Raw genomic sequence first — 57,671 nt, forward strand, 5'->3', positions numbered from 1 at the left:
CCGGCTCCCCGGGGACCCAACCCCTCCCCCGCCCCCCCCCCCCCGCCCCCCCCGCGTCACTCCCGTGGGCCCGGGGGCACCCCTAAGGGCCCCCCCCACGGCCCATCGCTCTCCGAGTCCGAAGAACCGCCGGGAGGGGAAGGCAGATCTCGGTCTGGAGGGGGAACAGGGCCGTCGCTGAGGGAGGGGGAGACAGCGAAACCGACCCTGTCGGGTGGTATGGAGTTGTCGCGGCGCACTCGACCGTATCGTCCGGGAGCGCACCCCGCACAAGGTCTAGATAAGCAGCGACCGGTCGATTTGGCAAGAGGTTGGATCAAGGCATGCATGGTGGTGCAACGGTGCCCTAAGTCCCATCCCGTTCAATCGTGTGCGAATTCCGTACGCTTTCGTCTGCCTTGGATGTCGGGGGTGATCTCCGGGTCGGGGCGGAGCCGCCCCGACCACCTCCGACCAGGCGATCAACGCCCGGCGGCGTACCCCTGGCCCCCTCGGGCGTCGGCGGCGGCGCGCAGTTCACCGGTCTCCGGGTCGCGGGCCACGGCCGCGAGCCGACCCAGCGACCACGGCTCCACGACCCGCACCGTGTGGCCGCGTCGACGCAGCTCCGCGATGGTCTCCTCGCCCACACCCGGCTCGACCACCAGGTCGCCGGACAGCGTCTCCCTCGGGTGGAAGGAGCTGGGGAAGGCGTTGGTGTGGAACATCGGGGTGTCCAGGGCCTCCTGCAGGTCGGTGGCCCCGTTGAGGATCCGCATCAGTGCGGTGGTCGTCCACTGGTCCTGCTGGTCGCCGCCGGGCGTGCCGATGGCCAGCACCGCCTGCCCGTCGTCCCTGGTGACCAGGGTGGGCGACAGGGTGGTGCGGGGGCGCCTGCGCGGGGCCGCCGCGTTGGGCGAGGCCGGGTCGAGCCAGAACATCTGCGCGCGGGTGCCCAAGGGGAAGCCGAGGTCGGGGATGACGGGGGAGCTGCTCAGCCAGCCACCGCTCGGCGTCGCCGAGACCATGTTCCCGTCGGCGTCCACCACGTCGAGGTGGCAGGTGTCCCCGCGCTGGTCGGAGGGGGCGATGCCGGGGGTGTCGCGTACGGTCGGCTCCCCGGTGGTGCGGTCGCCGGGGGTGTCGTCGGCCAGGAACAGCGGTGGGACGAAGGGGGAACGACCACCGGGTGAGCCGGGGCGCAGGTCCATGGCGACACGTGCGTCGTCGACGATTCGGGCGCGTTCGGCGGCGTAGGCCGGGCTCAGGAGCTCCTTGAGGGGCACGTCGGTGTGGTCGGGATCGCCGTACCAGGCCTCGCGGTCGGCGAAGGCGAGCTTGGCGATCTCGGTGACCCGGTGCACGAAGTCGGCGTCGACACCGGCGTCCGCGCCGAAGACCCCGTCCCGGCGCAGGTCGGCGTCCACACCGAGCGCCTCGGCCAGCCGGAGCTGCTGCAACATGGCGGGTCCCTGGCCCCAGGGTCCGGTCTTGTGCACCGTGTGGGCGCCGTGGGTGACGGTGGAGGTGTCCTCGTAGTGGGCGCTCCAGTCGGCCATGTCGGCGGCGGTCAGCAGTCCCTGCTCGGGCTCTCCGTGGCCGTTGGGGACGGGAGCGGCCAAGAAGGCGCCCACGGCCTCGGCGACGAACCCCTGGGCCCAGGAACGGCGGGCCGTCTCGATCTGCGCCTCGCGGTCACCGCCTCCCCGCTCGGCGTCCTCGACGATCCGCCGATAGGTGGCGGCCAGAGCCGGGTTGCGCAGCCGGGAACCGGCGGCGGGGGCGACGCCGTGCGGCAGGTACACGCCGGCCGAACCCGCCCAGTGCTCGGCGAAGACCGGCCTCAGGTTCTCGATCACGGACGCGATGCGCGGCAGGACGGGGTAGCCGCGTTCGGCCAGGCCGACGGCGTGTTCGAGGACCTGGCGGACCGACATCGTGCCGTGGTCGCGCAGCAGCAGCATCCAGGCGTCGAAGGCCCCGGGGACGGTGGCGGCCAGGACACCGCTGCCGGGGATGCGATCCATTCCGGCGAACGCCTCGATGCTCGTGGCGGCGGGGGAGACGCCTTGGCCGCACAGCACCCGCGGCGCGCTGCCCACGGCCTGGAAGATCACCGGGACCTCGCCGCCCGGGCCGTTCAGGTGGGGCTCGACGACCTGCAGGGTGAAGCCGGTGGCCACCGCCGCGTCGAAGGCGTTGCCCCCGCGTTCGAGGACGGACATGCCGGCGGCGCTGGCCAGCCAGTGCGTGGAGGCGACCATGCCGAAGTCGCCGCGCAGCTGAGGTCGTGTGGTGAATCCGGGCATGCGTTCGTCCTCCTGCGGATGGGAAGGCGGGGTGGGGCCGGGCCGGGATGGGGCACGGCGGGGGTCACACCGCGACGGGGGTCGTGCCATCGGGTGGAGACGTCGTCGAACGTGGGTGACGGTACAGCATGGCAGGCCGCGAATGTCGGGGGTTCAGGTGATTCGGGCCCAATGGCCTCAGTTTCGGGTTTCCTTCCCCTCTCTCCCGAAAGGCGACGAGGAAGGTGGTCCCAGGGTGTCCGGTGCGATACGCACGGTGTCGGGGGATGGATTCCGGGTGGGGTTGCGGGGGTGCACGCACGGGGCCGAGGGGGTGTGAGCCGGCGCGGTGGGGTCGCGAGGGGCGGAAAGGGGTCGCCCGGATTTCGCTCCGAGGCCGTTCGTGATATGTGCGGGCCGAAAAAGAACCCGGGGCCGGTGGATGCGGGCACCGGCCCCGGGTCGTATCCGTGGCGGGGAGCCTGGGCTCCGCTCGCCGCGCGCCGCCCCGCTTAAGGGGCGCGCTCCGTCAGGAGTTCTCGGCGGGGATGCTCCAGGGCAGGGAGTTCCACAGCTCTTCCCACTCCTCGGCGTCGACCGGGTCCTCGACGTCGACGGAGGCGGCGTCGGCCTCGGCCGCCTCGGGTGCGTCGGAGGAGGCCTTCTCGGCCTCGTCGATCGCGCCGGCCATGGCCTTGTTGGCCTCCTCGACCAGCTCGCCGATCAGGTCCGAGACCTCGGAGAGGCCGTCCTCGACCTCGTCGCGTTCCAGGCCGAGGCTCTCGGCGCAGGCGTCGGTCGAGGCGACCTTGTCGTCCTCGTCGCCGTAGTACCAGACGGTGGCCAGGAGACGGTCGAGTTCGGCGTCGTCGAGGTCGCCCCCGCTCACGGCCTGCTCGACGAACTCCTGACTGCCCGGGGCCATCTGCTCTTGGTCCAGCCCGGTGGAGGCGGACTCGAAGTCCACGAAGTGCTCGACCAGGCAGGTCTTGACCTCACGGGAGGTGGGGGCCGCGGGCTGGTCGGCCTCCTGGGCCTCTTCCGCGTCCTCGACCGGGGTCTCGTCGGAGACCTGGTCGACCGGGGCCGCTTCGGTGGCCCCTTCCTCCTCGGCGCCCTCTTCCTGGGCGGGCTCCTCGTCGGTGGCGCCTTCCTCGGGCGCCTCGTTCTCGGGCGTCTGCGGGGTCACGTCGTCCGCGGGGGCCTCTTCCTCCGGAGTGTCCTCTTCCGGCGCCTCGTCCTCGGGGGCGTCCTCTTCCGGCGCCTCGTCCTCGGGAGCTTCCTCTTCCGGGGTCTCGTCCGCGGGGGCCTCGTCTGTGGGGGCCTCATCCTCAGGGGCCTCGTCCTGGGGAACCTCCTCGGCCTCTTCCTCCACCGCCTCCGGGTCCGACACCGCGGAGACCGACTCGGCCATCCGGATCAGCTCGTCGCTCTCCCAACGGTCGGGCTGGAGGTGCGTGGTGACCGCGACACCAGGACTCGCCAGCCAGAACAGGTCGCCGGTCTCCTCGGACAGGTAGGCGCCGTGCTCGAACCCCTCGCTCTCGGGGAGTTCCTCCAGGCTCGAATCCGCGAGGTGGCTGTACCGACTGCCCCTGAGATCGTCCAGTTCCTGGAGATCCTCTGAGCGCAGCACCGAGACCCGGCCGTAGAGCTGGTCGGGTCCCCGGACCCATGAGAGCTGCGAGCGGCTGTTGCCCTGGCGGTCGGTCGTGGAGGCGGCGTTGATCCCGTACCGGTCCAGGCCCGGCGGCAGGTAGGCGATCCGGTGTCCGTCGAGGCTGTAGGAGGAGACCCCTTGACTGACCACGGGCCAGCTGAGCGCCTCGGTTTCCTTGTCGTCCGCCGCGGCCGGGCCGGCGAGGCCCACCAGACCCGACGTGGAGATGGCGGCGGCACTGAACAGCGCGACCCACCTCGTGTGGTGCTTGCGCATGGGAGTTCCTTCCCGTCGACTACTACGTGTGATGATTTCAGGACTCTCGGTAGTTATCGAGAGTATTCGTGGTCAAAAATCAGACATGAAGTAGCCAAATGCATACATAGAGCGAGATTCGTCGGTCCGCTGGTGCAGTCCACCAGAAAATGGGCCGCGGATCACCGACTGCTCCGCGTACGGTCACCGACCGGTCACCAAGCGCGCTCACTCTGAGTGGGCAGTCGGCCAATCCACGCGTACATGGGAGGCCCGGTGCATCAGCGCATCGGTTTCGTTGTCGGAGCAGTCACGTTCTCGATGTCCGTCCTCGCGAGCCCGGCGCTCGCGGCCCCGTCCGCGCTCGTGGGAAGCGATCACGAGCCGATCGAAGTACAGCGCGTCCAGCAGGGCACGGCCACCCCACCACAGCAGACGGCGCCGACGCGCCCGCTCATCGCCGTCTCCCACCGAGGAGCCGCCGGCACCGCGCCGGAGAACACCCTCGCCGCCATCGACGAGGGGCACCGGCTCGGCGCGGAGACCGTGGAGATCGACGTCCAGCTCACCTCGGACGAGGAGATCGTGCTCATGCACGACACCACGTTGGAGCGCACCACCGACGTCACCGAGGTGTTCCCCGACCGGGCGCCCTACGACGTCGGCGACTTCACCCTGGAGGAGATCGAGCGCCTCGACGCCGGTTCCTCCTTCGACGAGGAGTTCGCCGGTGAACCCGTCCCGACCCTGCGCGAGGCCCTCGACCGACTCCAAGAGCACGGGATGAACCTGCTCCTGGAGGTCAAGGAACCCTCCCTGTACCCGGGAATCGAGCACCAGATCTCCGTCGAACTGGCGCGCGGCCCGCACTGGCTGGTGCCCAACGCGCCCGGCGAACCCCACCGACTCGTCGTCCAGAGCTTCGACTGGGAGTCCACCGAACACTCCAAGAGCCTGCTGCCGTCCGTGCCGCACGGCCTGCTCGGACAGGTCCCCAAGGATCGAATCGCCGACTACGACTGGGCGCAGATGATCAACCCCAACCACAACTCCATCGACGCCGACTACGTCGCGGCCGTCCAGGACGCCGGGTTGGAGATCATGCCGTACACGATCAACGAGGCCGACGGGATGCGGCGCGTCCTGGAGATGGGTGTGGACGGTTTCATCACCGACTTCCCCGAGACCGGGCAGCGGGCCATCGCGGAGTTCCTGCAGGGCCGCGCCGACCTGGCCGTCGACGAGGGGCCCCAAGACTCCGAAGAGTCCGTGGAGCTCGCGTCCTGAACCTTCCTGGGAAGGTTCGCCGATGGGATGATCGGTGACGAACCCGCCGGTGTCGGACGGTGCTCGCCGTCCGACACCGGGCCCGGCCACGGAGCGGAGACCACGTGAGTGAACGGCCGACCATCCCCACCGAGTACGTCGACTGGCGCACCAAGGGCCTGTGGTGGCCGGGGGAACCCGTCACCCTCGACGAGTTCGTCGCCCGCAAGGACCATCTCTTCGACGGCCCGTTCACCTGGCCGCTGATGGTGTTGCGCGCCTCGGCCCTGGACCGCAACGTCGCCGCGCTCGCCGACTTCACCCGCGATCGCGGGTTGCTGTTCGCCCCGCACGGCAAGACCGCCATGTCACCCCTGATCACCCGGCGCCAGCTCGACGCGGGCGCTTGGGGGATCACCGCGGCCACCGCGAACCAGGTACTGGACTTCCGCCGGTTCGGGGTCCGCCGGATCCTGCTCGCCAACGAACTGCTCGACCCGAAGGCGTTGCGCTGGGTGGCCGCCGAACTCGACTCCGACCCCGACTTCGAGTTCCTCCTCTACGTCGATTCACCGGAGGGCGTCGCCGTCGCCTCCCAGGCCGTCGCTCCCCACGCCACGCCGCGCGAGGGGGCACGACCGCTCCAGGTGTTGATCGAGCGTGGTGTCCCGGGCGGTCGTACCGGTTGCCGGACCCGAGAGGAGGTACTGGCCGTCGCCCGTGAGGTGGCGAGCGCCCCGGGTCTGGACGTGGCCGGAATCGCCGGTTACGAGGGGCCACTGGGCGACGCCGCGGGCGTACGAGGTTTCCTCGACGACCTCCTCGGTGACGCCGCCGCGCTGGCCGACGCACACGGCCCGACGCGCCCGGTGCTCTCGGTGGGCGGCAGCGCCTGGTTCGACCTGGTCGCGGAAACGCTGGGCGGGCGCGAGGACGTCCTACCGATCCTGCGTAGCGGCGCCTACGTCGCCCACGACGACGGCCTGTACCTGCGCACCACGCCCTACAACCGACTTCCCGAGGGGCCCGAGAGCCTCTCGGGCGCCCTCGAACTGTGGGCGCAGGTCACCTCGACCCCGGAAGAAGGGCTGGCGATCGCCGGCATGGGCCGCCGGGAGGCCAATCACGACCAGGGGTTCCCGATCCCTCGGGTGCTGCGCCGCGCCGATGGCACCGAGGTCCCGGCCGAGGGGGTGGAGGTGTTCGACCTCAACGATCACCACGCCTACCTGAGGGTTCCGAGCGGGTTGGGGGTGCGCCCGGGCGACCTGTTCTCCTTCGGTATCTCCCACCCCTGCACGGCCTTCGACCGGTGGCAGGTGATCCCGGTGGTCGATGACGACGACCGGGTGGTCGACGCGACCGCCACCTACTTCTAGGGCGTGTTCCGTGGATGCTTTCGGTTGGTTCGGCGCTTGCGCCGATCGACGCGAGCGGCCTCCAGGCAATCTCTCGCAAGACGAGGAGCGAAGGTCAGCCCGGGTTTGGCTGTCCGAGCGAAGTCGGCGCAGCGAGAGGCAGCCTGGTGGTCGCGAGCCCGGAATGATCCGCGGAACACGCCCTAGGGGCCTCCGCTCCTCCCCGTGGCGCGGCGGCGCCGGACGGAGGATCGGTGGCTTGGGAAGCAGCGTCCGGTGAGCCGGGATGAGGCTCTCGCGCCGACGATGGCGCGAGAGCCCAAGGATCCTTCAGCCCCAGCCCTGGACGCCGGGGCGGCCGTGCCAGGGGCGGGGGCCGTCCATCGGGCGGTACTCCACGCCCGCAGCGTCCAAGCGGCCGAGGTGATGCAGCAGCCGCGGCTCGAACTCGGCGTAGTCGCGCTCGTTGGTCGACCACACCTTCTCGGCGAACGCCGACAGGCGGGGGAAGACCATGTAGTCCAGACGCCGGGGCGTGTCGATGTGCTCGGTCCACAGGTTCACCTGGGCGCCCAGGACGTGCTCGGCCTCCTTCTCGGTGAGGTCGGCCGGCACGGGGTCGCCGGCGTACACGTCCTCCACCCGCAGCAGGGTGCCCACCGGCACCGGCTCGTCCGGGCTCTCGGACTGCTTGTAGTCCAGGTAGGAGGTGGCGGTGGGGGCCATGATGACGTCGTGTCCGGAGCGGGCGGCGTCGATCCCGCCCTCCTCGCCCCGCCAGGAGAGCACGGTCGCGCCCGGCGCCAGTCCTCCTTCGAGGATCTCGTCCCAGCCCAGCAGACGACGGCCGCGCTTGGTGAGGTGGGCGTCGAGTCGCCGGATGAACCAGCTCTGCAACTCGTCCTCGTCGGCCAGCCCCTCCTCGCGGATGCGCTGTTGGGCGGACTCGCTGTTCTTCCACTGGGTCTTGGGGCACTCGTCCCCGCCCACGTGGATGTAGGGGCTCGGGAACAGTTCGATGAGCTCGTCGAAGACGTTCTCGTAGAACTCGATCACGTGGTCGGTGACGGCCAGCACCTCGTCGAAGATGCCCCATCGGGTCCCCACCGGGATCTCGCCGACCTCGCCCAGCTCGGGGTAGGCGTGGATGGCGGCCTGGGAGTGGCCGGGCACGTCGATCTCCGGGACCACCGTGATGTGTCGCGCGGCGGCGTAGGCGACGATCTCGCGGATGTCGTCCTGGGTGAGGAAACCACCGTGCGGGCGCCCGTCGAACACCGGCGGCTTGGTCATGCCGACCTGGCTCTCGGTGCGCCAGGAACCCTTCTCGGTCAGCTTCGGGTAGCGGCGGATCTCGACCCGCCAGCCCTGGTCGTCGGTCAGGTGCAGGTGCAGCACGTTGAGTTTGTGCATCGCGAGGAGGTCGACGAACCGGAGGATCTCGCGTTTGGGCACGAAGTGTCGGGCGATGTCGAGCATGGCCCCGCGCCAGCGGAAGCGGGGGGAGTCGGTGACGCGCACGCAGGGCAGCCTCCACCTGCCGGTGGCCTCGCCCACGGGCGCGTCGCGGTAGGCGTCGACGGGCAGGAGTTGGCGCAGGGTCTGCGCCCCGTAGAAGACACCGGCGGGGTCGTGGCCGACGACGATGGCGCCCGCGGCGTCCACGATCAAGCGGTAGCCCTCCTCGCCCAGCCCGGCGGTGGGGTCCACGCTCAGTCGGATCCGCGCGTCCTGCTCGTGACCGACGGACAGGAAAAGCCCGGTCGCGGTGCCGAGTTCACGCCGCAGCCAGGTCAAGGTCGGGCCGGCGGCCTGGTCCGCGGAGATGTGGGTGTCGGTGTCGAGTACCAGGCCCTCCGGTCCGTCGGTGGTGACCTCGACGGGGCGGGGGAGGAGGGAGACGGGGGAGTTGCGGGGGTTGTCAGGCACGAGGCACTGCTCCTATCCGGTCTAGACCACTATCGGACATCCTGTCACGAATCCTCGCCGTGCCCCAAGGGTTCGGCGCCGAAAGGTCCCATAAATGATGCGGTGACGGATCCCCATACCGACTTTTGACCCGTGCGGACTCTTAGGGCACGGGCGATTGCGGCAGACGTAGGGACGAGGGGGCCGATGAACGCATCGCCGGAACGACAAGGCCCGCGGTCTACGGAAGGTGGGGGGCGCACCTATGGGGAGGGAGGGCCTGTACCACCTCCAAGACGGGGGTCGTCCTTATCGCCTGGCCACGACCCGGTCCGTACCCTCGTGAACGTATCCGGTTCCCGGAGTGGGAACGGATGGAGGACACAGTGCCGGAGGAGACGGGGATGCCGCCGATGACACCAGGGGCGCACGATGACGTCGCGCACCGACCGGGCCGGAGCCGCTGATGCTCTGGTCCGTGTTGATCGCGGTGGCGGGGGCCTTCAGCCTGGCGTTCGGTTCGGCGATGCAGGAGCGCGACGCCGTTCGGGCCCCTGGAGGGAGGGTCGCCCGAGCGGGTTTCCTCCTGCATCTGCTGCGCCAGCCCCGTTGGCTACTGGGCAGCGGTGCGGCCGTGTTGGGCGCGACGCTGCACCTGGTCGCCCTCAGTGGGGCGCCCCTGACCATCATCCAGCCCATCGGTGTGACGGGCCTGTTGTTCGCCATCGTGCTGTCGGCGTTGTTCAACCGACAACGGGTGCCCCTCTCGCAGATCCTGGCCGGGGCCGCCGTCATGGTGGGTCTGGTCGGTGTCCTGTGGTTGTTCCCGCACGGTGCTCAGAGCCCCGTGATGTCGACCGGGACCGCGCTGTGGCTGTCCGGGATCGTCATCGGCTCGGGCACCATCGTGTACGTCACCGCCCAGTGGATGCCCAGCAACGCACGCGCGCTCGCGCTCGCCCTGGCCGGCGGGGCGGCGCTGGGCACCACCTCCGGGTTGGCCCGGGTGGTGTCCGCCAACACCATGGCCGACCCGATCCACCTGTTCGGTTGGCTGACGGTGTTGGCCATCGTCACCGCGGTGTTCGGAGCCCTGCTGTTGCAGAACGCCTACCGCACCGGTCACTTCGCCGCCGCCTACGCCACCCTGCTCATCGCCGACCCGGTGGTCGGGGTGGGCATCGGCGTCCTCCTCCTGGGAGAAGGTGTGCCCGACACCCCGCTGACGGCCACCGCGGCCGCGCTCTTCGCCGTCCTGGCGGTCCTGGGCACGGTGATCCTGGCCCGTTCCCGCCACCGAAACCCGGAGGCCGTCCCCAACGCTCCCACGACCACCACCGCCCACGGCCGCTCCCACTGAGGCATCGGCGACCGCCGCGAGCACCGCCACGTCGAACGAAGGAGTTCCCACCATGTTCCACCCCGAGAGTCCACTGAACGTGCTCATCGCGTCGGACACCTACCCGCCGGACGTCAACGGCGCCGGGTACTTCACCCATCGCCTGGCGGAGGGGCTGGCCGAGCGGGGGCATCGCGTGCACGTGGTGTGCCCCTCGGCGGAGGGCGAGCCGTACGTGACGGTGAACGGAAGGGTCACCGAACACAGACTCAGGTCGGTCCCGATCCCCTTCCAATCGGACATGCGGGCGGCCCTGCCACTGGGGATGGGAGGACACATATCCCGGATCCTGCGGCGCCTGGACCCCGACGTCGTCCACATCCAGAGTCATTTCACGCTGAGCCGTTCGACGCTGCGGCGGGCACGTTCGGTGGCCGTGCCGGTGGTGCTCACCAACCACTTCATGCCGGACAACCTGTACGCGCACGCCCGGGTGCCGCGGTCGATGCGGCGGGCCGCCGGCGCCGCCGCCTGGCGGGACATGGTGCGGGTGGCGATGGAGGCCGACCACGTGACCACGCCGACCCCGCGCGCCGCGGCGCTGCTGCGGGAGAAGGGGTTCGCCCGCGACATCGAGGCGATCTCCTGCGGGATCGACCTGGAACGTTTCCACCCGTGCTCGGATCGGTCCGGGCCGCGTGCCCGGTTCGGGTTGCCCGACCGCGACACGGTGGTGTTCGTGGGGCGTCTGGACGAGGAGAAGCGGATCGACGAGACGATCCGGGCCCTGGCCAGGATCGTGCCGGAGCGGGACGTGCAGTTGGCGCTGGCCGGGACCGGGCAGCGTGAGGGCGAGCTGAGGGAACTGGCGGCCCGCCTCGGCGTGGCCGACCGCGTGTTCTTCCTGGGGTTCGTACCGGACGAGGACCTGCCGTCGGTGTACGCGGCGGGTGACGCCTTCGCGATCGCGGGCGTGGCCGAGCTGCAGAGCATCGCGACGTTGGAGGCGATGGCGACGGGGCTGCCGGTGGTGGCGGCCGACGCGATGGCCCTGCCACACCTGGTGTCGGAAGGGCACAACGGGTACCTGTTCCCGCCGGGGGACGACGCGGTGCTGGCCGAACGTCTGCTCGCGGTGCTCGGTCCGGACCGGGAGAAGCTGGGGGAGGCGAGCCGTGAGGTCGCCCTGGAACACGACCACCACCGGTCGCTGGAGCGGTTCGAGCAGGTGTACCGGAGACTCCGAGAATGGGGGGCGGCCGTCCTACCGGGGGAGCGTTCCCTGGTCGCCTGAACGACCGGTGCCCGGAGAACATCGGCCAGCAAAAGCGACATAAGCGGCTAATGCCACTTTCCGCATTCTTTGCGTAGCCAACAGTGATGTTCGGGCGATACGGGAAACACAAGTGGTTGTGTGGTTCGAAGGCATCAGTGGACAGACAGGCCTCGGCCGGACCGCCAAGGGCGGTAACACGACCGAGGGCCTCAGCGATCGACTGCTCAGCGCCGAGCGGGAGGCGGGGTTCCATGAGCGAGACATGTCGGCGTTCGAACGTGAACGGATCGACCTGGAGCACCGGGTGAACCGGATGGAGGCGGAGCTGGATTCCCTGCGCAAGAGAAGGCTGGAAGCCTACGCGCGCTGGTGGAACGCTCGCGACGACCGTGACCGGGCCCGACACGTCTGTCGTCGGATCCGACGCAAGATCGACAAGACGCGCCGAAGAGGGGACGGCGAGTGAGACCACGGAACCGATACCCGACCGATGAACGCGACACGTTCGCCACGTGTCGCGTTCGACGTGTGAGGCCCCCTGGGATCCGCCCTCCCGCCACGGCCCCACGTCACATGGTGGGCTCGTCGTCGGTGGTGAGCGGGTCGATGTCGTCCTCCACACCGCGCGCCGCCTGCCGCAGGGCGTCCAGGGTCACCCGCACCGCCGGCCTGCGCAGCGACGCCGGCCGCAGCACCGCGTACACGTGCCGGACCGGGGGCGAGGGCAGTTTCCGGTAGACCAGCCCCGCCGGAGCGCCCACCATCGCCAGCGCCGGGACCGCGGCGATTCCGATCCCCCTCGACACCAGGCTCAAGATCGTGCCCAGACCCTCGAACTCCCAGGTGGCGGCGGGCAGGCCGCCGGCTTCCTCGAAGAGCTTGTCCGTGCCGTAACGCGAACGCTCGCCCTCGGGCGCCACGATCCACGACTCGTTGAGCAACCGGTCCAACACCAGCGGGAACGACGGCTCCGCCAACCGGTGGTCCTCCGGGACGGCCAACACCATCGGGTCCCGCAGCAGGTGGACGTGGCGCAGTGCGCTGTCCGCCCCCCGCCCCGGGTGCTTGCCGGTCCAGTCGTCGACGATCGCGACGTCGACCTCGCGGGAACGCACCTTCTGCGTTCCGGTGGCCAGCAACGTCTGCCGCAACACCAGCTGCATGCCCTGGTGCCGGCGCAACGGCGGCGCCAACTCGGGCGCGAACGCCACCGCGGCGGTCGGGAAGGCCGTGACGGTGACCACGCCCAAGGCCACGTCCGCCTGTTCGGCCAGGACCGACTCGGCCGCCTCGACCATCGCCAGGATCTCCTCGGCCTGGACCACGAGCAGCCGACCGGCATCGGTCAGCTCCGCCCCGCGAGGAGAGCGATCCAGCAAGGCCACGCCCGTCTCCCGTTCGAGCGTGGTCAGTTGCTGTGACACCGCCGAAGGGGTGTAACCGAGGGCGTTCGCGGTGGCGACGATGGTGCCCCGAACGCTGAACTCACGGAGCAACTGCAGACGATGGAGATCAAGCATAAGGACATCTTACGCTCAGCATCAAAAAGACGCGCTTGTGCTGATGGCGATCGATGGGCAGGCTGGAACACAGAAGAGGTCAGACGAAGAGCGGAACACCGGCTCGGGGTCTGGCCCCGCGCCTAACGCCATCTCGGAGATGAGTCGTCCATGACCGTCACTGTGTCCGCCACTCTCGCCGTCAACGAAGCACTCAACGAGAAGCGTCGCCAAGGGGTACGCGTGCTTCCACTCGGCTTCGGTGAGGCCGGCCTTCCGGTACACCCCGTCATGCGCGACCACCTCTCCGCGGGAAACGGCGCCAACGCCTACGGGCCGGTCGCCGGATCGGCGGCGCTCCGCGAGGCGGCCGCCGGCTACTGGAACCGCCGAGGACTGGACACCGACCCGGACCTGGTCATCGCGGGCCCCGGCAGCAAGCCCCTGCTCTACAGCCTTCTCCTGGAGATCGGCGGTGACACCGCCATCGCCGCGCCCAGCTGGGTCAGCTACGCGGCACAGAGCCGCCTGGTCGGCCAGAGCCCCATCATGGTGCCGACCGCCACCGGACAGGGCGGCGTACCCCAGCCCGACCTACTGCACGCCGCCGTCACCGACGCCCGCGAGCAGGGTCGCACCGTCAACGCCGTCGTCGTCACCCTCCCGGACAACCCGACCGGGACCGTCGCCGACGTCGAGACCGTCCGACGGCTCGCCGACGTCGCCCGCGAACTCGACCTCATCATCATCTCCGACGAGATCTACCGGGACCTCGTCCACCTCGACTCCGACGGCGAGGACCGCGTCGTCGTGCACAGCCCCGCCGAGTTCGCGCCCGAACGCACCGTCATCTCCACCGGCCTGAGCAAGAACCTGGCCCTGGGCGGCTGGCGGATCGGCGTCCTGCGCCTGCCCGACTCCGAGATCGGTCACCGGCTGCGCGGCGGACTCCTGGGCGTGGCCAGCGAGATCTGGTCCAGCCCGGCCGCACCGGTCCAGCAGGCCGCCTCGCACGCCTTCGCCGAACCCGCCGAGCTCGTCGACCACATCGACCGCAGCCGCCGTCTGCACGGCATCGTCGCCCGAGCCGTCACCGACGTCTTCGTCGCGGCCGGGGCGAACGTCGCCGCGCCCAGCGCCGCCTTCTACCTGTACCCGGACTTCGAGCCCGTCCGGGAGCGCCTGCGGGCCCTGCACGGGGTCACGACCGGGCCCGAGCTGACCGGACTGCTGCTGGACGGGTACGGCATGGGCGTCCTGCCGGCCGTGGAGTTCGGGGAGAGCCCCCACACCCTGCGCATGCGGGTGGCCACCAGCCTGCTCTACGGCGACTCCGAGGAGCGTCGTTACGCGGCCCTTTCCGCACATGACCCCCTGGTGCTGCCGTGGATCCGCGCCCACCTGGACCGACTCACCGAGGTGCTCGGCGGCCTGCTGGACAAGGGCCCGACCCACGCCGCCACGGTCGTCCCGGTGCGACGCGAGGTCGCGCGGTCGGTGAACTGACCCGGCCCCCACAGCTTGTGGCCGCCTCGTTTTAAGGGGGCGCGGCGGACACAACCGACGGGTCCCTCCCCACATCTCTCTCGGGGAGGGGCCCGTTCGTCTTGTCGGGGGTCGGTGGCACGGCGGGGTCACGGCCGCTGTGGGTCAGGCGCCCTGCGTCTGCGCCGACCGCTCGGCCAGCTCCCGACTGGGGGCGATCACCGACCGGTAGTGCGAGACGAGGTCGGAGTTGACCGCGGCCCAGGTGCGGTGCTCCACCGAGGGCCGGGCCGCGGCCCGCATCGGCTCGCGCACCCGGTGGTTGTGCGCCAGCCGGCCCACCGCCACCTTCAGCTCACGCGACGAGTCGGGCGCGAACAGCAACCCGTTGTGCTCGTCGGTGATCAGGTCCAGCGGGCCACCCGCGGCGGGGGCCACCACCGGCACCCCGGAGGCCAGCGACTCCTGGACGGTCTGGCAGAAGGTCTCGTCGGCCCCGGTGTGCACGAACACGTCCAACGCCGCGTACAGCCGGGACAGGTCCTGGCCGGTGCGCTGACCGGTGAAGACCGCGTCGGGCAGCATCCGGCGCAGCCGGGCCCGGTCGGGGCCGTCACCGACCACCACGATCCGGATGTTGCGCAGGCGCGCCAGGTGACCCAGCAGCTCCACGCGCTTGTCCTTGGACAGCCGGCCCACGTATCCGACGAGCGTCTCGCCGTTCGGGGCCAGACGGCGCCGCAACCCCTCGGAACGGTGGTCGGGGTGGAACCGGTCGGTGTCCACCCCGCGACGCCACAGGGCCAACCGGGGGAATCCGCGGTCCGACAACGCCTCCATCGTGGCGGAGGAGGGCACCAGGGTGCGGTCCACGGCGGAGTGGATCCGGTGCAGCAACGACCAGAGCGCCTCGCTTCCGGGCAGACCGTACCGACCGGCGAAACCGGCCAGGTCGGTCTGGAACACGCCCACGGTCGGCAGCGCCCAACGTCGCGCCACGTCCACGGCGGCGGCACCGAAGAGGGTGGGGGAGGCCAGGTGGACCACGTCGGGGGCGAAGGCGCGCAGGGCGGCGGTCATCGCCCGCCGCAGGGGCAGGCCGACCGCGAAGTCCCGGTACACGGGCAGGGGGACGGCGGGCAGTCGTACCACCGGGAACCCGGCGTACGAAGTGGGTCCGCGACCGGGCGCCAGCACCACGGCCTGGTGGCCCTCGGCGGCCAGGTGCTCCAGCACCCGACACACGGAATTGGTGACTCCGTTGACCTGGGGCAGGAACGACTCGGTCACGACGGCCACCCGAAGAGGGCGGCCCGGTGGGGTGTTCGGGAAGGTGTCGACGAGCGGGGTCATGGGGGACATGCGAACGGGCTCCCAACGCCGGAATATCGCTGCTCCCGACGCTAGGCTCGGAGTGTGAACCGGGGTCGCAGCCCGAGCGAACCCGCCCCGTCGGAAGGGGGAGGGTTGGAGGATCGGGCGGTGACCAGGCGTGTACGGTCGTCTGGCCGTCGCGTGACCCCAGGATGGCATGATCACCGAAAACGTTGCAGGACACACCTTTGAGGAGTCGAGCGGTGACCCTGGTGGAATGGTCGAAGCTGGTGTTCGAGGAGCTCGAACTGTCCGGGAGCGAGCCGCTCCAGAAGGCCGACGTCGACAGGATCCTCGATCTGGCCCGAGACGCCGCGCACTCCGTCGCCCGCCCCGCGGCGCCGCTCACCACCTATCTGTTGGGTGTGGCGGTCGGTAGGGGAGCGGACCCGGAGGAGGCCGCGGCCGCGCTCAGCAGGCTCGCGCTGGCCCACGCCGAGGACGACGACAAGGCGGACTGAGGGTGCGCCCCGTCGCGCACCCGAGGTGACACCGGCGCGGCGCAACGTTCATGTCGAACACATGTGATTCGTTCGTTACGCGTCAGTGTCATTCTTTGCCGATATCGAAATGCACCCACCTGTGCCGATGTGACTCCGCGAACAACGGTCCCTCTGTTCCACCCTCGGATCTCTCGGCCCCACGCACTCACCGAAAGGGAGATCCCCTGTGGACCAACTCCTTGAGATGGCCGGCATCATCAGCGACGTCATCTGGGGACCCTTCGTCCTCATTCCGTTGTTGTTGGGTGTCGGTGTCTTCCTCACCATCCGGCTGCGCCTCCTTCAGCTGCTCAGGCTCCCGCACGCCCTTTGGCTCGCCCTCGTCCGTCGCAAGGAGGACTCCTCCGTCGAGGGCGACATCTCCCACTACCAGGCACTGAGCACCGCGCTCGCCGCCACCGTCGGCGTCGGTAACATCGCGGGCGCCGCGCTGGCCATCGGTGTCGGTGGCCCGGGCGCGCTGTTCTGGATGTGGTTCATCGGCATCTTCGGTATGGCCACCAAGTACAGCGAGGCCCTCCTGGGGGTGAAGTACCGCCGCACCGACGCCAAGGGTGAGCAGAGCGGCGGCCCGATGTACTACCTCAAGTACGGGATCAAGGGTGGGCTCGGCACCTTCCTCGGTGTCGCCTTCGCGGTCTTCGGCGCCATCGCGGCCTTCGGTATCGGTAACGGCACCCAGGCCAACACCGTGGCCCAACAGGTCAGCAGCGTCACCCCGCTGGAGCCGTGGGTCATCGGCCTCGCTCTGATGATCCTGTCCGGCGGAGTGATCCTCGGTGGCATCAAGAGCATCGGTCGTGTCGCCTCCGGCCTCGTGCCGATCATGATCATCGGTTACGTCGGCATCTGCCTCGTCGTGCTCATCGCCAACTGGCAGTCGCTCCTGCCCGCCTTCCAGCTGGTGTTCACCGACGCCTTCACCGGGACCTCCGCCGTCGGCGGTTTCGCGGGCGCCGGTGTCATGCTCGCCATCCAGATGGGCTTCGCCCGCGGCATCTTCTCCAACGAGTCCGGGCTGGGCACCGGTGGTATCGCCGCCGCCGCGGCCAAGACCAAGGAGCCGGTCCGTCAGGCCATGGTCTCCATGACCCAGACCTTCATCGACACCATCATCGTGGTGAGCATGACCTGCCTGGTCATCATCGTGACCGGTGTGTGGCAGGGAGACGAGGCCGAGGACGGTTCGCTGCTGACGTCGCAGGCCATGACCGAGGGGCTGGGTGCCATCAGCCCCACCTTCGGTACCGCGGGCGCCTACGTCGTCGCGGCCTCCGTGGCCGTCTTCGCCTTCAGCACCCTGCTCGGCTGGGCCTACTACGGTGAGCGGTGCGTGGAGTTCCTGGGCGGACGCAAGCTGGTCCTGCCCTACCGACTCATCTTCATCGTCATCATCTTCATCGGTTCGGTCGCCAGCCTCGACTCCGTCTGGCTGTTCAGCGACATCGCCAACGGCCTGATGGCGCTGCCGAACCTGGTGGGGTTGCTCCTGCTGTCCCCGGTCATCGTGGCGGAGAGCAAGAGGTTCTTCGGTCACCCCGATTGGCGTAACCCGGACGCGGTGATGGACGACGTCCAGCGCTAGCCGACTCGCACGCCCCACGGGGAGAATATGAAGGGGGGACCGGTCCGCACGGGCCGGTCCCCCCTTCGTGTGATCACCACCAGGCGTGGAAATGGTGCACGGGGCCCTGGCCGCCGCCGGCGTCGATCTCGTCGGCGTGGCGCAGCGCCTCGGTCAGCCAGGTCTTGGCGTCGGCCACGGCGGTGGCCACGTCCGGGCGTTGGGGGATCAGCGCGGCGATCGCGGAGGACAGGGTGCAGCCGGTGCCGTGGGTGTTGCGGGTCGCCACGCGCGTGGCGCTCAGCTCGACCGGGGCGGACTCCCCGTCGACCAGCAGGTCGACGCTGTCGGTCCCCGCCAGGTGCCCGCCCTTGAGCAGGATCCGACGCGGCCCCAGCTTCAAAAGCCTCTCGGCCTGGGAGCGCATCGTGGCCAGGTCCGTGGCCTCCTCCTCGTCGAGCAGGTCGGCGGCCTCCGGCAGGTTCGGTGTGAGGAGGTCGGCGCGCGGCAGCAGTTCACCGCGCAGCGCCTCCATGGCCGAACGCTCCAACAACCGGTCGCCGCTCTTGGCGACCATCACCGGGTCCACCACCACGTTCGACAGCCCGTGCCGGTCGATCGCGGCGGCCACGGCCTCGGTGACCTCGGCGGTGCCCAGCATGCCCACCTTGACCGCGTGGACCGTCGCGTCCTCGAACAGCGTCTCCATCTGGTCGACGACGAATGAAGCGGGGACACCGTGAACCCCGGTGACCCCGCGCGTGGACTGGGCGGTCAACGCCGTCACCACGCTCATCCCGAAGACCCCGTGGGCGGAGAACGATTTCAGGTCCGCCTGGATGCCGGCGCCCCCACTGGGGTCGCTTCCGGCGATGGACACGACGTTGTACACGCTCATCGGCGTTCCTTCGCTAGTACGAACTAGGGCAGGTTCGACGGGTGTGCTCTCAGCCGGGTCGTTTCCCCGGCACCCCGCGCCGTCGGGGTCGAAGCGCGGTGAAGCGCTCGCTCGACCCCGACTCGGTATGTGGTTGTGGGTACGACTCTAAGGGTCAGACGGAGACGCTCTCGTGGCCGGCCTCGACCTCACGCTGGAGCCGCTTGCGGCGCTCCCACAGGATGGACACCACGATGATGGCGAAACCGGCCACCATCAGGGCGACCGTCAACGGGACCTCGGTGGGAGCGAGGATCTCTCGGTCCTCGCTCTGCCAGGGCCACAGGGCACGCAGCGAACCCGCCATCAGGCCGGTCAGGACCACCAGGGTCAAGTGGTGGAAGTTCTCCAGGAAGTACTGGAGGACCTTGACGAAGAGCGCCAGGCCGGTGAGCGCGCCGAGGGCGAAGGCACCGATGTAGACGAAGTCGAGGTTCTCCAACGCGTCCTTGCTCGGAGTGTACAGACCGACGGCCAACAGGATGAAGGAACCGGAGACGCCCGGCAGGACCAGCGCGCAGATCGCTACCGAGGCGACGAGGAAGACCACCACCGGGTGCGGGGGCAGGTTGGCGCCGGGGAGACTGGTCAGGAAGAACGACAGTACGGCGAAGACCAGGGCCAGGAGGTAGTGTCCGGCCTTCCATGACTTGCCCGCGCCGGTGTAGGGGATCCACAGACAGGCGAGCACCAGACCGAAGAAGATCGCGTATGCGTACTGGGTGTACTCCTCCACCAGCGGGGCGATGAGCAGCAACGCTCCCACCAGGGCCACCGCCATGCCGATCAGGGCGGGGACGAGGACGGACCAGTCCACCTGACGGAACTGTTCCATGGCGCGGTCCTTGCCGCGGCCACGGGGCACGTCGGTGACGTAGCGCTTGATCCCGCTGACCATGTGGCCCGCGCCACCGATCAACTGGTCGTAGAGGCCGACGATGAGCGCGACGGTGCCGCCGCTGATACCGGGAAGTGCTTCGGAGGTGCCCACGGCCCCGCCGCGCACCGCGTTGAAGATGTAGGAGCCTACTGAGTTGGCCATGAATGCTCGGGCGCGTCTTCCGGGGAGCCGGGAAGGGGGCGCCGTCCTCCGTCCTGATGGTGCCGCCGGTCCCGTATCCACGGTGGACCGGACGGTCAAAGGGGTGCTTGGGTCGGCACGGACCTCGATGAACCCGCCGATGGTACGGTCCCGGGCCCAACATCGAGGTTCGTCACTCCGGCCACACGATGGGGGAGGGGGACCGCGAGCCCCGGGCCGGCTGTGGCCATTCTAGTGCCGTCGGCGAGGGCGGAAGGCGTCCCGGAGCTGTCCTGGAGGCATCGAAAGGACGCCGAAACCACGTTTCGGCTGCTTGGTGGCGTACCGACTCGGAGACCGAAATGAGAGGTACCACAGAGGGAGGATGAGGAGACCTCCCGGAGCCCCCGTGGGTCACCGCGATTGAGGGCTGGGGGTACCTTCCCCGGCCACCGAAGCGGCCCAACGGTAGTCCTGTTTGCCCACGGCGGTGCGCCGGACCCGGTCCACGAAGTGCACCGTCCGGGGCACCTTGAACCCGGCCAACCGAACCCGGCAGTGGGCGCGCAGCGCCTTCTCGTCCGGGCTGCCGCCGGGGGCCAACGAGACCAGGGCCGTGACCCGCTGACCGAGGTTCTCGTCCGGAGCGGGCACCACGATCACGTCGTCCACCGACGGGTGGGCCTTGAGCACGGCCTCCACCTCCTCGGGATACACCTTCTCCCCGGCGGTGTTGATGACCACGCTGCCCCGACCCAACAGGACGATCGAACCGTCCGTGGCCCGGGTCCCGTAGTCGCCCGACAACGCCCAACGTCGCCCCTCGGCGTCGGTGGGAAAGGTGCGAGCGGTGGCGATGGGATCGTTGTAGTAGCCCAAGGGGATCCGTCCGGTCCGCGCGATCCGTCCGACCCGCGGCGACCCCGGCCGCAACGGACGCAACGCCTCGTCGAGCACCGAGATGCTGCCACCCATGGTGAAGCTGCGACGGTCGGTGGTGTCGGCGACGGTGGCCGCCTCGTCGGGTGCGGTCGCCGAACCGCACACACCCGTCTCCGAACCCCCGTAGGAGTCGGCCAGGGCCACGTCCTCGCGCCAGGCCTTCCACAGGTTGCGCACCGCCGGGGTCAACGGGGTACCACCGGAACGCACCGAGGTCAGGTCCGGGCACAGCTCGGGTTCGGTGAGCAGGTGCCGCGCCAGTGGCCGCGCCATCGCGTCACCCACCAGTTGGAGCGCGTGTACGCCCTCGCGGTGCGCCAGTTCCAGCACACGGTCCGGCCTGAAGCTGCGGTCGGTGGACAGCACCACGCGCTTGCCGCACAACAACATGCTCAACGCGTGCCACTGCCCGGCCGCGTGCATGACCGGACCCAGGACCAGCATGCGCTGCGGGAAACAGCGCAGGGCGCGTTCGGCCACTTCCTCGGGGGTGCGTGCGCGCGGGGTGCCGGGGGAGCGACGCTCCACGGCGGCGCGAAAGACGTCGGCCTGGCGCCACAGCACACCCTTGGGGTAACCCGTGGTGCCGCCGGTGTAGAGCAGGTAGTGGTCGTCGCCGCTCGTGCCGGGGAGCGCGCTCCGGGGGGTTCCGACGTCCTCGCCCTGCGCGGTCAGGGCGGACTCGTAGTCCGTCCCCTCGGCGGTTCGCTCGGTGCCGTCGGCCAACAGCAGCACGTGGCGCAGTCGTGGCAGATCCGGTCGGATGGCCGTGACCGTGGCGGCCAGGGAGTCCTCGGCGATCAGCGCCGCCGCGTGCGAGTCGGACAGTACGTGTCGCAGTTCACCGGCCACGTACCGGTAGTTGACGTTGACCGGCACCGCTCCGGCGCGCAGCACACCGAGGAACGACTCCATCCACTCGGCCCGGTTGAACGACAGGATCGCCACGTTCTCACCAGGGCGCACACCCGCGCCGACCAGGTGTCGGGCCAATCGGGTGGCCCGTTCGTCCAAGGCGCGGTAGGTGAGCCGACGTGGGCCCGCGACGAGGGCGATCCGCTCCGGTACGGCCTCGGCCACCGCCGCCATCAGCGCAGGGAGGGAGAAAGGGGTATCCGAAGACGTGTGTGGCACGGCAGATCCTCCCTGGCGTTCGTGTGACGGCCGTCCCCGGCGAAGACGCTCGCGGCGGCTGTGACTGTACGGCGACCGTACCCGTCAGAAACCGGGCTGATCGTGGTGAGGGCTGTGTACCGCGTCACCTGCGCGACCATGCCCGTGACCCCCTTGTGACCGGGGTTCGGAAGAGCCCCGCTCAGGCGGTGTACCGGCATGGAGCGCACATGGGTTTCGGGCGTCGGTCGCGCGCGGTGATGTCGGCCACCTCTTGTGTGCTCACCGGATGATCTGCTCAACTCTTGGGGATCCCGCCGCGGAGGCTCTACCCGGCCCCACGGTGGGTATCTACTGTCTGACATCGGTCAATGGTGATCGGAGCGGCTAGATGACCACCCAGAACCTGGGACAGCAGGACTCCGCCGGAAACCCCGCCGGACACGCACTTTCCAGCTCGGACCACATCGAACTCGCGCAGGCCAGATCGGCGCACAACTACTCACCCCTTCCCGTCGTGATCTCCGAGGGCCGTGGCGCTTGGGTGACGGACGTCGAGGGAAAGCGGTACCTCGATTGCCTGGCCGGGTACTCGGCCATGAACTTCGGCCACCACAACCCCGACCTCCTGGCGGCGGCGCACGCCCAGCTCGACCGGGTGACGTTGACCAGCCGGGCCTTCTACAACGACCGGTTCGGACCATGGGTGAGAGACCTGGCCGACATGGTCGGCAAGCAGAAGGTCCTGCCGATGAACACCGGTGCCGAGGCGGTGGAGACCGGCATCAAGGTGGCCCGTAAATGGGGCTACGAGGTCAAGGGCGTTCCCGAGAACCAGGCGACCATCGTCGTGGCGGGCGCCAACTTCCACGGACGCACCACCACCATCATCTCCTTCTCCTCGGATCCGGAGGCGAAGACGGGTTTCGGCCCCTATACGCCGGGCTTCCGCTCCGTGGCCTACGGGGACGCCAAGGCCATCGAGGACGCCGTCGACGACACCACGGTCGCGGTGCTCATCGAGCCGGTACAGGGCGAGGCGGGCGTGATCGTGCCGCCCGCGGACTACCTGCCCCGGGTCCGGGAGATCTGCGACGACAACCGCGTGCTGTTCATCGCCGACGAGGTACAGGCCGGACTGGGTCGCACCGGCACCATCCGGGCCTGTGAGCACAGCGGGGTGGTCCCGGACGCCTACCTGTTCGGCAAGGCGCTGGGCGGCGGCATCCTGCCGGTTTCGGCCATGGTCGCCGACGAGGACGTGTTGGGTGTCATCCAGCCCGGCCAGCACGGGAGCACCTTTGGCGGCAACCCGCTCGCCGGGGCCGTCGGAGAGACGGTCGTGCGCATGCTGAGTGAGGGCCCCTACCTGGAGAACGCCCGCAAACTGGGCGAGGTCCTCAAACGCCGGCTGGACGAGTTCGTTGGCGACGGGGTGGTCTCGGCGCGCAGCATCGGCCTGTGGGCCGGCGTGGACGTCGACCCCGAACTGGCCTCCGGCAAGGAGCTGTGCAAGCGGCTCGCCGAGCACGGGGTCCTGGTCAAGGACACGCACGGTTCCACCGTGCGGATGTCGCCGCCCCTGGTGATCACCGAAGAGGACCTCAACTGGGGTCTGGACCGCTTCGCCGAGGTCATCGCCGAACTCAAGGCGGAGAAGAAGTAGCGACGGGGGAGCGGGGGCCGTTCGCGGCCCCCGCCTCCACCGGCCGTCCGAGCGTCGATCGAGAACCGGGTCAGGAGTCGGTGTCGGAGTCCGCCTCGGCGGCCTCCTCCGCACCCTCGTCGGCGGCGGGTTCGTCCTCGGGCTCGCCGTTCACCGGGTCCAGCGGACCACCGAGTTCACGGGACAGTTTCTCCGGGGACACGCTCTCCAACCGGTCGCGGGACTGGTACAGCACCCGTTCGGGACCCTCCAGGATCTGTAGGCGCACCCGCTCGGCGACCGAGCGCTGCCCCTCGGCGGTCGGATGGAAGCTCGCGCGGTCCACCTTCAGCCCCTCGCCCAGTTCGCCCAGAACGATGCCGTTGAGCCAGGCGTCGTCCGCGCTGACCTCGTGGCCGGTCAACGAACTGAACACGTTCACGTACTCCACGCTGCCGACCTGGCGCGAACCGTAGACCTCGCCGTCCACCCGGTAGGCGGTGTCGCGGATGCGGTCGTTGAACCGCTGGGCGACGGTGTTCAGCCAGAGTTGGTCACCGTTGGAGAGCGTGTAGTACATGCCGGGCGGCTCCTCCGGGAAGAGCCTCGGGTAGCCCAGGACCAGGACACGGGCGTCGGGGGCGCGGTCGCGGATCTCACCGAGCACCTCGGTGAGGGTCTCCTCGAACGTGTCCATCTTCTCCTCGACCTCGGCCTCCTGGTCGGTGCAACCGGTCCGCTCCAAGAGGGGCATGCGCACGATGCAGGTGCGCAGCACCGAGATGAACCCGAGGTCGTTGCCGCCGATGCCCACGGTCACCAGCGAGGTGTTCTCGGTGACGCGTTCGAGCTGGGACTCGGAGGTGCCGACCTGTTCGAGCATCTCCGAGCCGCGGTGTCCACTGCACGCGTAGAACCCCAGGGAGCCCACGAAGTCGAACTCCTGCTCGATGAGCTTGGGGTAGGCGTTCTCCGAGCGCCAGCACTCGCCGGGTTCGGCGGTCTCGGGGTCGTATTCGCCGGCGCCGTCACCGGAGGAGTAGGAGTCGCCCAGGGACACGTAGTTGCCCCACAGCGCGGCCTCCTCGGGTTCCACGCGCACCCGCCAGTCGATCTCCTCGTCCTCGGTGATCGGTGGCAGCGCCTCGCCGGGGCAGACCCCGCCGGTGACGTCGCACCACAGGGCCAGGATCCCGTCGCGGCTGACGGGGACGGCCATCACGACGACCATGACCAGGACCAGGGCGGTCGCGACGATCACGGTGACCTTGGATCGGCGGCGTCGCCTGGGCGGCTCGGCGTCCTCGATGTCGAAGGCGTTCGCGCCGGCGCCCGGCACCTCGGGCGGGTGGTGAACCTCTGAGGGGGTGTTCTCCTCGGCGGCACCGTCGTCATCGGGACCGGGGGTCCCCTCGGGCACGTCCGGCCCACCCTCGCGTGATGACACGGCCGCTAGCCTCCCGCGTTACTCGGGCCTGTGGTCCAGCAGCCAGACTACCCGTGGTGATTCGTGCGGATTACGTCCGGAACCGGCCGTGTGAGGGGTTCTCCGGGGTGTGGGGGCCGACCCGTGGGCATGGAGATGACGAGGCGCCCCAGCGGCGGCCAAGCCCGCTGGGACGCCCCGAACCCGTGCCAGGGAGGCGCGCTTACGACTCTGCCCGCATCACACCCCCGCGGTCACCCGTGGAAGACCACAAAGAATCGGTGTGGATTCCTGGCTCACTCGTACGGACCGGGGCTCCGCCGGTGTGCCCGCGCCCCGGTTCCACCGGTGTGGGCCGCGTGACCAAAGAGGGGGCTGGAATCTTTGTCGGCTTCCACGACTGATGAATCGTGGATCCGCCGATACGTTTCCACTGCAAGTCGCCGAATCGTCAAGGGGACCTCTTGAACCTGCTCATCACCGGTATCACCACCCAGTCCTCCATCGCCTACGCGATCGCGGAGGAGGCCATGAACCAGGGCCACGACGTCATCCTGACGAACCCGCCCGGACGCGCCTTCTCCATCTGCGAGCGCATCGCCAAGCGGCTGCCCAAGGAACCGGTCGCGGTGCTGCCGATGGACGTCACCGACCCTGAGCAGATCAAGGCCACCGTCGAGGCGATCGGTGAGCACTGGGACCACTTGGACGGGGTGCTGCACGCCATCGCCTACGCCCCCGAGTCCGCGCTGGGCGGCAACTTCCTCAACACCGACTGGGAGGACGTCTCCAAGGCGATCCACATCTCCGGTTACTCCCTGGCCGCCCTGACCGTGGGCATGCGCGACCTGCTCGCCAAGGCCCCCGAGGGCGCCGGCGTGGTGTCGCTGACCTTCGACGCCAGCGTCGCCTGGCCGGTCTACGACTGGATGGGGTCGGCCAAGGCCGTCCTGGAGAACTCGGCCCGCTACCTGGCCCGTGACCTGGGCCCGGACCGCATCCGCGTGAACACGATCTCCGCCGGCCCGATCAAGTCCCTCGCGGGTGGGTCCATCCCCGGTTTCTCCCAGATCGCCGACTCCTGGGGCGACCACTCCCCGCTGGGCTGGGACACCAAGGACACGTCGGTGGTCGCCGGTCCGGCCCTGTTCCTGATGTCGCCCGCCGCCCGCGCCATCACGGGCACGGTCATGCACGTCGACGGCGGCTACCACGCCATGGGTGCCCCCCTGGCCCCCGCAGAGCCCGAGAACGACTAGGGACCGGGCGGTGGAGGCGGCGGGGTTCGAGGAGGGCGAGACCTCCGAACGCTAAGCTGTGGGATCCCCCCATCCCCCAGATGGCAAGGCGGACGCTCTTGCTCGAATCCCCCGAACCACTGCGGGTCAGTATCGATCCCGGGTTGCCGGAACACCATGCTCGCGGTGTCCGGCGTGCGTTGAACCAGGCACCTGAGGCGGTGGGCCGGCTCAGGGCCGAGGACCGGCCGGAGAGCCGGCGGGTCGGTCATGCCATGGGGCTGCTCGGGCTGTGCGGGCTGGGAGTCCTGGAGTGGCTGTTCTGGGACTCGGCACAGACCATCGGCGCGGTGCTCGGCTTCGGGATCTTCCTCCTCCACCTTCGACATCGATACCGGCGCAAGGCGGACGAGGCGGAGGCCTCGATCGATCCTCGGGTGACGATCGCGTTCTTCGAGGACTCGTTCGTGGTGGACACGATGCTCGATGACGTGGATCGGGCCCGACTGGGGCGGATCCAACGTGTGTCCGAAGTGCTCCTGGAACAGGGCCACGACCTGAGGTGGGTGGCCGAACGGGAGTGGGGTCTGGCGGTGAGGCTCCCGGCCCTCACGCTCGATCGGGTGAGGGCCGAACGTTGCTCGCGCAAAGGTGAGCGGGAGCGGCGCGGGGCGGAGACGTCGACGCACGAGGCCTTCGTGGACGGATGGATCCGCTACCTGGAGGACGCCGCCGGGGTCAGGCCGGGACCGGGGAGGCCAGGCTGAAGGCGCGCGGCCCGGGGCCGTGGCCGCGCAGGTGCGAGGACCGCTCGATCGCTTCCGCCAGGGTGACGTTCGCGCCCGCGTCGGACCACCACAGGGTGCGCTCCACGGTGGGAAAGGCTCCGCTGTCCTCGCGGTAGGCGAGCAGGTCGGGGTGGGCCTCCTCCACGAAGGTGCGCAGTTCGATGGGCCCCCGCCACAACCGAACCAGATGCACGCGGTCCATTTCGTGGTGGAAATGGACCTCTCCCAGGTGGCCCGAGTGGTCCTTGACCCGGTTCCGGAGCGCGCGGGCGAGGGTGGCCAGGTGAGTGTGGTCGCCCTGGATCACGTGGTGTTCGACCAACGTCGTTTGCGGACGCGGAACTTGCGGCCTGGGGCCTCGGGAGGCGGCGGCGTGGCGACGACGAAGCAGGGTGCTCATGAGGATTCTCCTTCAAGTGGACCCTGTGATCGAGGCCACTTTGGCTCTGGTGGATCCACGAACTTGATGCCATTCTCGGAAGGGCAGGCCATGATGGCGAGATCCAATGGAGCGAAAAATGGACCTTGTTCGGCGGACCGATGAGCTCGTGGGTCTTCTCGGCTCCTGGACGAGCGGCTCCGGCGCCCTCTACAAACGCCTGTCCGAAGCCCTGAAAGACCTGGTCGAGCAGGGTTCGCTCGCCCCCGGGGAACGCCTGCCGTCCGAACGGGCGTTGGCCGGCGCGCTCCGAGTGAGTCGCACCACAGTGGTGGCCGCCTACGACCACCTGCGCGAGGAGGGGACCCTGGAGAGCCGCCAAGGCAGCGGAACCCGGGTCAACAGCGCCCTGCCCCCGGTGATCTCGGACGGGTGGACCGCCGGCGGCAACGGCAACCCCGTCTACGGCACGTTGCTGCGCACCGATGACTCGCTCATCTCCGCCTCCTGCCTGCGCACCCCCGCCCTGGAAGGGGTCGAACGCGCCGTCCGCGAGGTCGTGGCCCAGGACCTGCCCTCACTGATGGCGGAGAGCACCTACCACCCGCGCGGCCTGCCCGCCCTGCGCGAGGCGATCTGTCGTTACTACGAACGCCAGGGGTTGCCCACCCACCCCGACCAGATCGTCGTCACCACCGGCGCCCACCAGGCGGTGTCCCTGGTCGCCCAGCTCTACCTGCGGCGGGGGACCAAGGTGGTGGCGGAGGACCCGAGCTTCGCCGGGTGTCTGGACCTCATGCGCGACCGCGAGGCCGAGATCATCCCGGTGCCCCTCGATGACCAGGGCATCGATCCGAACGGGGTGCGCCGCGCGATCGCCGAGCACCGCCCGCACCTGATGTACCTCATGCCCTCGTACCACAACCCGACCGGCGTGATGATGTCCGCGGTCCGCCGCAGGGAGCTGGGGGAGCTGTCCGCGCGTTCGGGGGTGCCGATCCTGGAGGACAGCGCCTACACCGGCATCCGCGCCGAGGACGAACCCCCACCGCTGGCGGCCTTCGCCCCGCGCGGAGCGGAGGTCATCACCGTCGACTCGCTCTCCAAGGTGGCCTGGGCCGGGCTGCGGGTGGGGTGGCTGCGCGCACCGGCCGAGATGGCGTTGCGGTTGAGCCGCCGCAAGATCCTCGCCGACCTGGCGGGCCCGCTGCTGGACCAAGCGGTCGGGGTGCGCTTGATGGACGACTACGAAGCGCTGGCCCACGACCGTTCGGAGACCCTGCGCGAGGCCATGGCCCACATGGAGGAGATGCTGCGGCGGGACCTGCCCGGCTGGGAGTGGCGCACCCCTGATGGTGGGGCTGCGCTGTGGGTGCGGCTGCCGGGTGTCGCCGCCCGGGCCTTCGCGCAGGTGGCGCTCTCGCACGAGGTCGACCTGGTGCCCGGTCCGGTGATGTCGGCGTCGGGCGGCGGGTGCCACGAGGAGTACTTCCGGCTTCCGGTGTCCTACGACCGCGCCACCCGGGAGGAGATGGTGTGGCGGCTGACCCGTGCCTGGCGCGAACTGGACCGGCACGGTCCGATGGTCGGCCACCCGGACACCCTGGTCGTCTGAGGGCGAGGACCCCGAAGACGACCCCCGGACGAGGGGGAGGGCGGCACCGATCGGTGCCGCCCTCCCCCGTTCGAACGCACGAGAACGTTCGTTCGAGGTGCTAGCCCAGCCGGGTCTTGCGGGCCTCGGTGAAACGCTGCTGGACGTCGGCCCAGTTGACGACGTTCCAGAACGCCTTGACGTAGTCCGCCTTCACGTTCTTGTACTGGAGGTAGAAGGCGTGCTCCCACATGTCCAGCATGAGCAGCGGCTGCGTGCCGATGGCGATGTTGCCCTGCTGGTCGAACAGCTGCTCGATGATCAGGCGCTGACCCAGGGCGTCCCAGGCCAGGATGGCCCAGCCCGAACCCTGGATGCCCAGAGCCGCGGCGTTGAAGTGCCCGCGGAAGGCGTCGAAGGACCCGAACTGGTCGTCGATGGCCGCGCCCAGCTCACCCTCGGGCTTGTCGCCACCGTCCGGGGACAGGTTCTTCCAGAACACGGAGTGGTTGACGTGGCCGCCCAGGTTGAACGCGAGGTTCTTCTGGAGCTGGTTCACGGTCCCGAAGTCGCCGGCCTCGCGGGCCTCGGCCATCTTCTCCAGGGTCGTGTTGGCGCCCGCGACGTAGTTGGCGTGGTGCTTGTCGTGGTGCAGCTCCATGATCTGACCGGAGATCCACGGCTCAAGGGCCGCGTAGTCGTAGGGCAGCTCGGGAAGCGTGTACGGCGCAGACATACTCTGACGCACCTTTCCAGGACGATATTCGTCGTGTTCTTACCAGCGATGGGATCGCTAACCAGCAAGCTATCAGCAGCGGAAGCGAGTCCCCGATGTCAGCTCGTGGACACGGGCGGCCGGGAATAAAATCGGGCCGGACCGTCGTTGCCGTGCCGGTCCGAAGGCGACCCCATGCTCCTCATCCCCCCTGCCCGCCACAGAGGTCCCGTGAACCCCGGGAGCCCGACGAATCCTCCCGTCGGATCCGTCGGGGCGCCCCTTAAGACAGGAACCCTCCGTATTCTCGATCTCGGGTGATTCGGTCCGGTCCCGCTACCCTGACCCGCGTGCCCCCGAATCGCGATTGAACGTTGACCGCGTGTTCGTCCGACATTCACCGTGGTGGCATCGGCCCGGGGGAGAATTCATCGTCGAATTCGAATGGCCATGCCCACGAAGCCTCGTTCGGTGAAACACGCTTCCTAATCTTCCGAGGCCGTCTGCGCATATGAGTGAAACCACGACCGGGGTTCCCACCCCCGGCGACCCCCGCATCCCCTCGGTCACCGACACTCGGCGGACCGTCCGGACCGGAGGCGGTTTTCGCCCCGAGATCGAGGGGCTGCGCGCCATCGCCGTGGTCCTGGTCGCGGTCTACCACATCTGGTTCGGACGGGTCTCCGGTGGCGTGGACGTGTTCCTGCTGCTCACCGGCTTCCTCATCACGGGTTCCCTGGTGCGCGCCGTCGAACGCGACGGTCGGGTCCGGTTCGTCGCCTTCTGGGCCCGGTTGGCCAAACGTCTGGTGCCCTTGGTCGCGGTGGTCCTGCTCGCCATCATGGCCGCCATGTACGTGTGGCTGCCCAGTTCACGCTGGGAGGGCCTCCTGGAGGAGGTACGGGCCGCCGCGTTCTACCACGAGAACTGGACCCTGGCCGGTAACGCGGTCGACTACCTGGCCCGCGAGACGGCCGCCGGCCCCCTCCAGCACTTCTGGTCGCTGTCCATCCAGGGGCAGTTCTACCTGCTGTGGCCGGTGCTGGTCACCGTCGCCGCGTTCATGGCCACCAGGATGGGGTTGCCGCTGCGCCGGAGCCTGCTCGTGCTGGTCACGGCGTTGTTCGCCCTCTCCCTGAGCTACTCGGTGTACATCACCGCCCACGACCAGGCCTGGGCCTACTTCGACACCGGCGCCCGGCTGTGGGAGCTGTCCCTGGGCGCGATCCTCGCCCTGGTCATCACGGAGCTGCGCGTGCCCACGCGGGTCAGGATCTTCCTCGGCTGGTTCGGGTTGGTGGCGCTGGTCTCCTGCGGGTTGCTCCTCCAGGTCTCCACGCTCTTTCCCGGGTACGTCGCGCTGTGGCCGACCGGCGCGGCCCTGCTGGTCATCGTGGCCGGTGGCACAGGCAGCAGGTTCGGGGCCGATCGGCTGCTCACCTGGAAGCCGCTGATGTCGGTGGGCCGCTTCTCCTACGGGCTGTACCTGTGGCACTGGCCGATCCTGGTCTGCTATCTGGAGGTGACCGGGAGACAGACGGCCACGCTGATGGGAGGGGCCGCGATCCTGGGCGCCTCGTTCGTGCTGGCCTGGATCACCCATCAGGTGGTGGACGGGGGCGTCGATCGCCTCACCCGACCGGAACACCGTCGCGGGCCCGGATGGTCGGTCATGATCGCCGTGCTCTTCCTGGTTCCGGTCCTGATCGTCGCGCAGTCGTGGTCGCAGCGGTTGGAGGGGGAACGCGTGGAACGGGTGCAGGAGGTCATCGAACCCGAGACGTACCCGGGCGCGCGGGTGGTCGCCGAGCCCGACCTGCTGACGGTACTGCCCGACGTGCCGGTACGCCCGGCCCCGGAGGACGCCCAGGGGGACCTGTCCTCCCACCATCAGGAGGGCTGCCACGTCAACCTCGTCGTCGAGGAACTGGTGGTCTGCGATCGGGGGCCGGCGGACGCGGAGCACACGTTGGCGCTGGTGGGAGCGTCGCGCACCGCCCACTGGTATCCGGCGGTGGAGAAGGTCGCGGCCGAGCACGGGTGGCGGCTGGTGTCGTTCACCAAGAGCGGCTGTCCGTTCGGTCTGGCCACGTCGACCCGGGATGGGGAGGTGTTCCAGGAATGCGAGGTGTGGAAGGCCGATGCGTTGGCGGAGTTGGAGGAACTGAACCCCGACGCGGTGTTGCTGTCCTCAACGAGGGCGTTCGCCGATCGTGAGGTGGTCCAAGAGGGCTACACGGAGATGTGGTGGCACCTGAACGACCTGGGCATCGACGTGATCGGCCTGCGTGACCTGCCCCGACTGCCCTACCGTGGCGCGGAGTGCCTGGAGTCCACCGAAGCGGTGGAGTGCACCAGCCCCGTTTCGCGCAGCCTGCGGGAGGTCGACCCGGCCGCGCAGCTGGAGGAGCTGCCGCCCAACGTCACCCTGCTGGACCTGACCGAACACGTGTGTCCGGACGGCGCCTGTGACGCGGTGGTGGGCAACGTACTGGTCTACTGGGACCACTCGCACATCACCGCCACCTACGCGGCCACCCTCACCCCGGTGGTGGAGAGCGCGCTGTTGGAGGCCACGGATTGGTGACCCGGGCCCCGTCGCGACGACCTCGCCCGGATGACGTCCGAGGGTGTTCCGGGCTGGCTTCATGCCGATCCGACGGTTTTCCGTGGCACTTCGGAATCCCTTTCCAGAAATTCCGGACACGCTTTGGTGATATCGGAGTGATCGTCCGGTGAACGATGCGGTAATTGACGCTCTCCTGGGTTTCGGATGCGCATACTCGGCACCCCCGGGCTCTTTCAAGGCGTTAATGTCGAAGACGCACAGTGGCCTTCCCCGCTGATGCGGTTCCGAACGGTTCCGCGTGCTGATCCGCGCGTCGGTCGCCGCACCCCTTTCGCGGAGGTAACCCCCATGAGCTCCCTCAAGAAGAAAATTCGCCGATCGCTGCCCGTGGTCGGACTCCTCGGTCTGGCGGCCGTCGCGACCCCGATCGCCCTGGGCGTCCTGGGGCTGGTGACCTGGGGCGAGGCCGTCCTGGCCGTCACGGTCCTGTTCCTGGGCGTGGCGATGCTCGGCCTCGCCGTGGGGTTGTCACGACTGCGCCGATCGGTGCTGGAACTGTCCACGTCGGTCCGCACGCAGACCGGCCAGGTCACCGAACTCTTCGGGCAGGACCGGCTGGAGCTGGCCCGCTCCCTCGACGGGGTGCGCGCCGAGGTCAAGGAACTGCGCGACGTCGCCCTGCCCCGGGCGATCCACAAGATCACCCGCGCCGGTGTGCGGAGCGGACGCGACGACTACGAGCAGCAGGTCGCCTGGACCGAGCTGCGCGAGTACCTGGACGTGGCCCCGTTCATGCCGCCGCTGCGCGGTTGGGCCGCCTCCCCCGACGTGCTACGGGTGTTGGTCCGCGTCATCGACCGGGACCGTCCCGAACTCGTGGTGGAGTGCGGCAGCGGTTCCTCCAGCGTGTGGATCGGCTACGCGCTGCGCAAGGCGGGGGCCGGTCGTCTGGTCGCGATCGAACACGACGCGCGCTACGCCGAGCTCAGCCGCGCCCTGGTCGCCACCCACGCCCTGGAGGACATCGTCGAGGTCCGGCACGCGCCGCTCACCCCGGTACCCGCGGAACTGGCCGACGGGGTGTCCGCCGAGGTGCCCTGGTACGACACCGAGGCCCTGAGCGACCTCAAGGGAGTCGGACTGGTCTTCGTCGACGGCCCGCCCGCGGCCACCGGACCGGAGGCCCGCCACCCGGCCGTTCCCGCGCTCCTGCCAGCCTGCACCGACTCCGCCGTGTTCGTCCTCGACGACGCCGACCGCGACGAGGAACGCGCCCTGGGCGACCGGTGGCTGGCCGCTCACCCCGAGCTGACCCGCGTCGAGGAGGCCACCGAGAAGGGGGCGCACGTCTTCACCCGTACACCCTGATCCTCCCTCCCCCGAGCGTCCCCCATTCTCCCGATCCGCAGCAGAACCGAGAAGGTCACCGATGATCACCACCGTCCTCCGGCAGGCCCTGCGCGCACGTGGCGAAGAGCCCGCCGTGCTCTGCCACAGTGGGGCCGACACACTCCGGGAGGTGTCCGGGGCGCCTCGGCGGCCCGGGGACCTGCTCGTGGATCTGGGCGCTCATCCTCTGGGCGAACCGCTCCGGATCGACTCCGTCGAAGGCGCGGAGGTGGAACCCGTCGCCGGGCTGGTGGCGTTGGTCGCCGCCACCCCCACCGACCTGAACCGGGCCCTGACCGCCGCCGTGCACCTGCCCCGGACCGTGCAGGTGGTGGTCGCGCTCCTGGACACCCCGGGCCACCAGGACCCGCCGGTGCCCGCGGGACCGGGCATGGGCCAATGGCGTGACCTGCAGGAACTGCGGGTGCGGCGGATGGGCAAGCGCGGTTGGGTTTGCGAACTGTTCTTCCCCAACGCGATCGATACCGCCCAGGTCCTCGACTCCGTCCTGCACGGCACCCGAGGCCGCCGACGCGGGCCGATGGTGGCACCCCTGACCGCGCTCAGCGGCCCCGAGTCCTCGCTGTGGCGGCCTGGCGACACCGGCGCGCACGGCATCGACGCGACCGGCCCCGTCCCGCTGCGTCGGGTCACCCCCGTCGCCGACCTGGCCCTGCGCGTGCACGACGACGCGGCCCCGGAGTGGAACGAGGAGACCGTCCCGGTGCTGGACCGCGCGGCCACCACGGCCGACGCCTGGGAGGCCCTCACCGGGACCGACGGTCGCGCTCGCGCCGAGCGGGTCGTCGCCGAGCAGAGCCCGGCCGCTCGGGTCACCGTCTCGCCCGCCCACCTGGTGGCGCCGATCGACGAGACCACCGTCAACCCGACCGGGTTCTCCAAGGCCGAGAAGGGGCCCCTGGGACACCTCACCGTGCACGGGGACCGCGCCGTCATCCGTGAGGGGAACAAGGACCTGGTCGCCGTGGCGGCCGACGGCACCGTCACCGACGTCGACCTGACCCACCTGCGTCACCTGCGCGGGGTGAGCGTCGACTGGTCCGGGCACACCGGCCCCACGGCGGCGGTCCGCGCGGTGGCCTCCCTGGCCGCCGGGGGCGTTCCCCTTGTCGCCGGCCCCGTGCCCTCCTGGGCCGCCGGTCTGGGCACGCCGCTGACCGAACTCCTGGCCGGGGCCACCGACGCCGACCTCACCGACCGATTGGCCCGCGAGGAGCACAGCATCCGGCTGCGCCGCGCCGCCCTTTACACACACGGTCTGCGCTCACGCTGGCGCGCGCTCGGCGCGCGGGCCGGGATCCCACTGCCACCCGCACCCCGGATCTCGGTCATCCTGTGCACCCGACGCCCCGAGATGGTCGGCTTCGCGCTCGCCCAGATCGCCCGACAGCGCGGGGTCGAGTTGGAGACGGTGCTGACGCTGCACGGGTTCGGCGCCGACCGGCCCGAGGTGCTCTCGGCGATCCAGGCCTACCGTGACACCGGTCTGGCGATCACCGTGCACGAGGCCTCCGCCGACCAGATCTTCGGGTCGGTGCTCAACGACTCCGTCGCCCGCGCCTCCGGTGACCTCATCGCCAAGTGGGACGACGACGACTGGTACGGGCCCGAACACCTGGCCGACCTCGTACTCGCCCGGACCTACTCCGGGGCCGAACTGGTCGGCACCGGACAGGACTTCGTCTACCTCCAAGAGGTGGACCTCATGGTGTGGCGCAGCCGCGAGTCCGAGACCGCCACCCGGTTCATCGCCGGTGGCACCATCCTCACCGACCGCGTGGTGTTGGAGGAGACCGGTGGTTTCCGGCCACTACCGCGCGCCATCGACACCCAACTGCTCATCGCCGTGTCCCGGGGCGGGGGACGTATCCACCGCACCCATGGGCTCGGGTACGTGCTGCGCCGCACCGGCGGCGGACACACCTGGTCCGAGGACATGGCCTACTTCCTGCACAACTACGCACGACAGTGGGCCGGCTGGCGTCCGAGCGTCCTGCTCGAAGGCGAACCTCGCCCGCTGGGTGGACCGACCGAGGTCCACGAGGAGCCGGTCATGGCCACGACGAACCCGGGGGAACAACCTTGACCAGTACCGAAGAGCACACGATCGCCTCGATCACCGAGCCGACCGTGACGACGACGGACATCGTGTCCGCGCTGCCGCGCGGGACCGTGGACCTGTCCGCCCAGCCTCGCGTCCATCGCAACGACTACTCGGTGGTGGACGTCCCCGAACTGGGGGAGTGGACGCCGACGTTGTCGGTGAGCGTGGTGATCCCGGCGTACGGCGGGGCGGACAAGCTCGCCCTGGTGCTGGCGTCGTTGGCCGCGCAGAGCTACCCGGCGCACCTCATGGAGGTGATCGTGGTGGACGACGGCAGCCCCGAACCGCTCACCCTGCCGTCGGTCCACCCGGAGAACACCCGCGTCATCCCTTCTGCCGAAGGTGGCTGGGGGTCGGCGCACGGCGTCAACACCGGTGTCGCCGCGTCCTCGGGCCAGGTGATCCTGCGGCTGGACTCGGACATGCTCGTCTACCGCGAGCACGTGGAGTCCCAGATGCGCTGGCACCACCGGATCGACTACGGTGCCGTCCTCGGGCACAAGCTGTTCGTCGACTTCGACCCCGCCGCCCTGACCGCCGAACACGTGCGAGAGGAGGTCGCGGCCGGCCGCGCGGACCGGCTTTTCGACAAGGAGACCGCCGACCCGCACTGGATCGAGCGGCAGATCGACCGACACGACCGGCTGCGAACCGCCGGACGGTTGGCCTACAAGGTGTTCATCGGCGCCTCCGGGTCGTTGCACCGGGAGCTGTTCGACGCCGCGGGCGGACTCGACGCCGAGCTCATCCTGGGCGGTGACACCGAGTTCGCCTACCGGCTCGCCCAGCGCGGAACGGTGTTCGTGCCCGACCTGGACACCAGCAGCTGGCACCTGGGGCGAACCCAGATGCAGACCCGTCGCGACGCCGGTACCCGCTACCGGATGCCGTACGTGTCCAACCGGGTGCCCGACTTCCACCTGCGCCGCAAGCGTCCGGACCGCCAATGGGACGTGCCGCTGGTGGACGTGGTCGTGGACACCACCGACAGCACCCTGGAGGAGGTCGACACGACCGTTTCCTCGTTGCTGTCCGGTTCCACCCCCGACCTGCGGTTGTGGCTGCTGGGTCCGTGGACGCGGCTGCACGACGACCGCCGCGCCCCGTTGGACGAAGAGCTCCTCGACGTCCGTCTGGTCCACGAGACCTTCCGCGGCGACCCCCGGGTGAAGTTCGTGGGGACGCCGCCGCGGACCGATCCGCGCGTGCCGCACCGCCTGTACCTGGCGGCCGGGCCCACCCTGACCGAGACGGCCGTGGCAGACCTGATCAAGGAGATCGACAAGTTGGGCTGCGGGCTGCTGTGCGCGCCCCTGCCCGGTGCCACCAAGGCCAGTGACGGGGTGTTGCGCCTGGAGCGCGCCTCCTCGTTCGCTCGGGCGCTCCACTTGGAGCCCGAGGCCACCGGCAAGGAACTGGACCAGACGGTCGAGCGGACCCATGGCACCCACTGGATGCCGGGGGAGCGCTTCGTCGCCGTGGTGGAGGAGGAGACCGAGGAGGCCTCGAAGCCCAGCGTGGAGGTCCTCGAACAGCGTCTGGAGAAGGCGTTGGTCGACGCCGACCGGCAGCGGGCGCGCGCCCAGCGGGCCGAACGCAAGCTGCGCTGGTTCACTCCGGGGGTGGGACGGCGGCTGCTGCGCCGTATCGCGCGCTGAGAACGGATCGGGGTGGGCACGTCGGTCGTGTCCGCCCCGATCGGGTGCCGTGTTCGCTCCGGCGACACACCGCCTGCGATAATCACATACGGTGACAATTATGGCACGCTGGGTTCGGTCCGTCTTCAAGGGCCTCACCTGCCCGCTACGCCCAAGGTTGCCCGATGATCACATCAGTCGTCCGTCAGGCCCTACGCATCCGCGGTGAAGAACCCGCCGTTCTCTGCCACACCGGTGACCCGACGACGACCAGGCGTGAACTGGCCACGCTTCGACTGCGCCCGGGCGACCGCCTGATCGACCTGGACGCCCACCGCATGGGCGACCTGGTGCCCGTCTCCGACATCGAGAACGAGGGGGGTGGGCCGGAGGAGGGCGCCGGGACCGCCGGGCTGGTCGCGGTCGTGGCCGCCAGTCTGACCGACCTGCGCCGCGTCCTGACGGCGGCCACCGCGCTGCCGCGCACCGTGCACCTGCTCGTTTCCGTGATCGACACCCCCGGTCACCAGGGCCCGCTCCTGCCCTCGCCGCCCGGCATCGACGAGTGGAACGACCTCCTCGAAGCCCGCGTGCGCCGGATGGGCAAGCGCGGGTGGGTGTGCGAACTGTTCTTCCCCAACTCCGTCGAGACGGCCCTGGCCATGGACTGCGTCGTGCACGGCGTCCGAGGGGGACGACGTGGCCGGCGCACCGTGCCCCTGGCAGGCCTCCACGGAAACGAGGGGTCCCTGTGGCGGCCCGGCGACATCGCCGCCACCGGGGTCAGCGCCACCGGCCCGGTTCCGCTGCGTCGGGTCTCGCCCAAGTCCGACCTGGTCCTGCGCACCGACGAGGTGGGACTGCCCGAGTGGGAGGACCCCGTCGTCCCCCACCTGGACATCCCGGCGACCACGGGCCGTACCTGGTCCGCCATCGTCAGGGCCGTTCCACCGGGGGCCGGGGAGGCCGATCCACACCGGGTCCCACCCGTCGACGAGTACACCGTCAACCCCATCGGCTTCACCAAGAAGGCCGGCGGCCCCATGGGCGACCTCACCGCCCACGGCGACCGTGCCGTCATCCTCGAAGACAAGAAGGTGTTGTGCGTCCTGCCGGAGGACGGCACCGTCACCGACCTCGACATCGGCAGGCTCCGGTACCTGCGCGGCATCCGGATCGACTGGACCGGACACTCCGGCCCGCTCGCCGCGGTGCGCACGGTGGCCTCCCTGGCCGCCGCCGGTGTACCCCTGATCGGTCGGCCCGTCCCGGTATGGGCGGCCGACCTCGGAGACCCGCTCGTCGAACTGCTCACCGCGGTGGAGGAGAGGGAACTCGCCGACCCCCTCACCCGCGAGGAGCACAGCGTCCGGCTGCGCCGCGCGGCCCTGGGCACCCACTCGCAATCGGTCCGCTGGCGTGCGCTGGCCGCACGTGCCGGTGTCCCGCTGCCACCCGAACCCCTGGTCACGGTGCTGCTCTGCACCCGTAGACCGGAACTGGTGGGCTTCGCGCTGGCCCAGATCGCCCGCCAACGGGGTGTCCGCTTCGAGCTGGTACTGGCCATGCACGGGTTCACCGCCGACGTGCCCGTGGTGCGGTCGGCGCTACGCGAGTTCGAGGCCACCGGAATCCCGCTCACCGTCCACGAGGCCCCCGCCGACCAGGTGTTCGGCGCCGTCCTCAACGACGCCGCCGACCGTGCCTCGGGGACGGTCATCGCCAAGTGGGACGACGACGACTGGTACGGCCCCGAACACCTCGGCGACATGCTCATGGCCCGCCGGTACTCCGGCGCCGACCTCGTCGGCATCACCCAGGACCTGGTCTACCTGCAGGAACTGGACATCACGGTGTGGCGCAGCTACCAGACGGAGAAGCCCTCTCCGGACGTGGTGGGCAGCACGATCGTCATCGACCGCTCCGTGCTCGACGCCGTCGGCGGGTTCCGGCCGCTGCCCCGAGCGATCGACAGCCAGCTGTTGCTGGCCGTGCGCCGCAACGGCGGCCGTATCTTCCGTACCCACGGCCTGGGCTACCTACTGCGCCGCGCGGGGGAGGGGCACACCTGGTCCGCCGACATGGGCTACTTCCTGCGCCGCAACAGCAGACAGTGGTCCGGCTGGCGGCCCAGCGCCCTGTTGGAGGGCACACCCGAGCCCATGGGCGGCGGACAGGATCCCCTGCTCGGATCCCGGGCACCGGTCCAGGCCCGCATCGAGGGACCTGACGTGAACGGGACACCGGGCACGACGACACCGACCACCACGGGAGGCCACCGTTGACCACCGCAGACAACACCTCCGCGTACGACGAGACCGGACCGGCGCCGCTGCTCGGAGTCGTCCCACCGGACGGCGGGACGCCCGAACGGCCCCGGATCCACCGCAACGACTACACCGTGCTGGACGTCCCCGAATTGGGGGAGTGGACGCCGACGTTGTCGGTGAGCGTGGTGATCCCGGCGCATGAGGGGGCGGACAAGCTCGCCCTGGTGCTGGCGTCGTTGGCCGCGCAGAGCTACCCGGCGCACCTCATGGAGGTGATCGTGGTGGACGACGGCAGCCCCGAACCGCTCACCCCGCCGCGGATACGTCCCGAGAACACCCGCGTCATCCCTTCCGCCGAAGGTGGCTGGGGGTCGGCGCACGCCGTCAACACCGGTGTCGCCGCCGCGACGGGGCAGGTGATCCTGCGGCTGGACGCGGACATGCTGGTCCATCGCGAGCACGTGGAGTCCCAGCTGCGCTGGCACCACCTGGCCGACTACACGGTGGTGCTGGGCCACAAGCTGTTCGTCGACTTCGACCCCACCGCGATGGTCCCGGAATACGTGTACGAGGAGGTCGCGGCGGGTCGCGGCGACACGCTCTTCGACCGGGAGAGCGCCGACCCGCACTGGGTGGAACGGTTCATCGAACGGACCGACCGACTGCGTTCGGCGGGCCACGAGGGGTTCAAGGTCTACGTCGGCGCCACCGGGTCGCTGCACCGCGACCTGTACCTGAGGTCGGGGGGCATGGACCCCGAGATGGTCCTGGGCGGCGACAGCGAGTTCGGGCACCGGTTGGCCCAGCGCGGCGCGGTGTTCGTGCCCGACCTGGACAGCAGCAGTTGGCACCTGGGGCGTTCCCAGATGCAGGAGAAGCGTGACGCGGGCACCCGCTACCGGATGCCGTACGTGTCCAACCGGGTGCCCGACTTCCACCTGCGCCGCAAGCGTTCGGAACGCCAGTGGGAGGTGCCGCTGGTGGACGTGGTCCTCGACGTGGCCGAACGCACCCTGGAGGAGGTCGACGAGACCGCCGGGGCGTTGCTGTCCGGTTCCACCCCGGACCTGCGTCTGTGGATGGTGGGGCCGTGGTCGCGACTGCACAACGACCGCCGCCCGCCGTTGGAGGAGGAGTTCCTCGACCTGCGCCTGGCGCACGAGACCTTCCGAGGGGACCCGCGGGTGCGTTTCGTGGAGTCGCCGCCGGAGACCGACCCGCGCGTGCCGTTCCGGCTGTACCTGGAGGCGGGGCCGCCGCCGACCCCGGACGCCCTGGCGGAACTCGTCATGGCCTGCGACCGGTCCGGCGCCGGACTTCTGTGCTCCCCGATGCCGGGGGCGTTGCGCGCCGGTGAGGGTGTGCTGCGGCTGGAGCGGGTGGCCGCCTTCGAGCGCGCCCGTCACCTGGACCCGGAGGCCGAGGGCAAGGACCTGGACCACCTCGTGGAGGAGGTGTTCGGCATCCACTGGACCCCGGCGACCGGCGTCATCGCGTCCCTGGGCCCGGAGGAGGCCGAACTGGAGGAGAAGGCCCCCACCGGTCGCGAGAGCGAGTCGGTGGAGCGTCTGCGGGCCAAGTTGCGGCAGGCCACGGACCGGGGCGACCGGATGCGTCGACGGGCCGAACGCGCCGAACGCAAGCTGCGCTGGTTCACCCCGAGCCTGGTCCGCCGGGCCCTGAGCCGTATCGCCCGCTGAGACAGGGGGATCGGGGGTCAGGGCACCCACAGCCCCAAGGTCTCGGCGACCAGGGCCGGCCGTTCCCGACCCTCGATCTCCACGGTGTGCCGGCTGGAGACGAGGTAGCCCTTGGGCGTCTCCTTGACCTTGATGAGTTCCACGGCGTCGCGCACGCGTGAGCCCACGACGACGGGCTGGAGGAAGCGCACCTTGTCGAGCCCGTAGTTGATGGACATCTTGGGCTTCTCCGTGATCTGGAAGATCTGCTGGGAGAAGTGCGCCACGAGCGACAGCGACAGGAAGCCGTGCGCGATGGTGGCGCCGAAGGGGCCGTGGGCGGCGCGGGCGGCGTCGAGGTGGATCCACTGGTGGTCCTCGGTCGCGTCGGCGAATCCATCGATACGGCTCTGGTCGATGGTGACCCAGTCGGTGACGCCCAAGGACTCGCCTTGGGCGGAGATGACCTCGTTGATGTCGGCGAATACGCGCACGACGCCTCCACGTTCGGGTTGGGGGCCGGGCCTGCCTACCGAGGCCCGCTGTGGTGCGCGCCACTCTACCTAACGGTGTTCGGTTAATTGTGTTCGGGGCCGCCCGGGCGCCAGGTCGTGCCCGGATCGGAGGCCCGTGGGGAGTCCAACAGCAGCGTCCTGGCGGTGAAGGAGCGAAGGGTCGTCGGATCGAGTTCGTGTCCCAGACCGCTCGCGGTCAAGGGCACCGGGACCACCCCGTCGTGCGCGCGCACCGGTGGCACGACCAGATCGCGACCGCGAGAGCCCGCGCCGGGCATCTCCACCGGCAGGGTCGCCCCGGCCAGTGAGGCCAACGCGACCGTCGCCGCGCGGCCCACCCCGGTCCGCGCCGAGGAACCGCACCACACCGGCCAACCGGCGTCCACCGCCATGTCCACCGCCCGACGGGCCGCGGTCAACCCGCCCAGCCGGGCCGGATCCACGTTGACCGCGCCGCCGGCCTCGGCCCGGATCGCCTCGCCCAGGTCCTCCAACGAGGACAACGAACGGTTCAGGGCCACCGGTGTTCGCAGCTCGGTGGACAGCCGGGTGTGCGCGGCGAGGTCGTCGGCCGGGAAGGGGTCCTCGATGGCCACCAGCCCCAAGGCGTCCAGGGACCGCAGCGCGTCCAGGTCCTCGGGGGACTCGGTGTACCGGCCGCCCGCGTCCACCTGGAGCACCATGAACGGGAAGCTGGTCTGTACCGCGCGGACCACGTCGGTGTCCCAGCCCGGCTGGACCTCCAACCTGATCCGCCGGAAACCCGCCCCCACCTGACGGTTCACCTCGGTGATCACCGACTCCGACGTCACCTGCCGGGCCAGGGTCACCCCCGCGGTGAGCGCGGTGCGCGACCCGGCCAGGGCGTGCGCCAGCGGGGTCGAGCGCTGTCGACTCCACAGGTCCCAACAGGCGGTGTCCAACGCGCCCACCAGCGCGGGATCCCAGGGCAGGTCGGCGAAGGCCTCCACCACCTCGGTCGGCCGGCGCCAGGAGTGGTCGAGCAGGGCGGGTGCGAAGACCCGTGCCAGCGCGTCCCACTGCCCGGGGGTGGCACCGGGCACCTCGCCCCAACCGCTCACCTCGCCGTCGGAGACCCGGACCAGGACGGGGGCGGCGCTGCCCGCGCCTCGCCCCGCCAGAGACGGACGCAGCCGCACCAGTTCGAGTTCGACGATGCGGGTCACGGTCACCGCTCCGGCGTGCGTCACTACAGTCCACCTTTGCTCGGGCCTCGGGCAAGGGGCCCGCCACGGGGAAGGACCCACTTTCGACGGTACCGTTCCTAGAGACCGAGTATGAGTTGCACATGCTCGGCCGAGCACCCCGAACGGTCTTGGGCGCTCTGGTCCACCGCGTTCGGCCCGCGCCCGGCCCCATCGGATCGTGTCCGTGGTCCGGATGCGCGGGGGCGGTCTCCCTCACGCCCTGGGCCACGTGGCCCGGTCTGGACGGTCCGATGCCCCGCACCATCACTCCGGTGATGCGGGGGCGGTGCCATCCGACACCGGATCGCGTGCCCCAGAGCGCGCCTACCGATCGCCACCGCGGCGGCGGCGTGTCGGGAAGTCCTTCGTTTCCTACCGGTCAGCGGCCTCTGCCAATGCTGAGCACCCCACCTGGAGGTGTAAGCGGGATCAACGGCGATCACACCGATCCCGGCCTCAGCGCACATCGACAGCAGCCGAGTACGGAGCCTGCCGGTGGGCATCCCGGAGATGAGCTGCCGGAACCGTTTCCTACGGCCGTGCCTCTCCCGGGTCTTGGAGTCGGTGAAGTCCAGATCCTCCACCGCGATCGCTCGCACACCGCACTCCCGTGCCCAGCGCAACAACCGGGTCAAAGCGTGGCGGACCTGGGCGTCACGATGCGAGGCGCTGCCCGACAACCGGTAGTCGAACCGGCGCGGTGCGCCCACCGGGTTGCCATGGGTGTCCAAACGCCAGGCGGCCAGGTGGTCGGCGTTCATGTCCACCCCGATCACCCCTTGAGCCAGGGCGGACCGAAGGGGGATCTGCGATGGCTCCGCGATCTGCCATGAGGCGGTCAGGTACCAGCGCCCACGATCCACATCCAGGTGCACCCGGTAGGCCACCGACCGATTCGCCGCCACCCGGCTGGCCCACTCCCGGCCCCGGTGGACGAAAACGGCCGTCCCGGAGAGCCGGTACCGGCCGTGCGGGGCGTTCGCCCATTCCTTGAGCGGCGCCGGGAGTTTGATCGACACCTCACCGTCAGGGGTGACGCGGATCGTCTCGTTCCCGAACCGCTTGCCGGACTCCCCATCGGCCTGGAAGAACCAGCGGGCCGCTTGCCACCGCTCACGCCATGAGGGCTCGGTGAGCTGAACCGCATCGAGATGGTGGCGGTGACGGGCCACGTGCTTACCGCCACGCACCACGGAGACTTTCCCTGCCTCGAAGTCGGCCCGCACCGTGGCCAGCCGGTCTTGCAGGGTGGCCAGGCGTCGGGACTTGGCGTGCCACTCCTGCCGGGACCGGTAACCACCGGGCTTCTTCTTGATGCCCTTGGCCCCGACCGGCAAGGACAACCGGTGCCGGATCGTGGCGATCCCGGCTTCCAAAGAGCGCAGGTGCGCCACCTGGCCGCGCCGGGCCAGGGCCCACTGGTCGTGGGTGGCCTTGGTGATCGACCCCGCCCACCGCGAAGACGACTCCGGCGTCAACGCCCGCTTACGCTCCGCCCACGACGCACTGTCGTGATCCAGGCCATCGGCGCACCGGGCCTTGAGGTCGGCGGCGGCGAGCGAGCCCAGATGGGCGCCGACCAGACGCAACACCTTCTCATCCTGAGCAGTCAGGTGCTTGAGGCGGGTGCGCACGGCCACCCCGGTGGGCCCCGAAACCGGATAGGGGTCCGCGATCGACCGCACACCCCGCTGATCGGTGCCCACCACTGGCTTGCCACCCCTGCCCTTGATCGTGTTCGATCCCTGTGTTCGAATCCAACGCTAGCCACCTCCGGGAGCGGGGGTGGCACGAACCGGGAAACTCCTCTGCCCGGATCAGGGGGCGAAACGGTCCCTGACCCGGTGGCCGAGCCGTCGCGTTGGCGAAGTGGTTCGGGGGTGATTGATGAGTGTTCATGCAAACCCATGCGACCGCGCACACGAAGAGACAGTACCCCCGCCGGACCCGCCCGACCACCCCGTACGGCTCACCCTGTGGACGAAGGTTTCCCTGGTGGTACGGGCTTTGTGCGGGTCGGAGCGGGTTCGTCCCTCTCGGGTCGGGCCCACGTCGGGTGTCTCACCCCGGACACGGGAACAGGGATCAGTGGGCGAGGACCTCGTCCAGGGCACGGTGCTTGAGGCCGTGGGCCTCCGCCACCGGGGCGTAGACCACCTCTCCGCCGAAGGTGTTCAGACCGGCCGCCAAGGCCGGGTCCTCACGCAGGGCCCGTTTCCATCCCTTGTCCGCGAGTGCCACGACGTAGTGCAGGGTGTCCTTGGTGAGCGCGTGCGTGGAGGTGTTGGGGACCGCGCCCGGCATGTTCGCGACGCAGTAGAACACCGTGTCGTGCACGGTGAACGTGGGATCGTCGTGGGTGGTGGGACGCGAGTCCTCGAAACAGCCGCCCTGGTCGATCGCGATGTCCACCAGGACCGCGCCCGGGCGCATCCGGGCGACCAGTTCGTTGGAGATCAGCTTCGGTGCCCTGGCGCCGGGGACCAGCACCGCGCCGATCACCATGTCGGACTCCAGGGCCGACGACTCCACCTCGAAGCGGTTGGACGCCACCGTCTTGATCCGCCCCTGGTACAGGGAGTCCAGGTGCCGCAGCTTGTCGACGTTCAGGTCCAGCACCGTCACCTCGGCGCCCATCCCCACGGCGATCTGTGCGGCGTTCAACCCGGACACACCGGCGCCGATCACCGTGACCCGGGCCGGTCGCACCCCCGGGACCCCGCCCATGAGGACCCCACGACCACCGGCGGAACGCTGCAAGGTCACCGAGCCGACCTGTGTGGCCAGCCGGCCCGCCACCTCCGACATGGGCGCCAGCAGCGGCAGCGAACCGTCGGGCAACTGGACGGTCTCGTAGGCGATGCCGGTGACCCCGCGTTCGACCAGCGCGTCGGTGCACTCGTTCGAGGCCGCCAGGTGCAGGAAGGTGAAGAGGGTCTGGCCCTCGCGCATGCGGTGGTACTCGGCGGGGACGGGTTCCTTCACCTTGAGGACGAGGTCGGCGGTGGCCCACACCTCGTCGGCGGTGGCCAGGATGGTGGCGCCGGCCTCCCGGTACTCCTCGTCGGTGATGGAGGAACCCAGACCCGCGTCGTGTTCGACGAAGACCTCGTGCCCTCGGCCGGTCAGTTCATGGACCCCTGCCGGGGTGATGGCGACTCGGTACTCGTGGTTCTTGATCTCGCGGGGCACACCGATGAGCACGGTTCCTCCAACTGGTATCGCCATGGACACCTACCACTGTGAACGGCGAAGGCGCCCCGGCGCTATCGCCAATGTGCATAGCCCTGTAGGGCCATGTTGACAGGATGTAAGGACTCCGTGTGGCGTGTGACACGGGTCTAGGAGTGTGCTTCTCGGCCCCCCACCCACACCCTCGCGACCCTTCCGGCGAGCCGCATCCCCGCGTAGGGTCCCGGGTCGTCCTCGGGCACCAGGGTGGTCGCCTCGTCGTCGAAGGCGAGCAGGTCCGCCTCGAACCCGGGCTGGATCCGGCCACGGGCCAGCCCCAGGAGGTCGGCGGGGCCTTGGGCGGTCCAACGGGCCAGATGGCTCAGGGTGAGGTTGCGTCGACGCGCGGCGGTCCACAACGCGGACAGACTCCACCGCAGCGTGTACAACCCGATCGCCGGCAGATGGCCCGAACCGATGGTTCCCAGGGCCGACCCGGGTTCGAGGAGGGCACTCCACAGCGCCTTGCGGTTGGCGTCCGAGCGCAGCGGCGGACGGCAGCCGCGCACCGGGGAGTCCGGCCCGGGGAACTCCGCGGGCAGGCACAGGTAGTGCGGGCAGGTCTGTGCGCCCAGTTCCACCCCGGCCGCCTCCGCGGCCGACAACAGCGCCGCGCACTCGGCGGCGGTGAACGGGGCGATGTGGGTGCGCGCACCCACGACGCGGGCGGCGGAGATCACCCGTTCCAGCCCGCGTCGTTCGGCCCGGGGCGGGCGCTGTTCGGCACTGACCGGAGGGGTCCCGAGTTCGGCGGCGTCCTCGGCGTGCACGATCAGCAGCGAGTCCAGGGTGGCGATCTCCACCATGGCCTTGCGCAGCCCGGCGTCGCTCAGCGCCGCCATGTCGGGGGCGCCCCCGTCCGAGAGGGACGCTTGGAAGGCCACCACGCCACCGGCCTGGAGATCGGCCAGGTCCAGCGGGCCGGTGCCCTGGTTGACCCCGCCCAGGAACGCGATCGCCACCGGGGAACCGGCGGACGCGCGTTGGTGTACCTGGAGGGAGTCCGCGCAGGTGATGGCGGGACGTCCGGGCGCGGGGGCGACCACCATGCAGGTGACGCCGCCGCGCAGGGCGGCGGTACCGGCCCGGTGGTAGGAGTGGGCCAGATCCTCACCGGGGGCGTGCACCCCGGTACCCAGGTCGACCGCCCCGGGCAACAGGGGCCGATCCCCGAGGTCGACGATCCGTGGACCGGGCCCTTCGTGTCGTTCGGGTTCGGATCGTTCGACTCGATCTGGTCGATCCGATGAAGCGGGCGGATCGGTGATCGAGCGATATGGCAGCACCGCCTCGATGCGGCCTTCGCGGACGGCCACGTCCGCGGCTTCGATCCCCTCGGGGACCACCACTCGTGTCGAACGGATGACGGTATCGAAATCGGGCATCGCTCCCCCTTCGGGCGCAGGGCTCGGGTCAGGGTGAGAGGTGTCGAGGAGGGGAAGGAGCAGGGACTCGTCGGGGCGTCGAGCGTATCGCGTGGAGCCCCTTCATATGGGGGGAACATCACCAACAGGGCCGCTTTCACGTACTGGCCGGGGCCCTGGGGCGGTCTATCGTGTACCAAGTCCGACACCGCGTAGTAAACGGACTAACCTTGGTCGAGGTGTTCCTCCGTGCGGCCCCTGCCGGACCCCGATCTGCACAGCACAGCGGTGGCCATCACGGCCGAGAGCCCTGACCTGCTGTTGACCGCACTCGAAGACGGAGTGGCACGTGGCTCCTCCCGCACAGAACGACAATTCCCCGATCAAGGACCACCAGAACGACACCGACCAGCCGCCGGGCACCGGTGTCGTACCGATCTTCGCGATGATCGTCGCCCTGGTCTGCGCTATTTTCCTGGGCTTCACCCTGGTCATCGGCGGTTCGGTCTTCGCCAGGGTCATCCCGGGCCTACCCGACGCCGGTGAGGCCGTGCGCTGGGGCATGCCGATCACGAAGGCCTTCATGAACGTCGGGGCCGTCCTGACGATCGGCCTGCTGGTGATGGCGGTCCTGCTGCTGCCCTCCTACAAGGGACGCCTGTCCGACCAGGCCATCGGCTACGTACGCGCCGCCACCTGGGCCTCCCTCGGCTGGACCGTGGCCGCCGTGGCGACCCTGTACTTCCAGGCCTCCGAGTTCCTCGCCAAACCCATGGGCCAGGTCTCCATCGACGAGGTGACCGCCTTCGCGGGTTCGGTCTCCGGTGGCATCGCCCTGATGTTCGTCATCCTGATCACGACCGGAATCGCGCTGTTCGGTCGTACCTGCACCGGCGCCACCTCCGGCCTGTGGCTGCTCGTGGCCTCCCTGGTCGCGGTCACCCCGCCGGCCCTTACGGGACACTCGGCCTCCTCGGGTTCCCACGAACTCGCGGTCACCGGCCTGGCCCTGCACCTGATCTCCATCTGCGTGTGGGTGGGCGGCCTGGCCGCGGTCACCTACCACGCGGTACGAACCGATGGCGAGGCGCCGGCCACCGCCGCTCACCGGTTCAGTCGCATGGCGCTGTGGGCCTACGTCGGTGTCGCCGTCAGCGGTGCCGCCAGCGCCCTGGCCCGCCTCTACTCCCTGGAACACCTGTTCTTCACCGAGTACGGGCTCTTCATCGTCGCGAAGGTCGTGCTGTTCGTCGTCCTCGGCGGCTTCGGCTACGCGCACCGCAAATGGACGGTGAACCGGATCGCCGGGGCACCGGAGGGCGAGGACGGCCACGCCTTCCGACGCTGGAACTTCATCCGGCTGTCCGGGGTCGAGGTCGTCATCATGGCCGCGGTCATGGGGATCTCCGTGGGGCTGGGCCGTACCGCGCCGCCCCCGCCGCTGGAGAGCACCGTCGACCCGGCCGCCGCCATCCTGGGCTTCACCATCCCGTCCGCCATGAGCATGCAGAACCTGCTCACCCTGTGGCGCCCCGACCTGTTCTTCATCATGTTCGTGGTCGTCGCCGCGGGCCTGTACCTGGGTGGTGTGCGCCGGCTGGTCAAGCGGGGCGACAAGTGGCCGATCGGACGCCTCGTCGCCTTCCTCGCGGGGCTGCTGACCATCGTCCTGGTCCAACTCACCGGCTTCGCGACCTACGCGATGATCATGTTCTCGGCGCACATGATCCAGCACATGGTGTTGGCCATGGTCACCCCGATCCTGTTGGTGCTGGGCGCGCCGGCGACCCTGGCCCTGCGTGCCCTGAAACCGGCGGAGCGGCGGGGCGACCGGGGGCCGCGCGAATGGCTCAACGCCTTCCTCAACAGCCGCTACTCGAAGTTCTTCACCCACCCCGCGGTGGCCGCGCCGATCTTCGTGCTCAGCCTGTACGCCCTCTACTTCACGCCGCTGTTCGGCATGCTCATGAACGACCACCTCGGTCACCTGTTCATGGGTGTGCACTTCCTCGTCTCGGGTTTCCTCTTCTACTGGGTGATCATCGGTGTCGACCCGGCCCCGAGGAAGGTCCCGTTCCTGCTGCGCCTGCTGTTGCTGCTGGTGGTGATGGGGTTCCACGCCTTCTTCGGCATCGCCATCATGGAGCAGACCACGCCCATCGCCGCGGAGTACTACGGCCAGTTCGAGATCCCGTGGATGCAGGACCCGATGGCCGACCAGTACAAGGGCGGTGGCATCGCCTGGGCCCTGGGCGAGATCCCCACGCTCCTGGTGATGCTGGCGCTGGTGGTGCAGTGGTCGCGTGACGACGAACGTCAGGAACGTCGTCGGCAGCGGCACAGCAGCCGTGGCGATTCCGACGACTCCGACATGGACGCCTACAACGAGTACCTCGCCGAGCTCGACCGTCGTTCCCGTCAACAGCCGAACTGACACCGACCCTCGGTCGATCCCTCACGGGCCCCCTTCCAGGAGCGTGGAAAGGGGGCCCGACCCTTGTTCGCGACGATCACAGTTCAGGGGAGGCGGTGATGAGGCTCCGGGCGGTCTGGATCGCGGTCTCACAGGCGTCGTCCGCGCTGACCTGGACGAACAGGCTGTGTTCGTCGGAGGTGGCCAACTCCAGGTTGCAGGAGTCGGGGAAGGTCTCGGTGTAGCCGGGATAGCCCTCCACCGCCACGTACTCGTACGCCTCACCGCCCTCGAACGCCGCCGAGAGGGCGCGGGGGACCGGTGGCTCGTCCTCCCCGGCGTCGGGGTCGTGGGTCTCCACCCGCACGTCCACGCTGGAGTCGACCGCGTCGGTGAAGAAGCAGTTGTCGTCCGACTGCGGACTGCCGCTACCACCCTCGGCGAGCAGACCCAGGTCGATCGCGGTCTCGTCGGTCAGCAGGTCACAGGGGTGTCGGACGCTCGGATCCAGCGGGGGCACGTCGAACTGATCGATGGAGTCCCGCTCGGCCAGGTCGACCTCGCCACCGCAACCGCCGACCAGCATGGCCGCCACGGCCGCGACCGCCCACCTCCACCCGCGCATCCCGCCGCCCTCCGCACAACGAAGCCGGGGCTCCCCGATCAGGGGACCCCGGCACGAAGCTACAGAGCGTCGCCGCCCCCGGCGCCCTTGTGGCCGGAAACGGTCACGGGGGTGGACATCGGGTTCAGGAGATGAAGGCCGTCACACCGGTCACCAGGAGCGCCATGGCCAGACAGATCACCAGGCCGCCCACCAGCACCGAAGGGGTGGGTTTGATCCCCGCCAACCCGGTCTGGCCGCTCACCAGGGCCTGACGACGCGCCACCATCGGCAGCATGGCCGCGTTGACCGCGTACATCACGATCGCCACGACGCTCGCCCCGGCGAACCCCACCCAGAAGCCGGCTCCCGCCGACATCTCGTTCAGGGCGGTCAACGCCGGCAGCACCACCCACAGCACGATCGAGGCGACTCCGAAGGCGGTGAGCAACCGGGGAGAGGACCCCCGGGAACTCCCCGACACCACGAGCAGCAGGCCGAGCAGGGACGCCACCAGGATGGCGCCCCCGATTCCGAACACGACGATGTTGACCAGCGAATTCACGTTGGTCATTGTCCCACCGTCGGCCGGGCGCCCCGACCCGGGGTACCCGAGCGGCGATGGTCGGATCAGCCGTGGTGTTCCACGCTCGAACCGGCGGCGCTCTTGCGCACGGTCAAGCGTGTGGTCACCCGTCGGCGCAGGTCCGCCACGTGGCTCACCACGCCCACCGCCCGGCCGCCGTCGCGCAGCCGGTCCAACACGTCCAGGACCTCTTCCAAGGTGTCCTCGTCCAGGGTGCCGAACCCCTCATCGACGAACAGGGTGTCGATCTCGGTGCCGCCGGCCTCCGCGGTGGCCACGTCGCCCAGCCCCAGGGCCAGCGCCAACGAGCTGAAGAAGGTCTCTCCGCCCGACAGCGTCGCCGGGTCGCGTTCGAGTCCGGTCCAGGAGTCCAGCACGCGCATGCCCAGACCACCCGCGGAACGGGCCCGCCCGTCCCCGGCCGCCTTGTCGACGGTGTAGCGCAGTTCGTAACGGCCGTCCGACATGGTCAGCAGTCGGTCGTTGGCGGCCGCCACCACCTGCTCCAGCCGGGCCGCCAGGACGTAGGCGGACAACCGCACGCTGTCGGTGTTGTCCGGGGACGTGCCCGCGGCCAGGGTGCTCAGCCCCTGCGCGATCGCGTAGCGGCGCAGCACCGGCTCCGAACCCGCCATCCGATCGGCCAGCTCGGCGCGCAGATCACCCAACCGGCGCGCCCGATCGGCGAACATGCCCTGCCAGGTCAAGACACGTTCGGCGGCGTGCTCGGCGGTGGCGGCCACGGTCTCCAACGCGATCAGGTCCGGTGGCTCCTGCTCACCGGCGGCCACGAGTTCGGGATCGGCCAAGCGTTCCCGAACCGCCGCCCACTGATCGTCGAAGTCACGAGTGCGACGGCGCAGGTCCCGACGCTCCCGATCGTCCAGCGCGGCCTCCAGGACCTCGGCCTCGTCGGTGAACCCGGTCTCGGCCCGGGCCGCCTCGGCCTCGGCCCCGGCGGCGCGCAGCTCCTCGGCGGCCCGTGCGCGCTGGTCCATCGCCTCGGCGGTCCCGCGCAACAGGTCGGCCTCGCCGGTCAGGCGCGCGATGCGTTCGGGCAGTCCGGCGTCGGCGCCACGGGCCTCGTCCAGCAGCGCCGTGAGCCGTTCGTATTCGGCCTGTGCGCTCTCCCGACGGGCCAGGAACTCACCCTCCTGGCGGCTCAGCGCGCCCACACGCTCCTCGGCGTGCCGTAGCTCCTCGCGGAGCCGGACCAGCTCCTGTTCCAGGTTCTTACGCTCACCGACGGCGGCGCGGGCCTCGGCCAAGCGGGCACGTGCGGCCCCGACCTCCTCCTCCGCGCTCGTGACGGTGCGATCCTCCGCGACCCTGGCCTCGGCCTCCAACCGACCCCGGACCCGCTCCACCGCGCGCTCGGCCGTCGACCGGTCCGTGGCGGCCCGCTCCGCGGTGGCATGGGCCTCCTTCTCCCGGTCGGCGGAGACCAGGCCGCCCTCGCTCGGCGTCGCGGGGGAGGGGTGTTCGACCGATCCGCACACCGCGCACGCCGACCCCTCGGCCAGATCGGTGGCGAGCTCGGCCGCCATCTGTCCGATCCGCCGCTTCGATAGGTCCTGTGCGTGGTCCACGGCCCGCTGCGCGGTGTCCACGACCGTTCGCCGGGTCTCCTGCGCCCGCTCCAGTTCCACGGTGAGCCGCTCGTGCGCCACGGCCGCCGTGTGCCGCTTCTCCGCCAACGTCAACGCGTCCTGGGCCGTCTCCACCGACCCGGCGTGTTCGCGTACCCGTTCCAGTTCCCGCTCGACGGCGGTCACCTGGATCGGCAGTGTCTCCTTACGCTCCCCGGCCCGCTCCGACTCGGCGCGGACCCCGGTCAGCCGCCGGTCCAGGTCGGCCAGTTCCCCGCGCAGTGCCCGGCGGCGTTCGGCGTCACCACGCAGCAGCTCCAGTCGGGCCAGTTCGTCGCGGCGTCCCCGCTCGGCGGCACGCAACGACTCCGCGCCGGTCGAGGTGGTCACGTCCAGGTCGGGCAGGCCCGCCACCAACGACAATCGGTCGGTGACGGCCAACTCCGCCTTGTCCAGTTCGGTGCGGCGGTGGTCACGGGCGCGCAGGAACGGCAGCACGGCGTCGGTGCGCTCCGCGGCGGTCAGGCGTTCCTCGGAACGGGCGCGCCAGGGCCGGTGTTCCTCCAACACCGCGCTCCGCTCCCGGGCCTGGTCGAGCCGGGCACGCCGCTCCCCCAGCGAGCGCCCCTCGGTCAGCGCCCGCCGGGCCAGGTCCCGGGCGAACGTGAACTCATCCATGAGCGGTTCGGTGTCCCGAACGGTCGCGGCGGTGACCACGGCCAGCTCGGTGGCCCAAGCGCTCAACTCGGCCGGGTCCGACTCCTGTGGCGTGGTGGAGCGGCCCACCTCGGCGATCCGACCGGCGACCTCGCGCACTCGTTCCTCGGCCGAACGCACCTCGCGTTCGAGCCTGCGAGTGTGGCCGCCCAGCCATTCCTCCACGTCCCGGAACACCCGGGTGTTGAAGATCCGCTCCAAGGACTTGCGGCGGTCGTCCGACTTGGCCCGCAGGAACTGGGCGAAGTCGCCCTGGGGCAGCATGACGATCTGGCAGAACTGGGTGAGGGTGAGCCCCACCTGGTCACCGATGAACTGTCCGGCCTCGTCGGGGCGAGTGGTGACCGGCTGCCACGTTCCCTCCAGCAGCTCCTGGACCACCACCTTCTGGTTCTGGGTGACGGTGCCGGTGCCTCGCTTTTTGGGACGCTCCCAGCGGGGCTTGCGGTTGATCCGGATCCGGCGCCCTCGGATGGTGAACTCCAGGGTCACCTCCGGCTCCAGGTCCGGTGGCGCGTGGTCGCTCTTGGGGGAGCGGTCCTTGCTGCGGGCCCCGGGGACGCTTCCGTACAGCGCGAAGCAGACCGCGTCCAGCACGGAGGTCTTGCCCGCCCCGGTGGGGCCGTGGACGAGGAAGAGCCCGCCCTGGCCGAGCCGATCGAAGTCCACCCGTTCGGTACCGGCGAAGGGGCCGAACGCGGTCATGGTGAGATCGTGCAGGCGCATCAGTGGATCCCTTCCTGGAGCCGGACCTCTTCGACGGCCCGGTCCACGAGCGCGCGCTCGTCCGGGGTGGCGGGTGCGCCGCGGGCCCATTCGACGAAGTCGGCGACCACGTCGCGTTCGGGGCGTTCGGCGATCGCGCCGGTGACGGGTCGCCGGTCGGGCGCGCCGCCCTCGGGGGCGAACTCCAACAACAGGGCGTGGGGGAATCGTTCGCGCAGCCGCTCCATGGGCCGGGCCGGCCGACGCGGGTCGGTGAGGGTGACCTGTAGCCAGTGACCGGTGTAACGCTCCCAACCGGTGCCGGTGAGCAGGTCGTCGAGGCGCCCGCGGATCCGGGCGAGGGGACGCGGCACCGGGGCGTCCACGAACTCGGCCCCGGCGAACCCGTCGGCGTCCAACTCCACCACCCAGCAGCCCTTGCGGTGGCGTTCCTCGGAGAAGGAGTAGGCCAGCGGGCTGCCCGGGTAACGCACGGTGGGGGTGATGGTCTGTCGGCCGTGCAGGTGGCCCAGAGCGACGTAGTCGACCCCGTCGTAGATCGAGGCGGGCACGTGCGAGGCACCGCCCACGGAGATGTCGCGTTCGCTGTCGGAGCCCTCGCCGCCGGTGACGAAGGCGTGCGAGAGCACCACCGAACGGGTGCCGGGGCGCTCGTCCAGGTCGGCCCGGATCAGACCCATGGCGTGTCCGATCACCGCGGGGTGCCCACGTTCGGTCAGGTCCCAGTGGTGCCGGGCGATCTCCGGTTCCAGGTAGGGGATGCCGTAGAAGGCGACCGGTCCGTGCTCGTCGTCGATGACCACCGGTTCGCCCACCCCCTCCAGGGAGCTGCGCAGGTGGATCCCGGCGGCGTCGATGAGGTCGGTGGCGAAGGCCATGCGGGTGAGGGAGTCGTGGTTTCCACTGATCAGCACGGCGCGCGCCCCGGTCGCGCGGATCCGTCCCAACGCCCGGTCGAACAGGCGCACGGCGTCCACCGGTGGCAGGGCGCGGTCGTAGAGGTCCCCGGCGACCACGACCACGTCGATCCGTTCGGCGTGGATGGTGTCGACGAGGTGGTCCAGGAACGCGGCCTGGGCGTCGATGAGGTTCTCCCGGTGGAAGGAGCGACCCAGGTGCCAGTCCGATGTGTGCAGCAGGCGCATGGAAGTGGACATTACCCAAGTCGCGGGTGTTCCCGTCGGGAGAACCGGCGATCCTACAGCTTTCGGGCCAGGGTGAGCCCGTCGCCGAGGGGGAGCAGGACCTGGGAGACCCGGTCGTCGGCCACCAGACGGTCGTTGAAGTCGCGGATGCCCTGCACGTGGGGCGCGGTCTGCTCGGGGTCGATCACCCGCCCGTGGGAGAGGGTGTTGTCGGCCAGCAGCAGTCCGCCGGGACGGATCCGCGGGACGAGTTCCTCCCAGTAATCGAGGTAGCCGGTCTTGTCCGCGTCCAGGAACGCCAGGTCGAACCGGGTGTCCTCGGGCAGGGCGCGCAGGGACTCCAGGGCCGGTCCGATCCGCAGTTCGATCTTGTCGGAGACCCCGGCTCGCTCCCAGTAGCGGCGGGCCACCGACGTCCACTCCTCGCTGATGTCCAGCGCCAGGAGGGTGCCGTCGTCGGGAAGGCCGCGGGCGAAGCAGATGGAGGAGTAACCGGTGAACGTACCGACCTCCACCGCGTTCCGGGCCCCGGACAGCCGCGTGAGAAGGGTGGTGAACGCTCCCTGCTCGGGGCCGATCTGCATGCCCCGCTGCTGGGGGAAGAGCCGAGCGGTCTCCTCGGCCAGGTCGGCGAGGACGGGGTCGACCGGTTCGCTGTGGGCGACGACGTAGGCGTGCAGTTCCGGGGTGAGGCCTTCTGAGGTTCGAGTCACCCGCACAACCCTAGGACCCCGGCCCGGCCCAGGCCAGGACCGCGACCGGGGAGGATCAGTGCTGGGGGAGCAGGGTGGGCCAGTCGAAGAGGTAGATCGACCCGACGACGACACCGATGGTGAGCAGCGGGGTGACGACCTTCTTCTCCACGGGACCGTCGGTGACGAAGCCCCGACCCTGCCCGATGCGCTTCTTCCAGAACGGCCAGAAGATCGGGACGCCCATCTTGGTGATCATGTCGCCGAAGAAGTGCAGGATCACGCCGAAGGCGACCGCCAGGCCGAGCCAGGTGTAGTTCAGACCGGCCGCGTACAGGCCCAGGGTGATCGCCGCGGTGCCCAAGGCGTTGATGATCCCCGACGCGGCCCGGTTCTTGTCCAGACCGAAACCCAGCCCCTGGAGGGCGATACCGATGAGCAGGAACACGAACACCTGGACGGCCAACTCCGACCACAGGGCCAGGGCGGTGACCAGGACACCCATCAACGCGGCGAAGAAGAACGAGTGCGTTCCCATCCGGTGACCGCCGAAGGCCCAGTTCAGAATGTCACTGAGGACCTCGGTGACCTTCCCGTAGGTCTTGGTCACCGTCGCGCTCTTGTGGTCCACGTCGGGCAGGAGGGCCGCCCCCGCGCACACCAAGGATCCGGCGACGATTTCACCCGGGCCCAGTTCGAAACTGAGACCGAGGAATTCCTTGCCTTGGACGAGCGGAACGACCGCCATCCAACCGACCACGCCGCTCAGTGCGTGAGAGTGCCCCATCATGGCGGGAACCGTAGCGGAAGTCCTCTATTCGCCGCGAATCGGTGTTCGGGTTTCGGTCGACCGATGAAGACCCTTTCGCCACTCCGATCCCGCGAAACGACCCTGATTCCCGCCGTAGGAGTCGAATGTGTTGCGATATCCCGCCTCACCTCGGAGATGATTGACGCTCGTCACAACCTGTTGGTAGACAACCAACCACCCCCAGGTGGCCAGGCCACCACCCCACGATGAATCGACAGGGGCCGTCATGACACAGCACCCACCTCCCACCGGCGCCCTTTTTCGCCGGACGCTGGCCTCCACCGGCGCGCTGATCCTGCTCGGGGGGCTGTCCGCGGTACCCGCGGCGGCCGAAGAGTCCGACGCGAACACCCTCACCGTGGCCATCTCCCAGCAGGTGGACTCGTTCAACCCGTTCACGGCGCAGTTGGCCGTCACCACCAACATCCTCAGACACGTCTACGACAGCATCGTGACGGTCGACCCGGAGACCAACGAGCCCGCGCCCTCCCTCGCGGAGAGCTGGGACACCTCCGATGATGGTCTGACCTGGACCTTCAACCTCCGTGACGACGTCTTCTTCACCGACGGCGAGCAGCTCACCGCCGACGACGTCGCGTGGACCTTCACCACCATCATGGAGAACGACGCCGCGGCCATCGCCTCGGGCAACTACGTCGCCGGGTTCGAGGAGGTCATCGCCGAGGACGACCAGACCGTGGTCATCGAACTCGACGAGCCCCAGGCCACCATGACCGCGCTCAACGTCCCGATCGTGCCCCGGCACGTGTGGGAACCGATCGTGGAGGAGGAGGGCGAGGCCTTCTCCGACTACGCCGGCGACGACTTCCCCACGGTCGGCAGCGGACC

General features: G+C 69.9%; 42 protein-coding genes and 1 riboswitch (1 of these 43 running past the window's edge). Of the genes, 20 read left to right on the forward strand and 22 right to left on the reverse strand.

Features of this window, described 5'->3' with window-relative positions:
• Nucleotides 1-461 precede the first annotated feature (461 nt).
• A complete protein-coding gene (locus ACWGKS_RS00710; protein ID WP_358508896.1) occupies nucleotides 462-2,288 on the reverse strand; it encodes a gamma-glutamyltransferase family protein in 1,827 nt (608 codons plus the stop codon).
• Between the two features lie 508 nt (nucleotides 2,289-2,796).
• A complete protein-coding gene (locus tag ACWGKS_RS00715; protein WP_358508898.1) occupies nucleotides 2,797-4,203 on the reverse strand; it encodes a hypothetical protein in 1,407 nt (468 codons plus the stop codon).
• A 300-nt stretch (nucleotides 4,204-4,503) separates the two neighbouring features.
• Here ACWGKS_RS00715 and ACWGKS_RS00720 point away from each other — a divergent pair, with 300 nt between their 5' ends.
• Nucleotides 4,504-5,469, forward strand: coding sequence for a glycerophosphodiester phosphodiesterase (locus ACWGKS_RS00720; RefSeq protein ID WP_358508900.1), 966 nt, complete (start codon nucleotides 4,504-4,506; stop codon nucleotides 5,467-5,469).
• 104 nt (nucleotides 5,470-5,573) lie between these two features.
• Nucleotides 5,574-6,827, forward strand: a complete 1,254-nt coding sequence (locus ACWGKS_RS00725; RefSeq protein WP_358508902.1) for an alanine racemase — start codon at nucleotides 5,574-5,576, stop codon at nucleotides 6,825-6,827.
• Nucleotides 6,828-7,136: 309 nt separating this feature from the next.
• Here ACWGKS_RS00725 and ACWGKS_RS00730 read toward each other — a convergent pair whose 3' ends face one another.
• A complete protein-coding gene (locus ACWGKS_RS00730) occupies nucleotides 7,137-8,735 on the reverse strand; it encodes a beta-N-acetylhexosaminidase (RefSeq protein ID WP_452521380.1) in 1,599 nt (532 codons plus the stop codon).
• Between the two features lie 445 nt (nucleotides 8,736-9,180).
• On the opposite strand from ACWGKS_RS00730, the gene ACWGKS_RS00735 reads away from it, so the two are divergent.
• From ACWGKS_RS00735 to ACWGKS_RS00745, 3 genes are all read left to right on the forward strand, one after another.
• The gene (locus ACWGKS_RS00735; RefSeq protein WP_452455842.1) at nucleotides 9,181-10,074 is read left to right on the forward strand and encodes a DMT family transporter; all 894 of its coding nucleotides are present in this window, start codon (nucleotides 9,181-9,183) and stop codon (nucleotides 10,072-10,074) included.
• A 52-nt stretch (nucleotides 10,075-10,126) separates the two neighbouring features.
• Nucleotides 10,127-11,347: a glycosyltransferase gene (locus ACWGKS_RS00740; RefSeq protein WP_452521383.1), complete on the forward strand. Its 1,221-nt coding sequence runs from the start codon at nucleotides 10,127-10,129 to the stop codon at nucleotides 11,345-11,347.
• A 118-nt stretch (nucleotides 11,348-11,465) separates the two neighbouring features.
• Nucleotides 11,466-11,795, forward strand: a complete 330-nt coding sequence (locus tag ACWGKS_RS00745) for a hypothetical protein (RefSeq protein ID WP_452455958.1) — start codon at nucleotides 11,466-11,468, stop codon at nucleotides 11,793-11,795.
• Nucleotides 11,796-11,898: 103 nt separating this feature from the next.
• On the opposite strand, the gene ACWGKS_RS00750 is transcribed toward ACWGKS_RS00745, so the two are convergent.
• Nucleotides 11,899-12,849, reverse strand: a complete 951-nt coding sequence (locus ACWGKS_RS00750; protein WP_452521385.1) for a LysR family transcriptional regulator — start codon at nucleotides 12,847-12,849, stop codon at nucleotides 11,899-11,901.
• 150 nt (nucleotides 12,850-12,999) lie between these two features.
• Here ACWGKS_RS00750 and ACWGKS_RS00755 point away from each other — a divergent pair, with 150 nt between their 5' ends.
• Nucleotides 13,000-14,334: a pyridoxal phosphate-dependent aminotransferase gene (locus ACWGKS_RS00755; RefSeq protein WP_452521387.1), complete on the forward strand. Its 1,335-nt coding sequence runs from the start codon at nucleotides 13,000-13,002 to the stop codon at nucleotides 14,332-14,334.
• Between the two features lie 144 nt (nucleotides 14,335-14,478).
• On the opposite strand, the gene ACWGKS_RS00760 is transcribed toward ACWGKS_RS00755, so the two are convergent.
• Nucleotides 14,479-15,675, reverse strand: a complete 1,197-nt coding sequence (locus ACWGKS_RS00760) for a glycosyltransferase family 4 protein (RefSeq protein ID WP_452521389.1) — start codon at nucleotides 15,673-15,675, stop codon at nucleotides 14,479-14,481.
• A 215-nt stretch (nucleotides 15,676-15,890) separates the two neighbouring features.
• On the opposite strand from ACWGKS_RS00760, the gene ACWGKS_RS00765 reads away from it, so the two are divergent.
• Both ACWGKS_RS00765 and ACWGKS_RS00770 read left to right on the forward strand, forming a co-directional pair.
• The gene (locus ACWGKS_RS00765; protein WP_452521391.1) at nucleotides 15,891-16,148 is read left to right on the forward strand and encodes a DUF6457 domain-containing protein; all 258 of its coding nucleotides are present in this window, start codon (nucleotides 15,891-15,893) and stop codon (nucleotides 16,146-16,148) included.
• A gap of 208 nt (nucleotides 16,149-16,356) precedes the next feature.
• A complete protein-coding gene (locus ACWGKS_RS00770; protein WP_358508917.1) occupies nucleotides 16,357-17,775 on the forward strand; it encodes an alanine/glycine:cation symporter family protein in 1,419 nt (472 codons plus the stop codon).
• 73 nt (nucleotides 17,776-17,848) lie between these two features.
• Here the strand turns inward: ACWGKS_RS00770 and thiD are convergent, their stop codons facing one another.
• The 3 genes from thiD to ACWGKS_RS00785 form a co-directional block, all read right to left on the reverse strand.
• Nucleotides 17,849-18,652 carry a bifunctional hydroxymethylpyrimidine kinase/phosphomethylpyrimidine kinase gene (gene thiD / locus ACWGKS_RS00775; protein ID WP_358508919.1) on the reverse strand — a complete coding sequence of 268 codons (804 nt, stop codon included), beginning with the start codon at nucleotides 18,650-18,652 and terminating at the stop codon, nucleotides 17,849-17,851.
• A riboswitch (TPP riboswitch) is annotated at nucleotides 18,641-18,739 on the reverse strand. Its footprint overlaps the gene before it by 12 nt.
• Before the next feature lie 67 nt (nucleotides 18,740-18,806).
• Nucleotides 18,807-19,733 carry a DUF368 domain-containing protein gene (locus tag ACWGKS_RS00780; protein WP_452521394.1) on the reverse strand — a complete coding sequence of 309 codons (927 nt, stop codon included), beginning with the start codon at nucleotides 19,731-19,733 and terminating at the stop codon, nucleotides 18,807-18,809.
• Nucleotides 19,734-20,126: 393 nt separating this feature from the next.
• On the reverse strand, nucleotides 20,127-21,743 hold the full coding sequence (locus ACWGKS_RS00785; RefSeq protein WP_452521522.1) for an acyl-CoA synthetase: 1,617 nt from the start codon (nucleotides 21,741-21,743) through the stop codon (nucleotides 20,127-20,129).
• 415 nt (nucleotides 21,744-22,158) lie between these two features.
• Between ACWGKS_RS00785 and rocD the strand changes: the two genes are divergently transcribed.
• Complete coding sequence (gene rocD / locus ACWGKS_RS00790) at nucleotides 22,159-23,433, forward strand: ornithine--oxo-acid transaminase (RefSeq protein WP_358508924.1); 1,275 nt, start codon at nucleotides 22,159-22,161, stop codon at nucleotides 23,431-23,433.
• Nucleotides 23,434-23,503: 70 nt separating this feature from the next.
• Here rocD and ACWGKS_RS00795 read toward each other — a convergent pair whose 3' ends face one another.
• Nucleotides 23,504-24,859: an SGNH/GDSL hydrolase family protein gene (locus ACWGKS_RS00795; RefSeq protein WP_358508925.1), complete on the reverse strand. Its 1,356-nt coding sequence runs from the start codon at nucleotides 24,857-24,859 to the stop codon at nucleotides 23,504-23,506.
• Nucleotides 24,860-25,302: 443 nt separating this feature from the next.
• Here ACWGKS_RS00795 and fabI point away from each other — a divergent pair, with 443 nt between their 5' ends.
• Together fabI and ACWGKS_RS00805 are read left to right on the forward strand one after the other, a co-directional pair.
• Nucleotides 25,303-26,097 carry an enoyl-ACP reductase FabI gene (gene fabI, locus ACWGKS_RS00800; RefSeq protein ID WP_358508927.1) on the forward strand — a complete coding sequence of 265 codons (795 nt, stop codon included), beginning with the start codon at nucleotides 25,303-25,305 and terminating at the stop codon, nucleotides 26,095-26,097.
• Nucleotides 26,098-26,195: 98 nt separating this feature from the next.
• Nucleotides 26,196-26,843, forward strand: a complete 648-nt coding sequence (locus tag ACWGKS_RS00805) for a hypothetical protein (protein WP_358508929.1) — start codon at nucleotides 26,196-26,198, stop codon at nucleotides 26,841-26,843.
• Here the strand turns inward: ACWGKS_RS00805 and ACWGKS_RS00810 are convergent.
• A complete protein-coding gene (locus ACWGKS_RS00810; protein ID WP_358508930.1) occupies nucleotides 26,815-27,264 on the reverse strand; it encodes a DUF3291 domain-containing protein in 450 nt (149 codons plus the stop codon). The genes ACWGKS_RS00805 and ACWGKS_RS00810 overlap by 29 nt on opposite strands.
• A gap of 118 nt (nucleotides 27,265-27,382) precedes the next feature.
• Between ACWGKS_RS00810 and ACWGKS_RS00815 the strand changes: the two genes are divergently transcribed.
• Nucleotides 27,383-28,858, forward strand: coding sequence for an aminotransferase-like domain-containing protein (locus ACWGKS_RS00815; RefSeq protein ID WP_358508931.1), 1,476 nt, complete (start codon nucleotides 27,383-27,385; stop codon nucleotides 28,856-28,858).
• A 100-nt stretch (nucleotides 28,859-28,958) separates the two neighbouring features.
• Here ACWGKS_RS00815 and ACWGKS_RS00820 read toward each other — a convergent pair whose 3' ends face one another.
• Nucleotides 28,959-29,573 (reverse strand): superoxide dismutase, encoded by a 615-nt coding sequence (locus ACWGKS_RS00820; protein WP_358508933.1) that lies wholly within the window; start codon nucleotides 29,571-29,573, stop codon nucleotides 28,959-28,961.
• Between the two features lie 490 nt (nucleotides 29,574-30,063).
• On the opposite strand from ACWGKS_RS00820, the gene ACWGKS_RS00825 reads away from it, so the two are divergent.
• The 6 genes from ACWGKS_RS00825 to ACWGKS_RS00850 all read left to right on the forward strand — a co-directional run bounded on the left by ACWGKS_RS00825 (nucleotide 30,064) and on the right by ACWGKS_RS00850 (nucleotide 41,242).
• A complete protein-coding gene (locus ACWGKS_RS00825; RefSeq protein ID WP_358508934.1) occupies nucleotides 30,064-32,139 on the forward strand; it encodes an acyltransferase family protein in 2,076 nt (691 codons plus the stop codon).
• A 330-nt stretch (nucleotides 32,140-32,469) separates the two neighbouring features.
• Nucleotides 32,470-33,489, forward strand: a complete 1,020-nt coding sequence (locus ACWGKS_RS00830; RefSeq protein ID WP_358508936.1) for a class I SAM-dependent methyltransferase — start codon at nucleotides 32,470-32,472, stop codon at nucleotides 33,487-33,489.
• Between the two features lie 61 nt (nucleotides 33,490-33,550).
• Nucleotides 33,551-35,617, forward strand: a complete 2,067-nt coding sequence (locus tag ACWGKS_RS00835) for a glycosyltransferase (protein ID WP_358508938.1) — start codon at nucleotides 33,551-33,553, stop codon at nucleotides 35,615-35,617.
• Nucleotides 35,614-37,293, forward strand: coding sequence for a glycosyltransferase family 2 protein (locus ACWGKS_RS00840; RefSeq protein ID WP_452521399.1), 1,680 nt, complete (start codon nucleotides 35,614-35,616; stop codon nucleotides 37,291-37,293). The genes ACWGKS_RS00835 and ACWGKS_RS00840 overlap by 4 nt, the downstream gene beginning before the upstream one ends.
• Nucleotides 37,294-37,457: 164 nt before the next feature.
• A complete protein-coding gene (locus tag ACWGKS_RS00845; RefSeq protein WP_358508940.1) occupies nucleotides 37,458-39,557 on the forward strand; it encodes a glycosyltransferase in 2,100 nt (699 codons plus the stop codon).
• Nucleotides 39,554-41,242 (forward strand): glycosyltransferase, encoded by a 1,689-nt coding sequence (locus tag ACWGKS_RS00850; RefSeq protein WP_452521401.1) that lies wholly within the window; start codon nucleotides 39,554-39,556, stop codon nucleotides 41,240-41,242. The genes ACWGKS_RS00845 and ACWGKS_RS00850 overlap by 4 nt, the downstream gene beginning before the upstream one ends.
• 17 nt (nucleotides 41,243-41,259) lie before the next feature.
• Here the strand turns inward: ACWGKS_RS00850 and ACWGKS_RS00855 are convergent, their stop codons facing one another.
• The 5 genes from ACWGKS_RS00855 to ACWGKS_RS00875 all read right to left on the reverse strand — a co-directional run bounded on the left by ACWGKS_RS00855 (nucleotide 41,260) and on the right by ACWGKS_RS00875 (nucleotide 47,560).
• Complete coding sequence (locus ACWGKS_RS00855; RefSeq protein ID WP_358508942.1) at nucleotides 41,260-41,715, reverse strand: MaoC family dehydratase; 456 nt, start codon at nucleotides 41,713-41,715, stop codon at nucleotides 41,260-41,262.
• 83 nt (nucleotides 41,716-41,798) lie between these two features.
• On the reverse strand, nucleotides 41,799-42,947 hold the full coding sequence (locus ACWGKS_RS00860; protein ID WP_358508944.1) for an enolase C-terminal domain-like protein: 1,149 nt from the start codon (nucleotides 42,945-42,947) through the stop codon (nucleotides 41,799-41,801).
• Nucleotides 42,948-43,021: 74 nt separating this feature from the next.
• Nucleotides 43,022-44,629 (reverse strand): IS200/IS605 family accessory protein TnpB-related protein, encoded by a 1,608-nt coding sequence (locus tag ACWGKS_RS00865; protein WP_358508946.1) that lies wholly within the window; start codon nucleotides 44,627-44,629, stop codon nucleotides 43,022-43,024.
• A gap of 400 nt (nucleotides 44,630-45,029) precedes the next feature.
• The gene (gene ald / locus ACWGKS_RS00870; protein ID WP_358509003.1) at nucleotides 45,030-46,148 is read right to left on the reverse strand and encodes an alanine dehydrogenase; all 1,119 of its coding nucleotides are present in this window, start codon (nucleotides 46,146-46,148) and stop codon (nucleotides 45,030-45,032) included.
• A 137-nt stretch (nucleotides 46,149-46,285) separates the two neighbouring features.
• Nucleotides 46,286-47,560 (reverse strand): amidohydrolase family protein, encoded by a 1,275-nt coding sequence (locus tag ACWGKS_RS00875; RefSeq protein WP_358508948.1) that lies wholly within the window; start codon nucleotides 47,558-47,560, stop codon nucleotides 46,286-46,288.
• A gap of 328 nt (nucleotides 47,561-47,888) precedes the next feature.
• Here ACWGKS_RS00875 and ACWGKS_RS00880 point away from each other — a divergent pair, with 328 nt between their 5' ends.
• Nucleotides 47,889-49,973, forward strand: a complete 2,085-nt coding sequence (locus tag ACWGKS_RS00880) for a cytochrome c oxidase assembly protein (RefSeq protein ID WP_358508950.1) — start codon at nucleotides 47,889-47,891, stop codon at nucleotides 49,971-49,973.
• 76 nt (nucleotides 49,974-50,049) lie between these two features.
• Here ACWGKS_RS00880 and ACWGKS_RS00885 read toward each other — a convergent pair whose 3' ends face one another.
• The 6 genes from ACWGKS_RS00885 to ACWGKS_RS00910 all read right to left on the reverse strand — a co-directional run bounded on the left by ACWGKS_RS00885 (nucleotide 50,050) and on the right by ACWGKS_RS00910 (nucleotide 56,801).
• Nucleotides 50,050-50,577 carry a DUF3558 family protein gene (locus tag ACWGKS_RS00885; RefSeq protein ID WP_358508952.1) on the reverse strand — a complete coding sequence of 176 codons (528 nt, stop codon included), beginning with the start codon at nucleotides 50,575-50,577 and terminating at the stop codon, nucleotides 50,050-50,052.
• 124 nt (nucleotides 50,578-50,701) lie between these two features.
• The gene (locus tag ACWGKS_RS00890; RefSeq protein ID WP_358508954.1) at nucleotides 50,702-51,130 is read right to left on the reverse strand and encodes a hypothetical protein; all 429 of its coding nucleotides are present in this window, start codon (nucleotides 51,128-51,130) and stop codon (nucleotides 50,702-50,704) included.
• Between the two features lie 56 nt (nucleotides 51,131-51,186).
• Nucleotides 51,187-54,174, reverse strand: a complete 2,988-nt coding sequence (locus ACWGKS_RS00895) for an AAA family ATPase (protein WP_452521405.1) — start codon at nucleotides 54,172-54,174, stop codon at nucleotides 51,187-51,189.
• Nucleotides 54,174-55,331: an exonuclease SbcCD subunit D gene (locus ACWGKS_RS00900; protein ID WP_358508958.1), complete on the reverse strand. Its 1,158-nt coding sequence runs from the start codon at nucleotides 55,329-55,331 to the stop codon at nucleotides 54,174-54,176. Before ACWGKS_RS00900 ends, ACWGKS_RS00895 begins: the two co-directional genes overlap by 1 nt.
• A 41-nt stretch (nucleotides 55,332-55,372) precedes the next feature.
• Entirely contained in the window at nucleotides 55,373-56,032 is a 660-nt protein-coding gene (locus ACWGKS_RS00905) for an O-methyltransferase (protein WP_358508960.1), read from the reverse strand.
• Between the two features lie 55 nt (nucleotides 56,033-56,087).
• Nucleotides 56,088-56,801, reverse strand: a complete 714-nt coding sequence (locus tag ACWGKS_RS00910; RefSeq protein WP_358508962.1) for a metal-dependent hydrolase — start codon at nucleotides 56,799-56,801, stop codon at nucleotides 56,088-56,090.
• Nucleotides 56,802-57,048: 247 nt separating this feature from the next.
• On the opposite strand from ACWGKS_RS00910, the gene ACWGKS_RS00915 reads away from it, so the two are divergent.
• Nucleotides 57,049-57,671, forward strand: the 5' end (the start) of a protein-coding gene (locus ACWGKS_RS00915) for an ABC transporter substrate-binding protein (protein ID WP_358508964.1). The gene runs 1,216 nt beyond the window's last position; the window shows 623 of its 1,839 coding nt (coding positions 1-623); the start codon lies at nucleotides 57,049-57,051; its stop codon lies beyond the right edge, outside the window.

The sequence above is a fragment of the Nocardiopsis sp. NPDC055879 genome (assembly GCF_053615935.1).

Excerpts from the sequence above, each read along its gene's own strand:
- ACWGKS_RS00710 (WP_358508896.1), bottom strand. The coding sequence starts at position 2,288 with ATGCCCGGATTCACCACACGACCTCAGCTGCGCGGCGACTTCGGCATG.
- ACWGKS_RS00715 (WP_358508898.1), bottom strand. The coding sequence starts at position 4,203 with ATGCGCAAGCACCACACGAGGTGGGTCGCGCTGTTCAGTGCCGCCGCC.
- ACWGKS_RS00720 (WP_358508900.1), top strand. The coding sequence starts at position 4,504 with ATGTCCGTCCTCGCGAGCCCGGCGCTCGCGGCCCCGTCCGCGCTCGTG.
- ACWGKS_RS00735 (WP_452455842.1), top strand. The coding sequence starts at position 9,181 with ATGCTCTGGTCCGTGTTGATCGCGGTGGCGGGGGCCTTCAGCCTGGCG.
- ACWGKS_RS00740 (WP_452521383.1), top strand. The coding sequence starts at position 10,127 with ATGTTCCACCCCGAGAGTCCACTGAACGTGCTCATCGCGTCGGACACC.
- ACWGKS_RS00750 (WP_452521385.1), bottom strand. The coding sequence starts at position 12,849 with ATGCTTGATCTCCATCGTCTGCAGTTGCTCCGTGAGTTCAGCGTTCGG.
- ACWGKS_RS00755 (WP_452521387.1), top strand. The coding sequence starts at position 13,000 with ATGACCGTCACTGTGTCCGCCACTCTCGCCGTCAACGAAGCACTCAAC.
- ACWGKS_RS00760 (WP_452521389.1), bottom strand. The coding sequence starts at position 15,675 with ATGTCCCCCATGACCCCGCTCGTCGACACCTTCCCGAACACCCCACCG.
- thiD (WP_358508919.1), bottom strand. The coding sequence starts at position 18,652 with ATGAGCGTGTACAACGTCGTGTCCATCGCCGGAAGCGACCCCAGTGGG.
- ACWGKS_RS00780 (WP_452521394.1), bottom strand. The coding sequence starts at position 19,733 with ATGGCCAACTCAGTAGGCTCCTACATCTTCAACGCGGTGCGCGGCGGG.
- ACWGKS_RS00785 (WP_452521522.1), bottom strand. The coding sequence starts at position 21,743 with ATGGCGGCGGTGGCCGAGGCCGTACCGGAGCGGATCGCCCTCGTCGCG.
- rocD (WP_358508924.1), top strand. The coding sequence starts at position 22,159 with ATGACCACCCAGAACCTGGGACAGCAGGACTCCGCCGGAAACCCCGCC.
- ACWGKS_RS00810 (WP_358508930.1), bottom strand. The coding sequence starts at position 27,264 with ATGAGCACCCTGCTTCGTCGTCGCCACGCCGCCGCCTCCCGAGGCCCC.
- ACWGKS_RS00815 (WP_358508931.1), top strand. The coding sequence starts at position 27,383 with ATGGACCTTGTTCGGCGGACCGATGAGCTCGTGGGTCTTCTCGGCTCC.
- ACWGKS_RS00820 (WP_358508933.1), bottom strand. The coding sequence starts at position 29,573 with ATGTCTGCGCCGTACACGCTTCCCGAGCTGCCCTACGACTACGCGGCC.
- ACWGKS_RS00825 (WP_358508934.1), top strand. The coding sequence starts at position 30,064 with ATGAGTGAAACCACGACCGGGGTTCCCACCCCCGGCGACCCCCGCATC.
- ACWGKS_RS00830 (WP_358508936.1), top strand. The coding sequence starts at position 32,470 with ATGAGCTCCCTCAAGAAGAAAATTCGCCGATCGCTGCCCGTGGTCGGA.
- ACWGKS_RS00835 (WP_358508938.1), top strand. The coding sequence starts at position 33,551 with ATGATCACCACCGTCCTCCGGCAGGCCCTGCGCGCACGTGGCGAAGAG.
- ACWGKS_RS00845 (WP_358508940.1), top strand. The coding sequence starts at position 37,458 with ATGATCACATCAGTCGTCCGTCAGGCCCTACGCATCCGCGGTGAAGAA.
- ACWGKS_RS00875 (WP_358508948.1), bottom strand. The coding sequence starts at position 47,560 with ATGCCCGATTTCGATACCGTCATCCGTTCGACACGAGTGGTGGTCCCC.
- ACWGKS_RS00885 (WP_358508952.1), bottom strand. The coding sequence starts at position 50,577 with ATGCGCGGGTGGAGGTGGGCGGTCGCGGCCGTGGCGGCCATGCTGGTC.
- ACWGKS_RS00890 (WP_358508954.1), bottom strand. The coding sequence starts at position 51,130 with ATGACCAACGTGAATTCGCTGGTCAACATCGTCGTGTTCGGAATCGGG.
- ACWGKS_RS00895 (WP_452521405.1), bottom strand. The coding sequence starts at position 54,174 with ATGCGCCTGCACGATCTCACCATGACCGCGTTCGGCCCCTTCGCCGGT.
- ACWGKS_RS00900 (WP_358508958.1), bottom strand. The coding sequence starts at position 55,331 with ATGTCCACTTCCATGCGCCTGCTGCACACATCGGACTGGCACCTGGGT.
- ACWGKS_RS00910 (WP_358508962.1), bottom strand. The coding sequence starts at position 56,801 with ATGATGGGGCACTCTCACGCACTGAGCGGCGTGGTCGGTTGGATGGCG.